This window comes from Burkholderia sp. SCN-KJ, assembly GCF_024656005.1.
In the GTDB taxonomy this organism is placed as follows: domain Bacteria; phylum Pseudomonadota; class Gammaproteobacteria; order Burkholderiales; family Burkholderiaceae; genus Burkholderia.
Window position 1 is genome coordinate 111,941 of sequence record NZ_JANKOG010000011.1, and the last position, 55,064, is coordinate 167,004.

55 protein-coding genes (1 of these 55 cut by a window edge) are annotated in these 55,064 nt (G+C 68.0%); 42 read left to right on the plus strand and 13 right to left on the minus strand.

What is annotated here, in order from left to right; genetic code table 11:
• Positions 1–198: 198 nt before the first annotated feature.
• Genes NQV17_RS19650 through NQV17_RS19660 form a run of 3 tightly spaced genes read left to right on the plus strand, consistent with a single transcriptional unit; the run spans position 199 to position 2,798 of the window.
• Positions 199–1,515 carry a D-alanyl-D-alanine carboxypeptidase family protein gene (locus tag NQV17_RS19650; protein ID WP_257773540.1) on the plus strand — a complete coding sequence of 439 codons (1,317 nt, stop codon included), beginning with the start codon at positions 199–201 and terminating at the stop codon, positions 1,513–1,515.
• Between the two features lie 48 nt (positions 1,516–1,563).
• The gene (locus NQV17_RS19655) at positions 1,564–2,490 is read left to right on the plus strand and encodes a D-amino acid aminotransferase (protein WP_124520683.1); all 927 of its coding nucleotides are present in this window, start codon (positions 1,564–1,566) and stop codon (positions 2,488–2,490) included.
• Positions 2,490–2,798, plus strand: coding sequence for a YbeD family protein (locus NQV17_RS19660; RefSeq protein ID WP_044846755.1), 309 nt, complete (start codon positions 2,490–2,492; stop codon positions 2,796–2,798). The genes NQV17_RS19655 and NQV17_RS19660 overlap by 1 nt, the downstream gene beginning before the upstream one ends.
• On the opposite strand, the gene NQV17_RS19665 is transcribed toward NQV17_RS19660, so the two are convergent.
• Positions 2,782–3,771: a transcriptional regulator GcvA gene (locus NQV17_RS19665; RefSeq protein ID WP_257773541.1), complete on the minus strand. Its 990-nt coding sequence runs from the start codon at positions 3,769–3,771 to the stop codon at positions 2,782–2,784. The two genes, NQV17_RS19660 and NQV17_RS19665, sit on opposite strands and share 17 nt — an antisense overlap.
• A gap of 102 nt (positions 3,772–3,873) precedes the next feature.
• Here NQV17_RS19665 and NQV17_RS19670 point away from each other — a divergent pair, with 102 nt between their 5' ends.
• The 6 genes from NQV17_RS19670 to NQV17_RS19695 all read left to right on the plus strand — a co-directional run bounded on the left by NQV17_RS19670 (position 3,874) and on the right by NQV17_RS19695 (position 9,081).
• Complete coding sequence (locus NQV17_RS19670) at positions 3,874–4,200, plus strand: DUF2917 domain-containing protein (RefSeq protein ID WP_044846777.1); 327 nt, start codon at positions 3,874–3,876, stop codon at positions 4,198–4,200.
• A gap of 83 nt (positions 4,201–4,283) precedes the next feature.
• Positions 4,284–5,039: a lipoyl(octanoyl) transferase LipB gene (gene lipB / locus NQV17_RS19675; protein WP_124571346.1), complete on the plus strand. Its 756-nt coding sequence runs from the start codon at positions 4,284–4,286 to the stop codon at positions 5,037–5,039.
• Complete coding sequence (gene lipA, locus NQV17_RS19680; protein ID WP_044846752.1) at positions 5,032–6,024, plus strand: lipoyl synthase; 993 nt, start codon at positions 5,032–5,034, stop codon at positions 6,022–6,024. Before lipB ends, lipA begins: the two co-directional genes overlap by 8 nt.
• A gap of 252 nt (positions 6,025–6,276) precedes the next feature.
• Positions 6,277–7,293: a taurine ABC transporter substrate-binding protein gene (gene tauA, locus NQV17_RS19685; protein ID WP_257773542.1), complete on the plus strand. Its 1,017-nt coding sequence runs from the start codon at positions 6,277–6,279 to the stop codon at positions 7,291–7,293.
• A 28-nt stretch (positions 7,294–7,321) separates the two neighbouring features.
• A complete protein-coding gene (locus NQV17_RS19690) occupies positions 7,322–8,119 on the plus strand; it encodes a taurine ABC transporter ATP-binding protein (RefSeq protein ID WP_257773543.1) in 798 nt (265 codons plus the stop codon).
• 71 nt (positions 8,120–8,190) lie between these two features.
• Positions 8,191–9,081: an ABC transporter permease subunit gene (locus tag NQV17_RS19695; RefSeq protein WP_257773544.1), complete on the plus strand. Its 891-nt coding sequence runs from the start codon at positions 8,191–8,193 to the stop codon at positions 9,079–9,081.
• A gap of 38 nt (positions 9,082–9,119) precedes the next feature.
• Here the strand turns inward: NQV17_RS19695 and NQV17_RS19700 are convergent, their stop codons facing one another.
• The 3 genes from NQV17_RS19700 to NQV17_RS19710 all read right to left on the minus strand — a co-directional run bounded on the left by NQV17_RS19700 (position 9,120) and on the right by NQV17_RS19710 (position 12,737).
• Positions 9,120–9,755, minus strand: a complete 636-nt coding sequence (locus NQV17_RS19700; protein WP_257773545.1) for a LysE family translocator — start codon at positions 9,753–9,755, stop codon at positions 9,120–9,122.
• 64 nt (positions 9,756–9,819) lie between these two features.
• The gene (gene ggt / locus NQV17_RS19705; protein ID WP_257773546.1) at positions 9,820–11,703 is read right to left on the minus strand and encodes a gamma-glutamyltransferase; all 1,884 of its coding nucleotides are present in this window, start codon (positions 11,701–11,703) and stop codon (positions 9,820–9,822) included.
• 71 nt (positions 11,704–11,774) lie between these two features.
• Entirely contained in the window at positions 11,775–12,737 is a 963-nt protein-coding gene (locus NQV17_RS19710; protein WP_124486547.1) for a LysR family transcriptional regulator, read from the minus strand.
• A gap of 244 nt (positions 12,738–12,981) precedes the next feature.
• On the opposite strand from NQV17_RS19710, the gene NQV17_RS19715 reads away from it, so the two are divergent.
• The 9 genes from NQV17_RS19715 to NQV17_RS19755 all read left to right on the plus strand — a co-directional run bounded on the left by NQV17_RS19715 (position 12,982) and on the right by NQV17_RS19755 (position 25,944).
• The gene (locus NQV17_RS19715) at positions 12,982–15,117 is read left to right on the plus strand and encodes a 3-hydroxyacyl-CoA dehydrogenase NAD-binding domain-containing protein (RefSeq protein ID WP_257773547.1); all 2,136 of its coding nucleotides are present in this window, start codon (positions 12,982–12,984) and stop codon (positions 15,115–15,117) included.
• A 29-nt stretch (positions 15,118–15,146) separates the two neighbouring features.
• Entirely contained in the window at positions 15,147–16,343 is a 1,197-nt protein-coding gene (locus tag NQV17_RS19720) for an acyl-CoA dehydrogenase family protein (RefSeq protein WP_044846745.1), read from the plus strand.
• A 14-nt stretch (positions 16,344–16,357) separates the two neighbouring features.
• A complete protein-coding gene (locus NQV17_RS19725; protein WP_257773548.1) occupies positions 16,358–17,503 on the plus strand; it encodes an acyl-CoA dehydrogenase family protein in 1,146 nt (381 codons plus the stop codon).
• Positions 17,504–17,533: 30 nt separating this feature from the next.
• On the plus strand, positions 17,534–18,739 hold the full coding sequence (locus NQV17_RS19730) for a CaiB/BaiF CoA-transferase family protein (protein ID WP_257773549.1): 1,206 nt from the start codon (positions 17,534–17,536) through the stop codon (positions 18,737–18,739).
• 97 nt (positions 18,740–18,836) lie between these two features.
• On the plus strand, positions 18,837–19,142 hold the full coding sequence (locus NQV17_RS19735) for a DUF485 domain-containing protein (protein WP_014895931.1): 306 nt from the start codon (positions 18,837–18,839) through the stop codon (positions 19,140–19,142).
• Between the two features lie 11 nt (positions 19,143–19,153).
• Entirely contained in the window at positions 19,154–20,839 is a 1,686-nt protein-coding gene (locus NQV17_RS19740; protein ID WP_124571339.1) for a cation acetate symporter, read from the plus strand.
• A gap of 358 nt (positions 20,840–21,197) precedes the next feature.
• A complete protein-coding gene (locus NQV17_RS19745) occupies positions 21,198–22,487 on the plus strand; it encodes a dicarboxylate/amino acid:cation symporter (RefSeq protein ID WP_044846742.1) in 1,290 nt (429 codons plus the stop codon).
• 4 nt (positions 22,488–22,491) lie between these two features.
• Complete coding sequence (locus NQV17_RS19750) at positions 22,492–24,516, plus strand: ATP-binding protein (protein ID WP_257773550.1); 2,025 nt, start codon at positions 22,492–22,494, stop codon at positions 24,514–24,516.
• A 72-nt stretch (positions 24,517–24,588) separates the two neighbouring features.
• Complete coding sequence (locus tag NQV17_RS19755) at positions 24,589–25,944, plus strand: sigma-54 dependent transcriptional regulator (protein ID WP_044846740.1); 1,356 nt, start codon at positions 24,589–24,591, stop codon at positions 25,942–25,944.
• Positions 25,945–26,053: 109 nt separating this feature from the next.
• Here NQV17_RS19755 and NQV17_RS19760 read toward each other — a convergent pair whose 3' ends face one another.
• The gene (locus NQV17_RS19760; RefSeq protein ID WP_044846739.1) at positions 26,054–26,590 is read right to left on the minus strand and encodes a peroxiredoxin; all 537 of its coding nucleotides are present in this window, start codon (positions 26,588–26,590) and stop codon (positions 26,054–26,056) included.
• Between the two features lie 163 nt (positions 26,591–26,753).
• On the opposite strand from NQV17_RS19760, the gene NQV17_RS19765 reads away from it, so the two are divergent.
• Positions 26,754–27,326: a hypothetical protein gene (locus tag NQV17_RS19765; protein WP_257773551.1), complete on the plus strand. Its 573-nt coding sequence runs from the start codon at positions 26,754–26,756 to the stop codon at positions 27,324–27,326.
• Between the two features lie 335 nt (positions 27,327–27,661).
• Here the strand turns inward: NQV17_RS19765 and NQV17_RS19770 are convergent, their stop codons facing one another.
• A complete protein-coding gene (locus NQV17_RS19770; protein WP_257773552.1) occupies positions 27,662–29,326 on the minus strand; it encodes a YifB family Mg chelatase-like AAA ATPase in 1,665 nt (554 codons plus the stop codon).
• 332 nt (positions 29,327–29,658) lie between these two features.
• Positions 29,659–29,910, minus strand: coding sequence for an accessory factor UbiK family protein (locus NQV17_RS19775; protein WP_006398174.1), 252 nt, complete (start codon positions 29,908–29,910; stop codon positions 29,659–29,661).
• Positions 29,911–30,276: 366 nt separating this feature from the next.
• On the opposite strand from NQV17_RS19775, the gene NQV17_RS19780 reads away from it, so the two are divergent.
• The 7 genes from NQV17_RS19780 (at position 30,277) to ptsP (ending at position 37,703) form a co-directional block, all read left to right on the plus strand.
• Positions 30,277–30,615, plus strand: coding sequence for a P-II family nitrogen regulator (locus NQV17_RS19780; RefSeq protein ID WP_006398175.1), 339 nt, complete (start codon positions 30,277–30,279; stop codon positions 30,613–30,615).
• 33 nt (positions 30,616–30,648) lie between these two features.
• Complete coding sequence (locus NQV17_RS19785) at positions 30,649–32,166, plus strand: ammonium transporter (protein WP_257773553.1); 1,518 nt, start codon at positions 30,649–30,651, stop codon at positions 32,164–32,166.
• Between the two features lie 242 nt (positions 32,167–32,408).
• A complete protein-coding gene (gene gshA / locus NQV17_RS19790) occupies positions 32,409–33,698 on the plus strand; it encodes a glutamate--cysteine ligase (RefSeq protein WP_044848231.1) in 1,290 nt (429 codons plus the stop codon).
• Positions 33,699–33,723: 25 nt separating this feature from the next.
• Positions 33,724–34,680 (plus strand): glutathione synthase, encoded by a 957-nt coding sequence (gene gshB / locus NQV17_RS19795; RefSeq protein WP_124520704.1) that lies wholly within the window; start codon positions 33,724–33,726, stop codon positions 34,678–34,680.
• A gap of 228 nt (positions 34,681–34,908) precedes the next feature.
• A complete protein-coding gene (locus NQV17_RS19800; RefSeq protein ID WP_044848229.1) occupies positions 34,909–35,379 on the plus strand; it encodes a PTS sugar transporter subunit IIA in 471 nt (156 codons plus the stop codon).
• A gap of 74 nt (positions 35,380–35,453) precedes the next feature.
• The gene (locus NQV17_RS19805) at positions 35,454–35,723 is read left to right on the plus strand and encodes an HPr family phosphocarrier protein (RefSeq protein WP_006752075.1); all 270 of its coding nucleotides are present in this window, start codon (positions 35,454–35,456) and stop codon (positions 35,721–35,723) included.
• Between the two features lie 207 nt (positions 35,724–35,930).
• Positions 35,931–37,703, plus strand: a complete 1,773-nt coding sequence (ptsP, locus tag NQV17_RS19810) for a phosphoenolpyruvate--protein phosphotransferase (RefSeq protein WP_257773554.1) — start codon at positions 35,931–35,933, stop codon at positions 37,701–37,703.
• 95 nt (positions 37,704–37,798) lie between these two features.
• Here the strand turns inward: ptsP and NQV17_RS19815 are convergent, their stop codons facing one another.
• The 3 genes from NQV17_RS19815 to gpmA form a co-directional block, all read right to left on the minus strand.
• Positions 37,799–38,551 (minus strand): molybdopterin-synthase adenylyltransferase MoeB, encoded by a 753-nt coding sequence (locus NQV17_RS19815; RefSeq protein WP_044848228.1) that lies wholly within the window; start codon positions 38,549–38,551, stop codon positions 37,799–37,801.
• A 131-nt stretch (positions 38,552–38,682) separates the two neighbouring features.
• Entirely contained in the window at positions 38,683–40,224 is a 1,542-nt protein-coding gene (locus NQV17_RS19820) for a S41 family peptidase (RefSeq protein ID WP_257773555.1), read from the minus strand.
• Positions 40,225–40,470: 246 nt separating this feature from the next.
• The gene (gene gpmA, locus NQV17_RS19825) at positions 40,471–41,217 is read right to left on the minus strand and encodes a 2,3-diphosphoglycerate-dependent phosphoglycerate mutase (protein ID WP_044848226.1); all 747 of its coding nucleotides are present in this window, start codon (positions 41,215–41,217) and stop codon (positions 40,471–40,473) included.
• 136 nt (positions 41,218–41,353) lie between these two features.
• Between gpmA and NQV17_RS19830 the strand changes: the two genes are divergently transcribed.
• From NQV17_RS19830 to NQV17_RS19850, 5 genes are all read left to right on the plus strand, one after another.
• The gene (locus NQV17_RS19830) at positions 41,354–41,776 is read left to right on the plus strand and encodes a rhodanese-like domain-containing protein (RefSeq protein WP_044848225.1); all 423 of its coding nucleotides are present in this window, start codon (positions 41,354–41,356) and stop codon (positions 41,774–41,776) included.
• Complete coding sequence (gene grxC, locus NQV17_RS19835; protein ID WP_257773556.1) at positions 41,773–42,033, plus strand: glutaredoxin 3; 261 nt, start codon at positions 41,773–41,775, stop codon at positions 42,031–42,033. The genes NQV17_RS19830 and grxC overlap by 4 nt, the downstream gene beginning before the upstream one ends.
• Before the next feature lie 107 nt (positions 42,034–42,140).
• A complete protein-coding gene (gene secB, locus NQV17_RS19840) occupies positions 42,141–42,623 on the plus strand; it encodes a protein-export chaperone SecB (RefSeq protein WP_017334323.1) in 483 nt (160 codons plus the stop codon).
• 26 nt (positions 42,624–42,649) lie between these two features.
• Positions 42,650–43,648: an NAD(P)H-dependent glycerol-3-phosphate dehydrogenase gene (locus NQV17_RS19845; RefSeq protein WP_257773557.1), complete on the plus strand. Its 999-nt coding sequence runs from the start codon at positions 42,650–42,652 to the stop codon at positions 43,646–43,648.
• A gap of 116 nt (positions 43,649–43,764) precedes the next feature.
• Complete coding sequence (locus NQV17_RS19850) at positions 43,765–44,289, plus strand: O-acetyl-ADP-ribose deacetylase (protein WP_124486536.1); 525 nt, start codon at positions 43,765–43,767, stop codon at positions 44,287–44,289.
• Positions 44,290–44,333: 44 nt separating this feature from the next.
• Here the strand turns inward: NQV17_RS19850 and trmL are convergent, their stop codons facing one another.
• Positions 44,334–44,804, minus strand: coding sequence for a tRNA (uridine(34)/cytosine(34)/5-carboxymethylaminomethyluridine(34)-2'-O)-methyltransferase TrmL (gene trmL, locus NQV17_RS19855; RefSeq protein ID WP_257773558.1), 471 nt, complete (start codon positions 44,802–44,804; stop codon positions 44,334–44,336).
• A 107-nt stretch (positions 44,805–44,911) separates the two neighbouring features.
• Positions 44,912–45,718 carry a ComF family protein gene (locus NQV17_RS19860; RefSeq protein WP_257773559.1) on the minus strand — a complete coding sequence of 269 codons (807 nt, stop codon included), beginning with the start codon at positions 45,716–45,718 and terminating at the stop codon, positions 44,912–44,914.
• An 83-nt stretch (positions 45,719–45,801) separates the two neighbouring features.
• Between NQV17_RS19860 and NQV17_RS19865 the strand changes: the two genes are divergently transcribed.
• The 8 genes from NQV17_RS19865 (at position 45,802) to NQV17_RS19900 (ending at position 52,869) form a co-directional block, all read left to right on the plus strand.
• On the plus strand, positions 45,802–46,767 hold the full coding sequence (locus NQV17_RS19865) for a methyltransferase domain-containing protein (protein ID WP_257773560.1): 966 nt from the start codon (positions 45,802–45,804) through the stop codon (positions 46,765–46,767).
• A gap of 195 nt (positions 46,768–46,962) precedes the next feature.
• Positions 46,963–47,484 (plus strand): DUF2244 domain-containing protein, encoded by a 522-nt coding sequence (locus tag NQV17_RS19870; protein ID WP_044848219.1) that lies wholly within the window; start codon positions 46,963–46,965, stop codon positions 47,482–47,484.
• Positions 47,485–47,540: 56 nt separating this feature from the next.
• Positions 47,541–49,127 (plus strand): cytochrome c oxidase subunit II, encoded by a 1,587-nt coding sequence (gene coxB, locus NQV17_RS19875; protein ID WP_257773561.1) that lies wholly within the window; start codon positions 47,541–47,543, stop codon positions 49,125–49,127.
• 43 nt (positions 49,128–49,170) lie between these two features.
• Positions 49,171–50,778 (plus strand): cytochrome c oxidase subunit I, encoded by a 1,608-nt coding sequence (ctaD, locus tag NQV17_RS19880; RefSeq protein WP_124666516.1) that lies wholly within the window; start codon positions 49,171–49,173, stop codon positions 50,776–50,778.
• A gap of 91 nt (positions 50,779–50,869) precedes the next feature.
• Entirely contained in the window at positions 50,870–51,010 is a 141-nt protein-coding gene (locus NQV17_RS19885; RefSeq protein WP_027789063.1) for a cytochrome oxidase small assembly protein, read from the plus strand.
• Positions 51,011–51,047: 37 nt separating this feature from the next.
• Positions 51,048–51,656, plus strand: coding sequence for a cytochrome c oxidase assembly protein (locus NQV17_RS19890; RefSeq protein ID WP_044848216.1), 609 nt, complete (start codon positions 51,048–51,050; stop codon positions 51,654–51,656).
• Between the two features lie 16 nt (positions 51,657–51,672).
• Entirely contained in the window at positions 51,673–51,873 is a 201-nt protein-coding gene (locus NQV17_RS19895) for a DUF2970 domain-containing protein (protein WP_006760730.1), read from the plus strand.
• Positions 51,874–52,011: 138 nt separating this feature from the next.
• The gene (locus NQV17_RS19900; RefSeq protein WP_044848214.1) at positions 52,012–52,869 is read left to right on the plus strand and encodes a cytochrome c oxidase subunit 3; all 858 of its coding nucleotides are present in this window, start codon (positions 52,012–52,014) and stop codon (positions 52,867–52,869) included.
• 186 nt (positions 52,870–53,055) lie between these two features.
• Here NQV17_RS19900 and NQV17_RS19905 read toward each other — a convergent pair whose 3' ends face one another.
• Positions 53,056–53,265, minus strand: coding sequence for a twin transmembrane helix small protein (locus tag NQV17_RS19905; RefSeq protein ID WP_059599872.1), 210 nt, complete (start codon positions 53,263–53,265; stop codon positions 53,056–53,058).
• Positions 53,266–53,349: 84 nt separating this feature from the next.
• Here NQV17_RS19905 and NQV17_RS19910 point away from each other — a divergent pair, with 84 nt between their 5' ends.
• The 3 genes in view from NQV17_RS19910 to NQV17_RS19920 are tightly spaced (at most 60 nt apart) and all read left to right on the plus strand, a layout consistent with a single transcriptional unit that may run on beyond the window.
• Positions 53,350–54,060: an SURF1 family protein gene (locus tag NQV17_RS19910; protein ID WP_257773562.1), complete on the plus strand. Its 711-nt coding sequence runs from the start codon at positions 53,350–53,352 to the stop codon at positions 54,058–54,060.
• 60 nt (positions 54,061–54,120) lie between these two features.
• Positions 54,121–54,747: a cytochrome C oxidase subunit I gene (locus NQV17_RS19915; RefSeq protein WP_257773563.1), complete on the plus strand. Its 627-nt coding sequence runs from the start codon at positions 54,121–54,123 to the stop codon at positions 54,745–54,747.
• A gap of 25 nt (positions 54,748–54,772) precedes the next feature.
• A protein-coding gene (locus tag NQV17_RS19920; protein WP_257773564.1) for a heme A synthase crosses the window boundary here: on the plus strand, positions 54,773–55,064 show its start. 821 nt of this gene lie beyond the right edge of the window; only the first 292 of its 1,113 coding nucleotides appear in the window; its start codon is at positions 54,773–54,775; the stop codon falls past the right edge of the window.

Consider the following 55,064-nt stretch of genomic DNA (forward strand, 5'->3'; position numbering starts at 1 on the left):
GGCTGGGCCCATGCGGCGCTCGTTTCGCCGCCTGTCCGCCCGCTCGCGACGGCCGCGAACCGAACGCGTCCGCACGAGTCCAACCGGCGCGTTTCGCGCCGTCCGACACAGTCGGACGAACGCCGGAACGCCCGCCGCCTTGCCGTTCAACCCTTGCGCGTTTCGCGCCGCACTTTCTGCCATCAGCCTGAATCGATCATGCGTCTGTCTCCCCAAGGCCTCAAGTCCCTCGCTTCTTCCATCGCCTTCGGCACCGCCGCGCGCAACGTCGCGCTCGGCGTGATGCTGCCCGTCGCGCTCGCGTCGACGATCGTCGTCGCCGAGGCGAAGCCGGCCGCCAAGGCCAAGGCCGCGCATGCCGCGCCGGCCGCCGCCGCCGAGCAGTTCACCGGCGCGCCCGCGACCTTCATGCCGGGCGCGGTGCCGCCGCCGGGCGTGAACGCGCGCTCGTGGGTGCTCGTCGATGCGACGAGCAACACGGTGCTCGCCTCGGGCAACGCCGACGAACGCGTCGAGCCCGCATCGCTGACGAAGCTGATGACGGCCTACCTGGTGTTCGAGGCGCTCGACAAGAAGAAGATCTCGATGGAGCAGATCGTCACGCCGAGCGTCGCGGTACGCCGTGTCGGCACCGACGAGTCGCGCATGTTCATCGAGGCGAACAAGCCGGTGTCGGTGCACGACCTCGTGTACGGGATGATCATCCAGTCGGGCAACGACGCCGCGATCGCGCTGGCCGAACTGGTCGGCGGCAGCGAAGGGCAGTTCGTCACGCTGATGAACGACGAGGCGGCGCGCCTCGGCATGAAGGGCACGCACTTCGCCGACGTGAACGGCATGCCCGACCCGAACCACTACACGACGGCCGGCGACCTCGCGAAGCTGTCCGCGCACCTGATCCGCGATTTTCCGCAGTACTACGGCATCTTCTCGGAGAAGGAATTCAAGTACAACAACATCCGCCAGGGCAACCGCAACCGCCTGCTGTGGCTGGATCCGACGGTCGACGGCCTGAAGACGGGCCATACGCAGGCGGCCGGCTACTGCCTGATCGCGTCGGCGAAGCGCGCGATCCCGGGTGTCGACAGCCAGCGCCGTCTCGTGTCGGTGATGATGGGCGAGCAGAAGGAAGGCGAGCGCACGCAGGACAGCATGAAGATGCTGAACTACGGCTATAGCGCGTTCGACGCGGTGCGCCTGTTCAAGGGCGGCCAGGCGATGTCGACGCCGCGCATCTACAAGGGCAAGGAAAACACCGTGCAGGTCGGCGTGAAGGGCGACCAGTGGGTGACCGTGCCGCGCGGCCTGGGCGACAAGGTCAAGCCGGAAGTCGAGGTCAACGCGCCGCTGATCGCGCCGCTCGCGGAAGGCCAGCAGGTCGGTACCGTGAAGATCGTCGCCGACGGCAAGACGCTGTCGGAGTTCCCGGTCGTCGCGCTGCAGGCCGTGCCGGAAGCGGGTATCTTCGGCCGTATCTGGGACTCGATCCTGCTGATGTTCAGCAAGAAGAAGTAAGCGCGACGGGCCTTTGTTTTCACGACTTCATCCCCATCTGTCATTGCCATGAGCCAAGCCGAATTCGAACCGATCGTCTACCTCAGCGTGTCGTCGCACGAGGAACTGGTGCCGCTGTCGGAAGCCCGCGTGCCGGTGCTCGACCGCGGGTTCATCTTCGGCGATGGCGTGTATGAAGTCGTCCCCGTTTATGCGCATGACGGCGCGCACGTGCCGTTCCGGATCGAACAGCATCTGGACCGGCTCGCGCGCAGCCTGAAGAAGATCGGCATCGACAATCCGCATGACGCGGCCGGCTGGCGCGCGCTGATCGAGCGCGTGGTCGCCGCGAATGCGGAAGGCCTCGGCGACGGCCATGCGCTCGTCTACCTGCAGGTGACGCGCGGTGTCGCGAAGCGCGGCCACGCGTTCCCGGCGAATACGGTGCCGACGGTGTTCGCGATGACGAGCCCGCTGCGCCTGCCGTCGGACCAGGAGCGCGCGCAGGGCGTGCGCTGCGTGACGGCCGAGGATCGCCGCTGGCTGCATTGCGACATCAAGTCGATTTCGCTGCTCGGCAACGTGCTGATGGCGCAGCATGCTGCCGAACGCGACGCGTTCGAGACGATCCAGCTGCGCGACGACAACGTGACCGAAGGTTCGTCGTCGAACGTGTGGGTCGTGAAGAACGGCGAGCTGTACGCGCCGCCGCGCAGCAACAGGATCCTCGAAGGGATCCGCTACGCGCTGGTCGAGCAGCTGGCCGACGAATGCGGCATTCCGTTCGTCGCGCGCGAGATCAGCGAAGCCGAGCTGCGCTCGGCGGACGAGATCATGATCACGTCGGCCACGAAGGAGATTCTGCCCGTCACGTCGCTCGACGACCTGCCCGTGCAGGGCGGCAAGCCGGGCCCCGTGTTCGCGGCGTTGTACGACGCGTACCAGCGTGCGAAGGCACGCGAGTTTGAACAGTTTGACCTAACCCGGAGAAAGTGATGAGCGAACCGACCAAAACCATCGAGGTCACCGGCGCGATCGATGCCCGGAAGGAGTCGCTGCTGGAGTTTCCGTGCGACTTCCCGATCAAGATCATGGGCAAGGCGCACCCGGAGTTCAAGGATACGATCTTCAAGGTCGTGGCCGTCCACGACAACGAGATCGACGTCGAGAAGATCGAGGAGCGTGCCTCGAGCGGCGGCAACTACACCGGCCTCACGATCACCGTGCGCGCCACGAGCCAGCAACAGCTCGACGACATCTACCGCGCACTGACCGGCCATCCGATGGTCAAGGTCGTGCTCTGAGCGCCGCTTTCCATCCTCCTTCCTGCGCGCACTCGGCGGGGGTTTTCCCCGCCGCGCGCCGCGCGTCCAGCTCGTCGCACAGCTGCTGGTACTCCGCGACTTCCTGAAGCAGCCAGGTCCTGAACGCCTGCACGCGCGGCGTGTTCACGAGCGGCGGCGGACACACGAAAAAATAGTGCCACGGGCTCTGCCCGTCGATGTCGAACAGGCGCACGAGGCGCCCGTCCAGCAGGTCGTGCACCGCGAGCGAGCGGCGCACCAGCGCGATGCCCTGGCCGTCGATCGCGGCCAGCAGCAGGTTCGACGAATCCTGGTACAGAATCCCCCGTTTCGGCTCGGTCAGCGTATCGAGCCCCGCCGCGTCGAACCACGGCCGCCACAGCTCGTCGTCCGAGCGCAGCAGGTTGTAGTGCACGAGATCGGCGGGCGTCTGCGGCAGCTTGCCGCCGTTCAGCGTCGGCGCGCACGCCGGGAAGAACACTTCCTCGAACAGCGGCTCGACGTGCAGCCCCGGATAGCTGCCGGAGCCGAAGCGGATCGCGAGATCGACGTCGTCGCGCGCGAAGTCGGTGAGCGAGTTGGTCGACTGCAGCTCGACGTCGATTTCCGGATGCCGCTCGATGAACGTGCCGATGCGCGGCGTGATGAAGCGCGCGGCGAACGAAGACAGCATCGACACCACCAGTCGCCGTCCGCGGTCGCTCGCGCGCACCTCGCGCGTCGCATCGGCGATCTGCATCAGCGCGGTGCGCACCTGCTGCGCGTAGCGCATGCCGGCGTCGGTCAGGCACAGCCGCTTGCCGTTGCGCGTGAACAGCTGCACGCCGAGCTCCTCCTCGAGCGCGCGAACCTGATGGCTGACCGCGCCGTGGGTGACGTACAGCTCGTCGGCGGCGCGGGAGAAATTCTCGTGACGGGCGGCGGCTTCGAACGCGCGAATCGCGTTCAGCGCAGGCAGCTGGCGGAGGTCCATTTGCTAATTTTCCTCACATCGACGTGAAAATTGGTCGTTTGGTCGGGTGCCTTGAAGTGACTACGATTGTAGCCATCGAAGCATTTATTGGCGGAGTCGATCATGCAAGAAATTTCTTCAAGCATCACGTTCGAAATCCCCGCGGGCGAGACCGTGCCGATGAAGGTGCAGCGCAGCACGCGTCTGACGGTGCAATGCGGGCCGGTGTGGGCGACGCGCAGCAACGACGTCGAAGACTACTTCCTGGTCGACGGCGAGACGCTCCGGCTGCGTCGCGGCGAGCGGCTGTGGCTCAGCGCGGAAGGCCGGCAGGGCGCGCAGGTCGCGTTCTCGGTGTCGCGGCCGGCCGGGGAAGTCGCGCGCGGCGCGCTGGCGCGGCTGCGCAACCGCGTAAACGCGCTGTTCCACGACGGCTGGCGCACCGTCTGACCGACCTTTCCTCCGACGGATGCTCGCGATCCGTCCCCTTCCCGGGCCGGCGAGACGCATGGGTTTTCGGTAAACTAGCGCCCATGTCCGTCTCGCCGGTTGCCATCGTGTCCACGCCTGTCGCTGTTTCCGAATCGCCCGCCGGGTCTCCGGTCCAGCCCGTCGTGCCGGTCACCGTGCGCTGGCGGGGCAGCGAGGCCTACGAGACGAGCTTCGACGCGATGCGCGCGTTCACCGACACGCGCACGGCCGACACCGGCGACGAAATCTGGGTCGTCGAGCATCCGCCCGTCTACACGCTCGGCCAGGCCGGCGACCCGGCCCACCTGCTGGTGGCCGACAGCGGCGTGCCGCTCGTGAAGGTCGACCGCGGCGGGCAAATCACCTACCACGGCCCCGGCCAGATCGTCGCCTACCTGCTGCTGGACCTGCGCCGGCGCAAGCTGATGGTGCGCACGCTCGTGACGAAGATCGAGGAGGCCGTGATCGAAACCCTCGCGGCGTATAATCTCGCTTCGGTCCGCAAGGCGGGCGCGCCGGGCATCTACGTGGCATCCGGCGTGCACGAAGGCGCGAAGATCGCGGCCCTCGGCCTGAAGATCCGCAACGGCTGCAGCTATCACGGGCTGAGCCTGAACGTGAAGATGGATCTGCGCCCGTTTCTCGCGATCAACCCGTGCGGCTATGCCGGACTGGAAACCGTCGACATGGCGAGCCTCGAGGTTGCCGCCGACTGGAACGACGTCGCCCACACGCTGGTGGGTCGTCTGATTGCCAACCTCGATGGCGCATCCGCGGCCGCCGACAAGCCGCAGGCACTGGAACATTCGAATGACTGACGTTACCGCTTCCCCCGCACCGGCCGACTCGGCCGCGACCGCTGCCTACGATCCCACCGCCAAGCAGAAGGCGCAGGCGAAGACGGCGCGCATCCCGATCAAGGTCGTTCCGATCGAGAAGCTGAAGAAGCCGGAGTGGATCCGCGTGAAGGCGGCCACCGGCAGCTCGCGCTTCAACGAGATCAAGACGATCCTGCGCGAGCACAACCTGCATACCGTGTGCGAGGAAGCGAGCTGCCCGAACATCGGCGAATGCTTCGGCAAGGGCACCGCGACGTTCATGATCATGGGCGACAAGTGCACGCGCCGCTGCCCGTTCTGCGACGTCGGCCACGGCCGTCCCGATCCGCTCGACGCGGACGAACCGAAGAACCTCGCGCGCACGATCGCGGCGCTCAAGCTCAAGTACGTGGTGATCACGAGCGTCGACCGCGACGACCTGCGCGACGGTGGCGCCGCCCACTTCGTCGAGTGCATCCGCGAAGTGCGCGAGCAGTCGCCGGAGACGCGCATCGAGATCCTGACGCCGGACTTCCGCGGCCGTCTCGACCGCGCGATCTCGATCCTGAACGCCGCGCCGCCCGACGTGATGAACCACAACCTCGAAACGGTGCCGCGCCTGTACAAGGAAGCGCGCCCGGGTTCGGACTACGCGCACTCGCTGAAGCTGCTGAAGGACTTCAAGGCGCTGCATCCGGACGTCGCGACGAAGTCGGGCCTGATGGTCGGCCTCGGCGAGACCGAAGAGGAAATCCTGCAGGTGATGCGCGACCTGCGCGCGCACGACGTCGACATGCTGACGATCGGCCAGTACCTGCAACCGTCCGAGCACCACCTGCCGGTGCGTGCGTACGTGCATCCGGATACGTTCAAGATGTACGAGGAAGAGGCGTACAAGATGGGCTTCACGCACGCGGCCGTCGGCGCGATGGTGCGTTCGAGCTATCACGCCGATCTGCAGGCGCATGGGGCCGGGGTGGTCTGAGCGTCGCGATGCCGCGATTGTCTCGCGCAGTCGAAAAAAGCCCGCAGCGATGCGGGCTTTTTCGTTGGCGCGGCGGCCATCCGCGCATGCGCACGGCAATCGTCACCCGACCGGACACGCAATCCGGTCGAGCATGGAAAGCAAAGCTGAAACGGCATCGATAGCTTCGCAGGATAAGTTCGCTCCCGCCGCGCGCAAAGCTCGTAAAGTCGGCTCTCCCGCAGCAATGCCCGCATTCCGAAGGAGAGCCGCATGTCCCGTTTCAGCTTCGTCCGCCGCGCCGTCGTCGCGCTGACCGCCTTTGCCGCGCTCGGCGCGGCGCATGCCGAATCGCGCGAGGTCGTGATCGCGTACCAGGACATGGTCGTGCCGTGGCGCTATGCGCAGGCGAGCGGTGAAGTCGAAAAGGCGACCGGCTACAAGGTCACGTTCCGCAAGCTCGACAGCGGCGCCGACGTGATCCGCGCGCTCGCGTCGGGCTCCGTGCAGCTCGGCGAGGCCGGTTCCAGCCCGATCGCGGCCGGCCTGTCGCAGGGGCTCGACATCTCGCTGTTCTGGGTGCTCGACAACATCAACGACGCCGAGGCGCTCGTCGCGCGCAACGGCTCGGGCGTGACCAGCGTCGCCGCGCTGAAGGGCAGGAAGATCGGCGTGCCGTTCGTGTCGACGTCGCATTTCCATACGCTCGTCGCGCTGCAGGCCGCCGGCGTGAACCCGAACGACGTGAAGATCGTCAACCTGCGTCCGCCCGAGGTCGCGGCCGCGTGGACGCGCGGCGACATCGACGCGACCTACATCTGGGATCCGGTGCTCGCGAAGGTCAAGCAGTCGGGCACCGTGCTGACGACGTCCGGCAAGGTTGCGAAAGAAAGTGGCAAGGCGACCTTCGACGGCTTCGTCGTGAGCCGCAAGTTCGCGCGCGAAAACCCCGAGTTCGTCGCGCGCTTCGTGAAGGTGCTCGCGGCCGCCGACGCCGACTACCGCGCGCATGCGGCGGCGTGGAAGGTCGGCTCGCCGCAGGTCGCGGCGGTCGCGAAGGTATCGGGCGCGGACGCGCAGGACGTGCCCGCGAGCCTCGCGCTCTACGCGTTTCCGACGCCGGCCGAGCAGGCGTCGCCGACGTGGCTCGGCGGCGGTGCGCAGTCCGGCGCCGCGAAGTCGCTCGCGGCCACCGCCGCGTTCCTGAAATCGCAGGGCACGATCCGGGCGGTGCTCGCCGACTATTCGGTCGGCGTCGATCCGCAGTTCGTGCAGAAGGCCGCGCGCTGAACGCGGCGATCATCGCGGAGTCCCGAGCATGAGCACGCTGGAAGTCCGTCAGGTATCGGTCGACTATCCCGGCGAACGCGGCCGGCCGACGACGCAGGCGCTCGCGCGCGTCGACCTGCGCATCGAAGCCGGTGAATTCGTCGTCGCGCTCGGCGCGTCCGGGTGCGGAAAGACGACGCTGCTGAACTGCATGGCCGGCTTCGTCGCGCCGACGACCGGCGACGTGCGCGTCGACGGCGTGCCGGTCACGGGCCCCGGCGCCGATCGCGGCGTCGTGTTCCAGAAATACGCGTTGCTGCCGTGGCTCGACGTGCTCGAGAACGTCGCGCTCGGGCTGCGCTTCGCACGCGTGTCGAAGGCCGAACGCGAAGCGCGGGCGCGGGAGATGCTCGCGCTGGTCGGGCTCGACAAGCATGCGCACGCGCGCGTGTACGAGCTGTCGGGCGGGATGCAGCAGCGCGTCGGCATCGCGCGTGCGCTCGCGAGCGATCCGCGCGTGCTGCTGATGGACGAGCCGATGGGCGCGCTCGACGCGATGACGCGCGGCACGATGCAGGCGCTCGTGCTCGACGTGTGGGCACGTACCGGCAAGACGGTGTTCTTCATCACGCACGACGTCGAGGAGGCGCTGTTCCTCGCGACGCGTCTCGTCGTGATGACGCCGGGCCCCGGCCGGATCGCGGAAACGTTCGAGCTGCCGTTCGCGCGGCGCTACGTCGAATCGCGCGATGCGCGCGCGGTGAAGTCGTCGCCGGAATTCATCGCGTGGCGCGAGCGGCTGATCGCGTATCTGCATCGCGACGAGGCGGTCGGGGAAGCCGCGTGAGGCGCGAGCTCGCGCGGCAGGGCGCGTCCGTCGGGCGCGGTCGGATCAGCACTTTGCACAGGCAGGACAGCATGAGCACGCAGGATTCGTGGGCGGCCGATCGTACGGACGCAGGTTTCGAACCGGGCGATCGCACGCAGCCTCAGGCAGCGTTGCGTCGCGCGCCGTCGTCGCGCCGTTACCGGCTGCCGGGACAAGGAAAGACCGCGGGGCTGAGCGCGGCGACGGTCGCGGCGCTGGCCGTGCTGTGGTGGGTCGCGACGCATTTCCAGTGGCTGCCGCCGCTGTTCCTGCCCGCGCCGGAAGCGGTGTGGGCCGCGTTCGTCGACGCGTGGCATGGCCGCATCCAGGGCGGCCTGCCGTTGTCGGAGCATTTGTTGTGGAGCGCCGCGCGCGTGTTCGGCGCCTTCGTGTTCGCCACTGCGATCGGCGTGCCGGCCGGGATCCTGATGGGCGTGAGCCGCATCGCGCGCGGCGTGCTCGATCCGCTGCTGGAGTTCTACCGGCCGCTGCCGCCGCTCGCGTATCTGCCGCTCGTCGTGATCTGGTTCGGCATCGACGAGACGGCGAAGCTCGTCGTGATCTTCCTCGCGTGCTTCGCGCCGATCGCGATGGCCGCCCGTGCCGGCGTGCGCGCGGCAACCGTCGAGCAGATCAACGCCGCGTATTCGCTCGGCGGCAGCTTCGCGCAGATCGTGCGCCATGTCGTGCTGCCGGCCGCGCTGCCGGAAATCCTCACCGGCTTGCGGATCGCGATCGGGTTCGGCTGGACGACACTCGTCGCGGCCGAGATGGTCGCCGCGACGGCCGGGCTCGGGCAGATGGTGCTCAACGCATCGAGCTTCCTGCGCACGGACATCGTTGTGATGGGGATTCTGATCATCGGCGCGATCGCGTGGCTGTTCGATCTCGCGATGCGATGGGTCGAGCGGCGGGTGGTGCCGTGGAAGGGGCGGGGGTGAGCGGAGGGGTGTTGCGACGCGGCGAGGTCGTCGTCGCATCAGGTCGCGGTGCCGCGTCGATAGAGGCTGAGGGCGACCGCCAGCCCGGCCAGCATGCCGGCGCAGCCGCGATTGAGCCATTTCAGGGCTTTGCCGGACATGACCTTCATCGCGTGATAGCCACTTGCCGCGTAAATTCCCATCAACAGGACGTCGATCATGGCCGTCAGGATCGCCAGCGTTGCGTACTGGGCCGAGACGTTCGATTGGGGCCGGATGAACTGCGGCAGGAATGCCGAAAAGAACAGCAAGCCCTTTGGATTTGACAGTGCAACAAGCAGCGAGCGCTTGAATGCGGAGCGGCCGTCGCGTGCGCCGTCCGCTTGCACGGCGTCGGCCGACGGCAGGGACATAGGGGCACGCCAGAGCACCCAGGCGAGGTAGAGCAGGTACGCGGCGCCCGCCCACTTCAGCATGACGAACAGGTGTTCCGACGCTTGCATGAGTGCGCCGAGCCCACATCCGACCGCGCCGATCAGAATCAGGTCGGACAGCGCGGCTCCAGCGATGCCGTAAGCCGCGATGCGCATGCCGCGTGTGGCGCCGTTGTTCAGCGCCAGCAGCATCGTCGGGCCGGGCGTGACCGTGACGGCGGATACGGTGATGACATACAGCAAGAGTGTCGTCGAATTCACGTCGCGGCTCCTCGAGGGCAGAGGGTGCCAGTCTACGCGAGATCGAGGCGCCAGCCTGCCGGCGTCATTCACCCATCGCGACGCCTTCCCGCCGCGGGTCGGCCCCGCCGAACCACACCGTCTGCCCCTGCACGTTCAGCCGCTGGATCCCCTGCAGTCCCGAATTCATCTCGACGACCCGCACGTCGTGCCCGCGCCCTTTCAACCCGTCGACGAGCGCGTCCGACACGCGGCCGCGTTCGAGCTGCGTCGGCCCGTTCATCGACCCGACGTTCGGCAGCGCAATCGCCTGCTGCATCGTCATCCCCCAGTCCATCACGCCGATCATCGTCTTCGCGACGTGGTTGATGATCGCGGGGCCGCCGGCCGAGCCGACGATCATCGTCACCTGCTTCGTCTTCTGGTCGAACACGAGCTCGGGCGACATCGCCGAGCGCGGCCGCTTGCCCGGCTGCACGCGGTTCGCGACCGGCCGCCCGTTCTCGTCCGACACGAACGAGAAATCGGTCAACTGGTTGTTCAACATGAACCCGCGCACCATCAGCCGCGAACCGAACGCGTCCTCGACGCTGGTCGTCATCGACAGCGCCTGGCCGTAGCGGTCGACGATCGCGATGTCGGACGTCGACGGCAATTCGGGGCTGCGGTCGTCGGCCAGCGCGAGCGTCGCGCCCTGCGGCGTGCCGGCCTGCGCGACGCCCATGCTGGTGTCGCCGATCAGGCGTGCGCGCTGCGCGAGATAGGCCCGGTCGACGAGGCTCGCCCAGCTGCCGCCCGGCAGCGGCGCGAAATCCGGATCGGCGACGTAGCGCGCACGGTCCGCATACGCGAGGCGTCCCGCCTCGCTGAACAGGTGCGCGGCGAACGGCGTCGGCTCGTAGCCGACTTCGTTGCGCACCGGCTTTTGCGCGCCGATCCGCTGCCAGTCGGGCATCGCCTCGAGGATGCCGAGCATCTGCGCGATCGCGAGGCCGCCCGACGACGGCGGCGGCATCCCGCACACCACCGAGCGCCGGTAGTCGGTGCACAGCGGCGCCCGCACCTTCGCCTTGTAGCGCGCGAGATCCTGCAGCGACAGCAGGCCCGGATTGGTCGGGTGCTTGCGCACCTTCGTGACGATGTCGCGCGCGATCGCGCCGGTGTAGAACGCATTCGCGCCGCGATCGGCAACCTGGCGCAGCACGGTCGCGAGCGCGGGGTTCTTCAGCACCGTGCCGGCCGCCTTCGGCGTGCCGTCCTTGTTGTAGAAGTACGCACGCGCGGCCGGGTCGTTCATCAGGTACTTGTCGTTCGCGATCAGCATCGCGAGGCGCGGGCTGATCGTGAAGCCGTGCTCGGCGAGCCGGATCGCGGGCTGGAACAGCCGGCGCCACGGCAGCTTGCCGTGCGCGCGGTGCGCGGCGTCGAGCATCCGCAGCACGCCCGGCGTGCCGACCGAACGGCCGCCCACGACACCTTCGTAGAAGCCCATCGGCTGGCCGGTCGGGCCGTAGAACAGCCGGTCGGTCGCGGCGGCCGGCGCGGTCTCGCGGCCGTCGTACGCCTGCGTCGCACGGCCGTCGAAGTACAGCATGAACGCGCCGCCGCCGAGCCCCGACGATTGCGGCTCGACGAGCGCGAGCACCATCTGCGTGGCGATCGCCGCGTCGATCGCGGTGCCGCCGGCCTTCAGCATCTCGTAGCCGGCCTGCGTGGCGAGCGGGTTCGCGGCCGCGATCATGAAGCGCTGCGAGGTCCAGCCCGGCTTGTCGGTCCAGCCGGACGCCAGTTCGGGCGCGTGAACGCCGGGCAGCGGTACCGCGGCGCCGGACGCGGCGGCCACCGGCACGACGGCGTTCGACGGCGCGGACGGGGACGTGCAGCCGGCGCTGAACGTGGCGAGCGCGACAAGCGCGAGCGTGGCGACGAGCGTCCGGGGACGCGAATGCGGACGGATCCGGTCGAACATTGAAACCCTCGGCAACAGTGAATTCGAAGGAGGCGGCGTGTGCGCGGCACGCGCTCCGCACGGGCGGCGCGCTATTGTCGCCGTGCGGCCGGCGGATTGTCATCCGACAGGAAACCCTGACGCATCCCGCCGGGCCCGCCCCGGCCGGCCTTTCCGGCCTGTTCGAGGATGAACTCTATGAACGTCGCGGTCGCGCGCGTGTGGTGCCGGTTCGGCATGTAGAGCATGTACATGTGCGTGCCGAAGATGCTGAGACGATACGCGTCGAGCGACGTGACGACCGTGCCGCGCCGCATGTCGTCCTGCATCACGTAGTCGGGCACGATGCCGACGCCGATCCCGGCGAGGATCGCCTGGCGCAGGAACAGGAAGTTCTCCGAAATCAGCGTGGGCTCGAGCAGCACCTCGTGGCGTTCGTCGCCGAGGTACGCCGCGATCCGCAGCTGCCGGCCCAGCACCGTCGCGGTGACGACCGGCGCGGCGGCGAGCGCACCGAGGCTCGCGGGCATCCCGTGCGCGGCCGCGAACGCGGGCGACGCGCACGCGACGTAGCGCACCGCGCCCATGTCGCGCGCGACGAGGTTCTGCGGCGGCTCGGACATCACGCGGATCGCGATGTCGACTTCGTCGCGCATCAGGTCCTCCACGCGATTCTCGAACACCACGTCGAGCACGATGCCCGGATGCAGCCGCTTGAACGCGAGCAGCCAGTCGGACATCACCATCTGCCCGTAGCCGCTCGGCACCGACAGCCGCACGCGGCCCTGCAGGTCCTGGCCGAGCGTCGTCACCGATTCCTGCGCGGCGAGCAGCTCGTTGCGGATGCGCCGGCCGTGCTCGTACAGCTTCAGCCCGATTTCGGTCGGCTCGATGCGGCGCGTCGTGCGGCGCACGAGCTGCTGGCCGATCGAGCGCTCGAGCTGGTTTAGCCGGTAGCTGACGTTCGCGCGGCTCATCTTGAGCCGCTGCGCGGCCTTGCTCAGGTTGCCCGCGTCGAGGATCTCGACGAGCAGCGTCAGCGCGTTCAGGTCCATGCCCGGTGTCTCCTGATCCGTCCCGCTTAAGGACCCGAAGCGGTCCCAAAGCATTCAATGTCAAGTCAGACTTGACAGCTTGTAAAGTCGAGCGGGAATTGTCAATGAATCTCGATCAATCGAGAATCGAGTCATGCCCGGCACATGCGCCGGATCGTTTCCCGCCGCGCGGGATCGGGAAGCGGCGCCGGTCGCCGGCCCGGCGACCGGTCCCGCCCGCATGGCGCACCGCAATGGAGACACGATGAATTCAACCGCTTCCCCCGAACCCGCCCAGACCGGCACCGTCACGCGCGAACGGCGCGACAAGGTGCTCGTCGTCACGATCGACCATCCGCCCGTCAACGCGCTGTCCGCCGATGTGCGGCGCGGCCTCGCCGACGCGCTCGACGCCGCGCAGGCCGACGCCGCGATCCGCGCGGTGCTGATCGTCGGCGCCGGCCGCAACTTCATCGCGGGCGCCGACATCCGCGAATTCGGCAAGCCGCCCGTGCCGCCGTCGCTGCCCGACGTCTGCGAGCGGATCGAGTCGAGCGCGAAGCCGGTCGTGGTGGCGCTGCACGGCGCGACGCTCGGCGGCGGCCTCGAAGTCGCGCTCGCCGCGCATTACCGGCTCGCGGTGCCCGGCGCGAAGCTCGGGTTGCCCGAAGTCACGCTCGGCCTGCTGCCCGGCGCGGGCGGCACGCAGCGCGCGCCGCGCCTGATCGGCGCGCAGGCCGCGCTCGACCTGATGCTGACGGGGCGTCACGCAAGCGCCGACGAAGCGCTCGCGCTCGGCGTCGTCGATCGCGTCGCGCACAGCGACGACACGCTCGCCGAAGGTCTCGCCTATGCGCAGGAACTCGTGTCGCTCGGCGCGCCGGCTCGGCGCACCCGCGATGCGCAGGGCCTCGCCGACCGCGCGGCCGCGCAGGCCGCGATCGACGCGGCGCGCGCCGAGTTGCCGAAGAAGTCGCGCGGCCTGTTCTCGCCGGAGAGGATCGTCGACGCGGTCGAGGCCGCGCTCACGCTGTCGTTCGACGCGGGGATGAAGCTCGAACGCAGCCTGTTCCTGCAATGCGTCGACAGCCCGCAGCGCGCGGGCCTCGTGCACGCGTTCTTCGCGGAACGCGAGGCCGCGAAGGCGCCCGAGGCGCGCCGCGCGAGCGCGCGTCCGGTCGAGCGGATCGGCGTGGTCGGCGGCGGCACGATGGGCGCGGGCATCGCGGTCGCGGCACTCGACGCCGGGCTGCCGGTGACGATGATCGAACGCGACGAAGCGTCGCTCGCGCGCGGCCGCGCGCATGTCGAGAAGGTGTACGACGGGCTCGTCGCGAAGGGGCGGATGACGCCGGCCGCGCACGCGGCGCGCCTCGCGCGCTTCAAGGGCAGCACGTCGTACGACGCGCTCGCGCAGGCCGACGTCGTGATCGAGGCGGTGTTCGAGGACATGGCCGTGAAAAAGGCGGTGTTCGCCGAACTCGCGCGCGCGTGCAAGCCGGGCGCGGTGCTCGCGACCAACACGTCGTATCTCGACATCGACGAGCTGGCGGCCGGCATCGACCGGCCGGCCGACGTGATCGGCCTGCATTTCTTCTCGCCGGCGAACGTGATGAAGCTGCTCGAGATCGTCGTGCCGGCGCGCGTCGCCGATGACGTCGTCGCGACCGCGTTCGCGCTGGCCAAGCAGCTGAAAAAGACGCCGGTGCGCGCCGGCGTGTGCGACGGCTTCATCGGCAACCGGATCCTCGCCGTCTATCGCACCGCGGCCGACTACCTGATGGAGGACGGCGCGTCGCCGTACCAGATCGATCGCGCGGTGCGCGAATTCGGCTTCCCGATGGGGCCGTTCCAGGTCGTCGACCTCGCGGGCGGCGACATCGGCTGGGCGACCCGCAAGCGCCGTGCGGCCACGCGCGACCCGCGCGCGCGCTACGTGGAGATTTCCGACCGGCTGTGCGAGCGCGGCTGGTTCGGCCAGAAGACGGGGCGCGGCTACTACCTGTATCCGGACGGCGCGCGCGTCGGCACGCCGGACCCGGAGGTCGAGGCGATCGTCGCGCAGGAGCGTGCGAAGAAGGGCATCACGCCGCGCGCGTTCACCGACGACGAGATCCTGCGCCGCTACCTTGCCGCGATGATCAACGAAGGTGCGAACGTCGTGCACGAGAAGATCGCGCTGCGCCCGCTCGACGTCGACGCGGTGTTCCTGTACGGCTACGGCTTCCCGCGCCATCGCGGCGGCCCGATGCACTACGCGGACACGGTCGGCCTCGCGAACGTGCTCGCCGACATCCGCGCGTTCGCGCAGGAGGATCCGCTGTTCTGGAAACCGTCGCCGCTGCTCGTCGAGCTGGTCGGGCGCGGCGCGGATTTCGCGAGCCTGAACCGTATCGACTGAACGCCCACCGCATTCGCAACGGACCCACGATGGACCTCAATTTCACTCCCGAAGAGGAAGCGTTCCGCACCGAAGTGCAGCGCTTCCTCGCCGCCGAACTGCCCGCGCGCACCGCGCGCAAGGTGAAGGGCGGCCTGCACCTGACGCGCGACGACATGCGCGAATGGCACGCAATCCTGAATGCCCGCGGCTGGCTCGCGAGCCACTGGCCGCGCGAATACGGCGGCCCCGGCTGGAGCGTCGCGCAGAAGTTCCTGTTCGACAACGAATGCGCGCTCGCCGGCGCGCCGCGCATCGTGCCGTTCGGCGTCAACATGCTCGGGCCCGTGCTGATCAAGTACGGCAGCGAAGCGCAGCAGCGCCACTGGCTGCCGCGCATTCTCGACGGCACCGACTGGTGGTGTCAGGGCTATTCGGAGCCGGGCGCCGGTTCCGACCTCGCATCGGTGAAGACGAGCGCGGTGCGCGATGGCGATCACTACGTCGTGAACGGCCAGAAGACGTGGACCACGCTCGGCCACTACGCGAACATGATCTTCTGCCTCGTGCGCACCGCGACCGACGTGCGCAAGCAGGAGGGCATCAGCTTCCTGCTGATCGACATGAACACGCCGGGCGTCGAAGTGCGCCCGATCATCACGCTCGACGGCGAGCACGAGGTGAACGAAGTGTTCTTCACCGACGTGCGCGTGCCCGTGGCGAACCTGGTCGGCGAAGAAAACCGCGGCTGGACCTGCGCGAAATACCTGCTCACGTACGAGCGCACCAACATCGCCGGGATCGGCTTCTCGACGGCCGCGCTCGAGCGGCTGCGCGCGGTGGCCGCGAAGGTCACGAAGAACGGCCGGCCGCTCGCCGACGATCCGTTCTTCGCGGCGCGCATCGCGCGCGTCGAGATCGAACTCGAGAACATGCGCACGACCAACCTGCGCGTGCTGGCGGCGGTCGCGGGCGGCGGCGTGCCGGGCGCGGAAAGCTCGATGCTGAAGATTCGCGGCACGCAGATCCGCCAGGAGATCACCGCGCTGATGCGCCGCGCGATGGGGCCGTACGCTCAGCCGTTCGTCGACGCAGCGCTCGATGCCGATTACGACGGCGAGCCGGTCGGCCCGGACGAGGCCGCGAGCGCCGCGCAGCAGTACTTCAACAACCGCAAGCTGTCGATCTTCGGCGGCTCGAACGAGATCCAGAAGAACATCATCGCGAAGATGATGCTCGGGCTGTAACGAGGGACGCGACGATGGATTTCCAGCACACAGAAGACCGCCGGATGCTGGCGGACACGTTGAACCGCTTCATCGCCGAACGGTATGCGTTCCCGGTGCGCGACCGCATCGCCCAGTCGGCCGAAGGCTTCGATCGCGCGATGTGGCGGCGCTTCGCCGAACTAGGCGCGGTCGGCGCGCTGTTTGCCGAAGCCGACGGCGGCTTCGGCGGCGCGGGTTTCGACATCGCCGTGGTGTTCGAATGCCTCGGCCGCGGGCTCGTGGTCGAGCCGTTCCTCGGCACGCTGCTCGCGGGTCGCGCGCTGGCGCTGGCCGGCGGCGACGCACATCGCGCGCGGCTGGCCGCGCTGATCGACGGTACCGCGAGCGCCGCGTTCGCGCACGACGAGCCGGGCTCGCACTACGAACTGACGACCGTGCGCACGCGCGCCGAGCGCACCGGCGACGGCTGGGTGCTGACGGGCGCGAAGGGCGTCGTCGACCAGGCCGCGCAGGCGGCGTTCTTCGTCGTCAGCGCGCGCGTGTCCGGTCAGGACGACGACGCGGCCGGCATCGGCCTGTTCGTCGTGCCGGCCGACGCGCCGGGCGTGTCGCTGCGGGACTACAAGAAGATCGACGGCGGCCGCGCGGCCGAGGTGCGCTTCGAGCGCGTCGTGCTGCCGGGCGATGCCGCGCTCGGCGTGCCGGAAACTCAGGATGACGAAGCAGGCGCCGCATTGCTCGAGCGCGTGCTCGGCTATGGCCTGCTCGCGCTGTCGGCGGAGGCGCTCGGCGCGATGGACGTCGCGAAGGAAGCGACGCTCGACTACCTGCGCACGCGCAAGCAGTTCGGGCTGCCGATCGGCAGCTTCCAGGCGCTGCAGCACCGGATGGCCGACCTGCTGCTCGAAGTCGAGCAGGCGCGCTCGGCGGTGATCAACGCGGCCGCGCAGCTCGATGCGCCGCGCGCGGTGCGCGAGCGCGCGCTCGCGGCGGCCAAGTACACCGTCGGCCGGATCGGCACGCTGGTCGCCGAGGAGAGCATCCAGCTGCACGGCGGGATCGGGATGACGTGGGAGCTGCCGCTATCGCATTACGCGAAGCGGCTCGTGATGATCGATCACCAGCTCGGCGACGAGGATCACCATCTCGCGCGCTACATCGCGCTGTCGAAACAATAAAGACGAACGACGCGAATGGAGGAGACAAGGATGACGAACGAATCGCGCGCGTTGCCGCTGGCCGGCGTGAAGGTGCTCGATTTCTCGCGCGTGCTGGCAGGCCCGTGGTGCGCGATGGTGCTTGCCGATTTCGGCGCGGAAGTGATCAAGGTCGAGCATCCGGCGCGCGGCGACGACACACGCGACTGGGGCTTGCGGATCGGCGACACCGAAACGACCTACTTCAACAGCGTGAACCGCAGCAAGCGCTCGATCTGTCTCGACCTGCAGACCGACGAAGGGCGGCGGCTCGCGCGCGAGCTGGCCGCGCAGGCCGACGTGGTGCTGCACAACTTCAAGTTCGGCGGCGCGGAAAAACTCGGGCTCGGCTACGACGCGCTGGCCGCGCTCAATCCGCGGCTCGTGCATTGCGCGATTTCCGGCTACGACCGCTCGGGCCCGGAAGCCGCGCGGCCCGGCTACGACCTCGTCGTGCAGGGCGAGGCCGGGCTGATGGCGCTGAACGGCGAGGCCGCCCAGCCGCCGCTGAAATTCGGTGTCGCGGCGGTCGACCTGTTCACCGGCATGTATTCGGCGCAGGCGATCCTCGCCGCGCTGTACGAGCGTCATGCGACGGGGCGCGGGCGGCGCATCGAGATGGCGCTGTTCGACTGCGGGCTGATGATCACCGCGTACTACGGGCTCGATGCGTTGCTGATGGGCGAGGATCCGCCGCGCTACGGCAATGCGCATCCGTCGATCGTGCCGTACGGCGTGTTCGATGCGGCCGACGGCCAGCTCGTGATCACGGTCGGCAACAACACGCAGTTCGCGCGTTTCTGCGATGCGATCGAGCGGCCCGACCTCGCCGCGGACGAACGCTACAAGACCAACCTCGGCCGCTCGGAGAACCGCGCCGCGCTGCTGCCGGAGATTCGCGGCGAACTCGCGCGGCGGCCGCGCGCGACGCTGCTCGCGGCGCTCGCCGCCGGCGGCATTCCGTGCGGCGAAGTGCTCGGGCTGCACGAAGCGCTGACATCCGAGCGCGCGACCCGGGCGGGGCTCGTCACGCGGCAGCCGCATCCGGTCGCGGGCGGCGTCGACGTGCTCGCGCCGCCGTATCGCTTCGACGGTGCGCGGCTGCCGGTGCGCGGCGCGCCGCCGGTGCTCGGCGCCGATACGGACGCGGTGCTCGACGGCTGGCTCGGGATGTCGGCCGACGAGGTCGCGCGACTGCGCGCGGATCGCGTCGTGTAACGCATTGACGTGCCGCCACGGCGCGGGCGGATCGATTGGCGCGCCGGCCATCCACAAGACACTTCTCGCGAAACGACGAGGAGACATTGGAGACACCATGGAGCTTTCCGTCATCGAATCGGTCACGGCGCGCCGCGACTACCAGCAGCTCGTGCGCGCACGGCGCCGCTTCAGCTTCACGCTGACGGCACTGATGATCGCCACGTACTACGGCTTTATCCTGCTCGTCGCGCTCGCGCCCCACGTGCTTGCGGCGCCGCTGTACCGCGGCGCGACGACGACGGTCGGGATCGCCGCGGGCGTCGCGATCATCCTGGTCGCGATCGGCCTGACCGCGTGCTACGTGCTGCGCGCGAACCGTGCGTTCGACCGCCGCGTCGACGCGATCCTGCAGCGTTCGTGACGGAGGCCGACATGCGACGCACTTCGAGCGCGCTCGGCGCGCTGGCCGTTCTCGTTTCCTCCACCGCGCACGCGACCGGCGTCGCGGGCCCGATGCCCGACAAGGTCGAGCTGAACCCGGTGGCGATCGCGATGTTCTTCGCGTTCGTGTTCGCGACGCTCGCGCTTACGCGCTGGGCCGCGCGCCGCACGCGTTCGACGCGCGACTTCTACACGGCCGGCGGCGGCATCACCGGGCTGCAGAACGGGCTCGCGATCGCGGGCGACTACATGTCGGCCGCGTCGTTCCTCGGGCTGTCGGGGATGGTGTTCATGTTCGGCTTCGACGGGCTGATCTACTCGATCGGCTTCCTGGTCGGCTGGCCGTTCGTGATGTTCCTGATCGCCGAGCCGCTGCGCAACCTCGGCAAGTTCACGTTCGTCGACGTGGTCGCGTACCGCTTCGCGCAGCGGCCGATCCGGCTCCTGACGTCCGCGAACGCGCTGACGATCGTCGTGCTGTACCTGGTCGTGCAGATGGTCGGCGCGGGCAAGCTGATCCAGCTGCTGTTCGGGCTGTCGTACGGCACGGCCGAGCTGATCGTCGGCGTGCTGATGGTCGTCTACGTGTTCTTCGGCGGAATGACCGCGACCACCTGGGTGCAGGTGATCAAGGCCGTGCTGCTGCTGTGCGGCGCGACGCTGCTCGTCCTGCTCGCGCTCGCCGAATTCGGCTTCAGCGTCGATGAGATGTTCCGTCGCGCGGTGGCCGTGCATCCGGGCGCGCTGTCGATCATGGGGCCCGGCAAGCTGATCCGCGATCCGGCCAACGCGCTGTCGCTCGGCATCGCGCTGATGTTCGGCACGGCCGGCTTCCCGCACATCCTGATGCGCTTCTTCACGGTGCCGAACGCGAAGGAGGCGCGCAAGTCGGTGCTCTACGCGACCGGCTTCATCGGCTATTTCTATCTGCTGACGTTCGTGATCGGCTTCTCGGCGATCGTGCTGCTCGCGCAGCATCCGGAATTCTTCCGGCTCGGCGCGAACGGCACCTTCAACCTGACGCACGACCTGCTCGGCGGCTCGAACATGGTCGCGGTGAAGCTCGCGCAGGCGGTCGGCGGCAACTGGTTCTACGGCTTCATCGCGGCCGTCACGTTCGCGACGATCCTCGCGGTGGTCGCCGGGCTGACGCTCGCCGGCGCGACCACGATCTCGCACGACCTGTATGCGCAGATGTGGGCGCGCGGCAAGCCCGACGAGCGGCTGGAAATGCGCATCTCGCGCGCGGCGACGATCGGCTTGTCCGCGGTCGCGATCGCGCTGTCGATCCTGTTCGAGCACGTCAACGTCGCGTTCATGGTCGGCCTCGTCGCGGCGGTGGCCGCCAGCGCCAATTTCCCGGTGCTCGCGATGTCGATCTTCTGGCGCGGGATGACGACGCGCGGCGCGGTGCTCGGCGGCGGCCTCGGCCTCGCGTCGGCGGTGGCGCTGACGGTGCTGTCGAAGTCGGTGTGGGTCGACGTGCTGCACCACGCGCACGCGCCGGTGTTCCTCGACAACCCGGCGCTCGTGTCGGTGCCGCTCGCGTTCGTGGGGATCGTCGTCGGCTCGCTCGCGGACCGCGGCGAGCGCGCGCGGCGCGAGCGCGACGCGTTCGCGCAGCAGGAGTTCTATGCGCAGACGGGCGTGCTGGCCGGTGAAGCCGTGCAGCATTGATTCGTCGGATGAAACGATCGATCCGTCCGGATCGCCGGACGGATATTTTCCGGAAATCCGGAATCCCGGATTTCCTTGCCTGCCGCATTATGAGAAATACAATGAAAACAACGGCTTGAGGGGTTCCGGAAACCTGGCATCGACCTTGCGATATAAAGCGCACGGCCATCCCCCGGCCGAACTACTACAGCAAGCAAGGAGACAACCGATGACCAATGCCTTCCTCCCCCTCCGGATGTCCTGAGGCATCGCTTGTTGCGGCACGGCAGCCGCGCGGGCGAATGCCTTCTCCCCTGAGACATTCGCCTGCGCGCGTGACGCCGTTTCCACCGGCTCATCTACTTCAGCAGGAACCATCGTGAAGAAGAAACCCTTCTACAAAGTGCTCTATGTGCAGGTGATCTTCGCCATCATCGTCGGCGTGATCCTCGGCCACTTCTATCCGTCGCTCGCCACCGAGATGAAACCGCTCGGCGACGGCTTCATCAAGCTGATCAAGATGGTGATCGGACCGATCATCTTCTGTACGGTCGTCACCGGCATCGCCGGCATGGAGGACATGAAGAAGGTCGGCCGCGTCGGCGGCAAGGCGCTGCTGTACTTCGAGATCGTGTCGACCTTCGCGCTGCTGCTCGGCCTCGCGGCCACGCACATCCTGCGTCCGGGCGTCGGCTTCAACATCGATCCGGCGACGCTGAACGGCAAGGAAGTCGCATCGTACGCGGCGAAGGCGCACGGGCAGTCGACGGTCGACTTCCTGATGCACATCATCCCGAACACGATGGTCGATGCGTTCGCGCAGGGCGAAATCCTGCAGATCCTGCTGATCGCGCTGCTGTTCGGCAGCGTGCTCGCGCACCTCGGCGAGCGCGGCAAGGTCGTGACCGACTTCATCGACGGCCTCACGCGCGTGCTGTTCGGCATCGTGCACATCGTCACGAAGCTGGCGCCGATCGGCGCGTTCGGCGCGATGGCGTTCACGATCGGCAAGTACGGCGTCGGCTCGCTGGTGCCGCTGCTCAAGCTGATCGGCACGTTCTACCTGACGTCGGTCGTGTTCGTGCTGGTCGTGCTCGGCGCGATCGCGCGCTTCACGGGCTTCTCGATCATCCGCTTCGTGTCGTACATCAAGGAAGAGCTGCTGATCGTGCTCGGCACGAGCTCGTCGGAAGCCGCGCTGCCGCAACTGATGGAAAAGCTCGAGAAGGCCGGCTGCTCGCGTTCGGTCGTCGGCCTCGTCGTGCCGACCGGCTATTCGTTCAACCTCGACGGCACCAACATCTACATGACGATGGCCGTGCTGTTCATCGCGCAGGCGACCAACATCGAACTGACGTGGATGCAGCAGCTCACGCTGCTCGCGGTCGCGATGCTGACGTCGAAGGGCGCGAGCGGCGTCACGGGCGCGGGCTTCATCACGCTCGCCGCGACGCTCGCCGTCGTGCCGACGATCCCGCTGTCGGGCATGGTGCTGATCCTCGGCATCGACCGCTTCATGAGCGAATGCCGCGCGCTGACCAACATCGTCGGCAACGGCGTCGCGACGGTCGTCGTGTCGGCCTGGGAGAAGGAACTCGACCGCAACAAGCTGCGCCAGGCGCTGAAGGGCGGCGGCGAGGTCACGCCGACCGAGACGGCCGGCGTCTGACGTCATGAAGGAGCAGGCGGCGGCACCGCCCGCGGGCGGTGCGCCGCGCGGCGGACGGGGCAGCGACGAGGCGCCCTATGACACAATAGGCGATCCGCATCGCCAGGAAGTCACGTCCGTGAAGCGCCGCCTGCTCATCCTCGTCGTGCTTGCCGCCGCGCTCGCGGCGGCGTGCGCGCTGACGTGGACCATCACGTGGCAGCGCGGCGTCGCCGAGCTGCAGCGCAACGCCGCGGTGCGGGTCGACCGCACCACCAACGCGCTCAAGAGCACGCTCGACCGCTACGAATCGCTGCCTTATCTGCTCGGCAGCCATCCGTACGTGCTGGACCTGCTCGCCGAGCCGAAGCGCGCCGATTTCACCGCGCGCGCGAACCGCTATCTCGAGGACCTCAACGAACACGCGCACGCGACCGTCACCTACGTGATCGGCGCGGACGGCCTGTGCGTCGCCGCCAGCAACTGGCGCGCGCCGGACAGCTTCGTCGGGAACGGCTACCAGTTTCGTCCGTATTTCATCGACGCGATGAACGGCCGGGTCGGCCGCTTCTTCGCGATCGGCACGATCTCGCGCGACCCCGGCTACTACATCTCGCAGCCGGTGTGGCGCGACGGCAGGATCGCGGGCGTCGTCGTCGTGAAGCTCAATCTCGAATGGTTCCAGGGCGCCGATGCGTCCGAGCCGCTCGTCGTCGCGGACGATCATGGCGTCGTGTTCCTGTCGTCCGTGCCCGCCTGGAAGTACCACACGCTGCATCCGCTGACGGGGCCCGTCGCCGCGTCGATCTACGAGACGCGCCAGTACGCGCAGCAGCCCGTCACGCCGCTGCCGCTGCGCGTCGAGCAGGTGCTCGGCGCCGATGCGGAGATCGTGCGCCTCGGTGCGGCCGGCGTAGGCCCCGGCCTGCGCGCGCCGCGTTTCCTCGCCAGCAAGCGGCGGATCGGCGAGCCCGACTGGCTGCTCGTCACGCTCGCGCCGATCGCGCCCATCGACGCCGACGCGCGCAACGCGACGATCGTCACGGGCTTCGGCTTCGTGTCGGTCGCGTTGCTCGCGTTCTACTGGCGCATGCGCCGCGCGCGCGTGCGCGAGATGATCCGCGGCCGCGCGCTGCTGCAGCAGGCGTATGCGGAGCTGAACCGGCGCGTCGAGGAACGCACGGCCGACCTGTCGGAAGCGAACGAGCAATTGCAGAAGGAAGTCGGCGACCGGATCCGCGCGGAGCAGGAATTGCGCGCCGCGCACGACGAACTGATCCAGGCGAGCAAGCTCGCCGCGCTCGGCCAGATGGCGGCCGGCATCACGCATGAACTGAACCAGCCGCTCGCGGCGTTGCGCAGCTTCTCGGACAACACGCGCGTGCTGCTCGATCGCGGCGAGCAGGCGGCCGCGCGCGAGAACCTCGAGGCGATCGCCGCGCTGACCGAGCGGATGGGCAAGATCACCAACCAGCTGAAGCTGTTCGTCGGCCGCGCGAAGCCGCGCAACGAACAGGCGCTCGTCGTGCGCGCGCTGCGCAGCGTGCTGTCGCTGCTCGGCGACCGGCTGCGCGGCGTCGCGCTTACGCTGACGCTGCAGGATGCGACGGTGTTGCCCGCGCAGGATGCGCCGCTCGATCTGGCGCGCGACTATCCGGAACTCGTCGCCCGCTGCGAGGACCTGCGCCTCGAACAGGTGCTGATCAACCTGCTCGGCAACGCGCTCGACGCGGTCGCGGGCGTCGCCGCGCCGGCGATCGAAGTGACGATCGCGGTGTCGGTCGCGACGCTCGCGGTCGAGGTGCGCGACAACGGCTCCGGCATCGCGCCCGAGCTGCTGCCGCGGCTGTTCGAACCGTTCTTCACGACCAAGGAAATGGGGCGCGGGCTCGGGCTCGGGCTCGCGATCTCGTCGTCGATCGCGAGCGACGCGGGCGGCGCGCTGACCGCGCGCAATGCGCCGTCCGGCGGCGCGCTGTTCGTCTTGACGCTGCGGCGCGCGCGCACGCATCATCCGGACGCCGTGTCCGAGCCGGCGGGCTCGCGCTAGGCACCGCACGACCGCATCAACGAGAGCCGCGCGCACCACCGCCGCGCGGTCTGTCAGGAGCAAGTGACTACGATGGCCAACCGGCTGCAAGTGATCTATATCGAAGACGATGCGCTCGTTCGCCGGGCGAGCGTGCAGAGCCTCCAGCTCGCCGGGTTCGACGTCGTCGGGTTCGAATCGGCCGAGGCGGCCGACAAGGCGATCGTCGCGGAAACCGCCGGCGCGATCGTCAGCGACATCCGGCTGCCCGGCGCAAGCGGGCTCGACCTGCTCGCGCAGTGCCGCGAGCGCGTGCCCGACGTGCCCGTGATCCTCGTCACCGGCCACGGCGACATCTCGATGGCCGTGCAGGCGATGCGCGACGGCGCGTACGACTTCATCGAAAAGCCGTTCGCGGCCGAGCGGCTGATCGAGACGGTGCGCCGCGCGCTCGAGCGGCGCGAGCTCGTGCTCGAGAACCATGCGCTGCGGCGCGAGCTGGCCGGCCAGAACATCGTCGCGCCGCGCATCATCGGCCGCAGTCCGGCGATCGAACAGGTGCGCAAGCTGATCGCGAACGTCGCGCCCACCGACGCATCGGTGCTGATCAACGGCGACACGGGCGCCGGCAAGGAGCTGATCGCGCGCAGCCTGCACGAGCTGTCGCCGCGCCGCGACAAGCCGTTCATCGCGGTGAACTGCGGCGCGCTGCCCGAGCCGATGTTCGAGTCGGAGATGTTCGGCTACGAGCCCGGCGCGTTCACCGGCGCCGCGAAGCGCCGCGTCGGCAAGCTCGAATATGCGTCCGGCGGCACGCTGTTCCTCGACGAAATCGAAAGCATGCCGCTCGCGTTGCAGGTGAAGCTCCTGCGCGTGCTGCAGGACGGCGTGCTCGAGCGGCTCGGCTCGAACCAGCCGATCCGCGTGAACTGCCGCGTCGTCGCGGCCGCGAAAGGCGACATGAGCGAACTCGTCGCGGCCGGCACGTTCCGGCGCGACCTGCTGTACCGGCTCAACGTCGTGACGATCGCGCTGCCGCCGCTCGCCGAGCGCCGCGAGGACATCGTGCCGCTGTTCGAGCACTTCATGCTCGACGCGGCCGTGCGCTACGGGCGGCCGGCCCCCGTGCTGACCGACCGGCAGCGCGCGAGCCTGATGCAGCGCGACTGGCCCGGCAACGTGCGCGAGCTGCGCAACGCGGCCGACCGCTTCGTGCTCGGCGTCGCCGACATGCCGCAGGAAGCCGGTGCGAGCGGCGACGATGCCGAGAGCGACCAGACGCTGAAGGAGCGCATCGAGCAGTTCGAGCGCGCGGTGATCGCCGAGGCGCTGAACCAGACGGGCGGCGCCGTCGCCGCGACGGCCGACCGGCTGCATGTCGGCAAGGCGACGCTGTACGAGAAGATGAAGCGCTACGGGCTGTCGGCGAAAGGCGAAACCGAGCGCTGAAAAAGAGACGGACCGCGGAACCGGGCTGGCCGGTCGTGCGGTCCGTGGTGCGGAGCAGGGCGCGGCGGGCGGCCCTGCGAGCCTTGTCGTGCGGTGCGGCCGGCGGCGCTCAGGCCGCGTTGCCGTCGAGCGCCTTCTTGAGCAGCGCGTCGAGTTCCGCGAATTGCGGGGCGCCGACGTAGCGCTTCAGGATCTTGCCGTCCTTGTCGACGACGAAGGTGGTCGGCGTGAGCTGCACGTTGCCGAACTGCTTCGCGACGCTGCCGTCGTCGAGTGCGACCTTGAACGGCAGCTGGCGCGTCTGCGCATAGTTCGCGACGTACATCGGCGGATCGTAGTTCATCGCGACCGCGACGAACTCCAGCCCCTGACCCTTGAAGCGATTGTAGGTATCGACCATCTGCGGCATTTCCTGCATGCAGGTCGCGCAACTCGTCGCCCAGAAGTTCACGAGGTAGACCTTGCCCTTCAGGTCGCCGGCCGTCGATACCTTCTGACCGGACAGCAGCGTGAACGTGGCGTCCGGCACGGTGGACTTGCCGTTGAACGCGAAGAAGCCGGCAACGGCGATGGCCGCGACGACGACGGCCGCGACGATATAGCGGGCGGGGCCGGTGCGGCGCTGGGCGGGAGGCGTGGTGTTCATCTGCGGTGCTCTCGGAGTCGGTCGATGACGCGGATCGATGCAAAGGACGTCGAAATTCGGCGGTTATTTTAGCGCGAATGCGGCGCGCGCACCGGCGGCCGCCACACATCCCGGGTGTCGGCTTCGGCGGATAATGCGCCTTTTGCCTGTCCCCATCACTGCCATGCCGAAGGAAGTCATCGATCCGTTGCGCCCCCTTTTTCGTCCGCTGCGACACTTCGCCGCGCTCGCGTGCGTGAGCGCGGCGCTGGCCGCGTGCTCGCCGTCATATGACTGGCGTACGCTGCACAACGATGCCGGCTACACGATCGACCTGCCGGCGAAGCCGACCGTCGAGAACCAGCCGGTGGCGGTCGGCGGCGCGTCGATGCCGATGCGGATGCAGGCCGCGCACGTCGACGGCGCGGTGTTCGCGGTCGGCACGCTGACGCTGCCCGACGACCGCGACGACACGCGCCGCGCGGCGCTCGAGTTCCTGCGTTCCGGGCTGTCGCGCAATCTCGAAGGCGTGCCGCAGACGGCCTCGGTGCCAGTGCCGCTCGCGGCCGGCGGCGCGGTAAACGGGCTCGAGCTGCGCATCGCGGGTGCGGCGAGCGGCGGCGACCGCTCGCGCAAGACGATCGTCGCGCGGCTCGTGGCGCGCGGCCGGCACGCGTACCAGGCCGTCGCGATCGCCGACGGGCCGCTCGCGCAGGAGCAGCTCGACCAGTTTTTCGGCTCGTTCAGACTCGACTGAACAGCGGCCGGCGAGGGCGCTCAGACACTTCATGACAATTGAATGTTCATTCGCAACTTTCGGTGCTAATCGCCGGATTTTGCGGGGATTTTTCGGCTATCCACAGCGCATGTGGATAACTTTGTTGAAAAGTTGACCGAATCGCCCGCAAAGCCGCGCCGGACGGCCTTCCGGCGCATTTGACAGTTGGCTATCCATTTCGGAAAAATCAATAAAAACAAAGAGATACGAATTTCGCGGCGAAGGAGTGCCCGCGCCGGGTGATCAGGGGCCGGATTCGTGAAATTGTGCATAAGTCAAGTCTTGACAGTCATATTTTGTCCTCCGCGGGGCATTCATGGTGCCGTGAGCGCACGCCGGTAGCGGATCGCCTCGGCGATCTGCGCGGCCGTCGGCAACGGGTCGCCGGCCAGGTCGGCGATCGTCCGTGCGACCTTCAGCACGCGGAAATACGCGCGTGCCGACCAGCCGAAGCGCTCGCCGGCCTCGCGCAGCAGCCGCTCGCCGTCGTCGGTCGGCCGGCACAGGTCGTCGGTCTCGCGCCCGCTTAGCATGTGGTTGGTCTTGCCCTGCCGGTCGAGCTGCAGCGCACGCGCCCGGGCGACCCGCGCGGCGACCGCGGCGCTCGGCTCGCCGGGCGCCGTCGCGCGCGACGCGAGTTCGGCCGGCGACAGCGCGGGCAGGTCGATCTGGATGTCGATGCGGTCGAGCAGCGGCCCCGACAGCTTGCGCAGATAGCGCGTGGCGAGCTCCGGGGTGCAGCGGCAGCGCCCGGACGGATCGCCGTGCCAGCCGCACGGGCACGGATTCATCGCGGCGATCAGCTGGCACGCGGCGGGGAAGTCGGCCTGCTGCGCCGCACGCGAGATCGTGATGCGGCCGACTTCCAGCGGCTCGCGCAGCATCTCCAGCACGTGCCGGTCGAATTCGGGCAGTTCGTCGAGAAACAGCACGCCGAGGTGCGCGAGCGTGATCTCGCCCGGCTGCGGCGGGTTGCGGCCGCCGACCAGCGCGGCGGCGCTCGACGAGTGGTGCGGCGCGCGGAACGGGCGCCGCCGCCAGTGCGCGGGCGAGAAGCCGATGCGGCTCGCGGAAAGGAGCGCGGCCGACGCCAGCGCCTCGTCGTCGGTCAGCGGCGGCAGGAGGCCGGGCAGGCGCGCGGCGAGCATCGACTTGCCGGCGCCGGGCGGCCCGATCATCAGCATGTGGTGCCCGCCCGCGGCGGCGACTTCGAGCGCGCGCCGGGCGCCGCGCTGGCCGACGACGTCTGCGAGATCGGGGGCGGCCGGCGCCGGCACGCCGTCGAGGCCGGGCGCCTCGACCGGCGCGAGCCGCGCATCCGGCGCACCGGCCAGGTGCGCGCATAGCGCGGGCAGGTCGGGCGCGCCGAACACGGTGACACCCGGCACCAGCGCGGCCTCGGCCGCGCTGTCGAGCGGCAGGTACAGCTCGGGCGGACGGGCTGCGGCCGCCGGCCCGGACGGCGCGACGGCCGCGGCGCGAGAGCCGAAGCCCGCGCCGGTCCCCGTGGCGGCGGGCCCGAAGCCGGATCCGGTCTCCGCGGCGCAGGAGCCGAAGCCCGCTCCAGTCGCCGCGGCGCGCCAGTCCCGTGCCGCGCCGCACGCCATCGCGAACGCGCCCCGCATCGGCCGCAGCGCGCCGGTCAGCGACAGTTCGCCCGCGAATTCGCGGCCGGCCAGCGCGTCGGCCGGGAGCTGGCCGTTCGCGGCGAGGATGCCGAGCGCGATCGGCAGGTCGAAGCGGCCGGACTCCTTCGGCAGGTCGGCCGGCGCGAGATTGACGGTGATGCGCCTGACGGGGAAGTCGAATCCGCAGTTCTGCAGCGCGGCGCGCACGCGCTCGCGGCTTTCGCGGACTTCGAGATCGGGCAGGCCGACGATCGAGAACGACGGCAACCCGTTGGCAAGATGGACTTCGACGGTGACGTCCGGCGCGCGGCCGGCCGCCGGCGCGCGACTGCGCACCACGGCGAGCGACATGGCGAGGCTCCTTTAAATGAATCGGACGGGCAACGGCCATTCGGGCCGCATGCCGCGGGAATCGGAGGAATCGGTGCGCGCTTGCCGGCGTGGCGCGGAAAAAAGAACGAGGAACGACGAACAGCGAAGCGCTACAAACAGCGAAGAGCGAAGAGCGAAGAGCGAAGAGCGAAGAGCGAGGAACAGCGAAGAACGAAGAACAGCGAAGAACGAGGAACAGCGAAGAGCGGAGGACTGCGAGGAACGACGGAACGACTGACCGGCCGACTTCAGTTGTCAGGCGCGGGCCGCACGAGGCGGCCCGCGCCCGGACCTGTCGGTCGGGTGGGGCGTCAGGCCTGGGACGCTGCGAGCTTCTGCTCGAGTTCCGCGACGCGCTTCTCGAGTTCCTCGAGACGCACGCGGGTGCGGGCGAGCACCTGTGCCTGCGTGTCGAACTCCTCGCGCGTGACGAGATCGAGCTTCGAGAAGCCTTGCGACAGCATGGCCTTCACGTTGCGCTCGACATCCTTGGCCGGCGAGTTTTTCAGCAGGTCGCTGACGCGCGACTGCAGGTCGTTGAAAACATCGCTGGGTTGCTTCATGAGATTTCCTTCCTTGCACAAAAAGTGTGCATCTTCAGTTGCGTACGTGCCCATGATGCACGCATGACCGGAAATGGTGCGCGCGTGGCGCGAATTCCGGGCATGGCGCCCGCATGGGTGAATGGCCCGGTGATCCGGGACGTGCGTGCACTCTAGCAATGATCCTTTCGGCGCGCCAGCAAACCTGGGCCACGTTGGCCATTCGGCCGGGCTTCCGCATCTTTTCCGTACCTTTCAGCACGCGATGCAACCCCGTTTCGGAGCCATTCGAGGCGGTGCTCGCGCGAACATGGCATGCGAGTTGCTGAGGAGAGACCGTCACACCATTCCAACCAATTCGACGGGACCAACCTGCGAGAGGACTTCATGAAACTCATTACCGCAATCATCAAGCCGTTCAAGCTCGATGAGACGCGCGAAGCGCTCTCCGCGCTCGGCGTCTCGGGCATCACGGTCACTGAGGTGAAAGGGTTCGGGCGCCAGAAGGGGCACACCGAGCTGTACCGGGGCGCCGAGTACGTGGTCGATTTCCTGCCGAAGATGAAGATCGAGGCGGCCGTGTCCGACGATCTCGTCGACCAGGCGGTCGAGGCGATCGAGCGTGCAGCCCGCACCGGCAAGATCGGCGACGGGAAGATCTTCGTCACGCCGATCGAGCAAGTGATCCGGATCCGGACCGGGGAGACCGGCGCAGACGCGCTGTAACAGACCAAGACAAGCGACAAGAGGAAACCCGAGATGCGCAAACTTCTGATGTCCCTGCTGATGGCTGGCTCGCTGATCGCGGCTGGCGTCGGTCCCGCGCTCGCCGACGACGCGGCCTCCGCCGCGGCAGCGTCCGCGCCCGCCGCCACGGCGTCCGATGCATCGGCAGCCGCCGCTCCCGCCGCTTCGGCGCCGGCCGCCACCGACGCATCGGCACCTGCCGCTGCCGCCGCACCCGCTTCGGGCGCCGCCACCGACGCATCGGCCGCCGCCGCTGCGTCCGCGCCGGCCGCACCCGCCGCGCCGACCGCGCCGTTCTCCGTCGATTCGTCGAAGATCAGTGCCGGCGACACCGCGTGGATGCTGACGTCCACCGCGCTCGTGCTGTTCATGACGATCCCCGGCCTCGCACTCTTCTACGCGGGCATGGTCCGCAAGAAGAACGTGCTCGCGACCGTGATGCAGAGCTTCGCGATCACTGCCGTGATCACGGTGCTGTGGACGGTGGTCGGCTACAGCCTCGCGTTCACGCCGGGCAGCGGCTTCATCGGCGGCCTGTCGCGCGTGTTCCTGCACGGCATGAACTACATCAAGGGCGACAAGGCGACCACGCTGACCGTCAGCCATCTCGCGACGACGATTCCGGAATCGGTCTACTTCGTCTACCAGATGACGTTCGCGATCATCACGCCGGCGCTGATCTGCGGCGCGTTCGCCGATCGCATGAAGTTCTCGGCGATGCTCGTGTTCATGACGCTCTGGTCGCTGATCGTCTATGTGCCGATCGCGCACATGGTGTGGGAGCCGACCGGCTGGCTGTCGGCCGACGGCGTGCTCGACTTCGCGGGCGGCACGGTGGTGCACATCAACGCCGGTATCGCAGGCCTCGTGTCGTGCCTCGTGCTCGGCAAGCGCGTCGGCTACGGCCGCGAATCGATGGCGCCGCACAACCTCGTGCTGACGATGATCGGCGGCTCGATGCTGTGGGTCGGCTGGTTCGGCTTCAACGCGGGCTCCGCGGTCGCGGCCGACGGCCGTGCCGGCTTCGCGATGCTGACCACGCAAGTGGCGACCGCCTGCGCGGCGCTCGGCTGGATGTTTGCGGAATGGGTCGCGAAGGGCAAGCCGTCGGTGCTCGGCATCGTGTCGGGCGCGGTCGCGGGTCTCGTGGCGATCACGCCGGCTGCCGGCTTCGTCGGCGTCGCCGGTGCGCTCGTGATCGGCATCGCGGCGGGCGTGATCTGCTTCTGGTCGGCCACGTGGCTCAAGTCGAAGCTCGGCTACGACGATTCGCTCGACGCGTTCGGCGTGCACGGCATTGGCGGGATTCTCGGCGCGCTGCTGACGGGCGTGTTCGCGGTCAAGGACATCGGCGGCGCCGACGGCAGCCTGCTGCTGCAGGCGAAGGGCGTGCTGATCACGCTGGTCTACAGCGGCGTGCTGAGCTTCGTGCTGCTGAAGCTGATCGACCTGACGATTGGCCTGCGCGTGTCCGAAGAGGAAGAGCGCGAGGGCCTCGACGTGATCCTGCACGGCGAACATGTCGAATAAGTCACAAGGATGACGGCGGGCCGCCGCGCAGACGGCGCCCGCCACGAATGAGCGCAGCGACTTCGGCCCGCCCACCCGGCGGGCATTTTTTCTCCTGCCGCGTGCTGCCGTAGCGCATAACCCTTCAGGCTATCGGGTCAATAGCCGAAAACTTCCTCCATATCCTTGTGAAGCCGGGAACAATCCCCAAATGGGCAAGGCAATTGCTCTACAATCTTCATTCTCCCGCTCGCGAGTGATTCATGGTTCCCCACCTCGTTACCGCGTTGAACGGTCCGCTGCTCGAGCTCGAGCAGAAGATCCTCGACGCGACGCCTGCGATCGAACGCTGGTTCAGGCTCGAATGGCAGGAACACACCCCGCCGTTCTATTGTTCGGTGGACCTGCGCAACGCCGGTTTCAAGCTGGCGCCCGTCGACGCGAACCTGTTCCCCGGCGCGTTCAATAATCTGCCGTCCGAAGTGCTGCCGCTCGCCGTCCAGGCCGCGATGGCCGCGATCGAGAAGATCTGCCCGGACGCGAAGAACCTGCTCGTGATTCCCGAGCTGCCGACCCGCAACGCGTTCTACCTGGAAAACGTCGCGCGGCTCGCGACGATCATGCGCCAGGCCGGCCTGAACGTGCGCTTCGGCTCGCTCGACCCGAGCATCACCGACATGACGCCGATCACGCTGGCCGACGGCCAGAAGATCGTGCTCGAACCGCTCGAGCGTTCACAGCGCCGCCTCGGCCTGAAGAATTTCGATCCGTGCTCGATCCTGCTGAACAACGACCTGTCGGCCGGGATTCCCGCCGTGCTGGAGAACCTGCACGAGCAGTACCTGCTGCCGCCGCTGCACGCGGGCTGGGCCGTGCGTCGCAAGTCGACGCACTTCTCGTGCTACGACGACGTCGCGAAGAAGTTCGCGAAGATGGTCGGCGTCGATCCGTGGATGGTGAATCCGTATTTCGCGCACGTCGAAGGCGTCGACTGGCAGGCGCATGAAGGCGAGCAGGCGCTCGCCGACGCGATCGACGGCGTGCTGAAGAAGATCGCGCGCAAGTATCGCGAATACGGCATCAGCGAGAAGCCGTACGTCGTCGTGAAGGCCGACGCGGGCACCGCCGGGCGCGGCGTGATGACCGTGCACGACGCGGCCGAGATCGGCCGCATGTCGAAGGCCGAGCGCGCGCAGATGGCCGAGTCGAAGGCCGGCCTCGCGGTGCGCGACGTGATCGTCCAGGAAGGCGTCTACACGTTCGAGCGCGTCGGCGACGAAGTGGCCGAGCCGGTCGTGTACATGATCGACCGCTACGTGGTCGGCGGTTTCTACCGCACGCACGGCGGCCGCGAGCGCGACCAGAACCTGAACGCGCCCGGCATGCACTACGTGCCGCTCGGCTTCGAGCACACCGCGCTGCCGGATGCCGGCGCGAAGCCGGGCGCCGCGCCGCCGAACCGTTTCTACATGTACGGCGTCGTCGCGCGCCTGTCGCTGATCGCGTCGTCGATCGAACTGGAAAAGACCGATCCCGAAGCCATCCAGGTGTAACGGCTTCGCTACGTACAGGACCCGCATGGACATTCTCTTTATCGCCGACCCGCTCGAGCGCTTCAAGATCTACAAGGATTCGACCTACGCGATGATGGCGGAGGCCGCGCGGCGCGGGCATGCGGTGTACGCGTGCCAGCCGCACCAGCTCGCATGGACGGGCTCGGGCGTCGAGGCGGACGTGCAGCGCGTGACGATCGTCGGCGATACGGCCGACCTGCATCGCCATCCGTGGTTCGAGGCGGCCGCGCACGAATCGCGTCAGCTGACGTCGTTCGGCGCGGTGCTGATGCGCAAGGATCCGCCGTTTGACATGGAATACGTGACGGCCACCTGGATGCTCGAGCTTGCCGAACGGGCGGGCGCGCGCGTGTTCAACAAGCCCCAGTCGATCCGCGATCACTCGGAGAAGCTCGCGATCGGCGAGTTTCCGCAGTTCGTCGCGCCGACGCTCGTCACGCGCGACGCCGCGCGCTTGCGTGCGTTCCATGCCGAGCATGGCGACGTGATCGTGAAGCCGCTCGACGGCATGGGCGGGATGGGCGTGTTCCGCGTGAAGGCCGACGGGATGAATCTCGGCGCGATCATCGAGATGCTCGGCCACGACGGCACGCGCTCGCTGATGATCCAGAAGTTCATTCCCGAGATCACGGCAGGCGACAAGCGCATTCTGCTGATCGCCGGCGAGCCGGTGCCGTATTCGCTCGCGCGGATTCCGCAGGGCAGCGAGGTGCGCGGCAATCTCGCCGCGGGCGGGCTCGGCGTCGCGCAGCCGCTGACGCCGCGCGACCGCGAGATCGCCGCGACGCTCGGGCCGGTGCTCGCCGCGCGCGGGCTGCTGCTGGTCGGGCTCGACGCGATCGGCGACTGGCTGACCGAGGTGAACGTGACGAGCCCGACGTGCTTCCGCGAAATCATGGAGCAGACGGGTTTCGACGTCGCCGCGATGTTCATCGACGCGCTGGAGCGGGCGGCCGCGTAGCCCGCTTTCCGCGCAAGCCCGGCGGCGGCCGCGCAGGCCCCCCGTCGCCGGAGCGGTTCGACCGGCCTGCTACAATGCCCGCTTGCCCGGTGCCGCGACCAGCGCGCCGAAGGCCCGGCGGTCGGGCCGAAACCGTTGCAAGGCTGAACATGAAACGTTTCCCATACTCGCTATGCTCGTTGCCCCGCGGGGCGTCGGCCCGCCAGGGGCGGCCGGGGGCAGTCTGACATGGCCGGGATTCTGATCATCGCGCACGCGCCGCTCGCCACCGCGCTGCGGGACTGCATCGCGCACATCTACGGCGGCGTGCCCGCGCGCATCGGCTGTATCGACGTGCTGGCGGACAGCGACCCGACCCAGGTGATGGCGTTCGCGCACGCGGAGCTCGCGCGGCTCAGGGAAGAGAACGGCGTCGTCGTGCTGACCGACATGTACGGCGCGACGCCCGCGAACATCGCGGGCCAGCTCGCGAAGCTCGACAACGTGCGCGTGCTGGCCGGCGTGAACCTGCCGATGCTGGTGCGCGCCGTCTGCTACCGTACCGTGCCGCTCGACAAGCTCGTCGACAAGGCGTTGTCCGGCGGCGCGAAGGGCGTCCACGAGGTGTCGGCCGGCACGCCGCCGCCGCCGTCGGAAACCGGCTGCGGCCAGTGCGCGCCGATTCCGCCCGAGCCGCAACCGCGCACCGAATCGCACTGACCGTCCCGTTTTCCGTTTTAGACCGACCCGCCGACGCACGTCGCCGGCGGCCTCGACCGACCCGACCGAGAATCATGCTTCAACAAGAAACCACCATCGTCAACAAATTGGGGCTCCATGCGCGCGCATCGGCCAAGCTTACGCAACTGGCCGGCAACTTCCAGTCGGAAGTCTGGATGACGCGCAACGGACGCAAGATCAACGCGAAAAGCATCATGGGCGTGATGATGCTCGCGGCGGGCATCGGCAGCAGCGTGACGATCGAGACCGAAGGTCCGGACGAGCGCGAGGCGATGGACGCGTTGCTCAAGCTGATCGCGGACAAGTTCGGCGAAGGTCAGTGATCCGGGGCCTGCCCCGCGATCGTTGCCGTTTCGAAGCAGAATGCCGCGTATGTCGCGGCATTTTTTTCGTCCGTAGCATTGATGCGGAAAGCGCAATGCTGCGCTGCATGCAGCCAGCACGGAGGTGCGGAATTTATAATCGCTAACCGGGGTCATAAGCGCATCGCAGCAGTGTGCCGCGGCTTTACATGTACAGAGGAGGTGCGCGTGTCCTTCACGCTGCATGGCATTCCCGTCTCACGTGGTATCGCGATCGGGCGAGCGTATCTGATCGCGCCGGCGGCGCTTGACGTCGCCCATTACCTGGTCGAGGCGAACCAGATCGACGCCGAGGTCGAGCGTTTCAGCACGGCGCGCGAGGTCGTGCATCGCGAACTCGACGCGCTGCGCGCCGACCTGACCGACGATACCCCGACCGAAGTGGGCGCGTTCATCGACGTCCACATGATGATCCTGAGCGACGCGATGCTCGTGCAGGAAACCATCGACCTGATCCGCACGCGACGCTACAACGTCGAATGGGCGCTGACCGAGCAGCTCGAGCTGCTCACGCGCCACTTCGACGATATCGAGGATGAATACCTGCGCGAGCGCAAGGCCGACATCGAGCAGGTGGTCGAGCGCGTGCTGAAGGCGCTCGCCGGTGCGCCGTCGGCGTCGCAGGCGCTCGATCGCGCGGCCGGGCACAGCCAGAACGAGATGATCGTCGTCGCGCACGACATCGCGCCGGCCGACATGATGCAGTTCAAGTCGCAGTCGTTCCAGGCGTTCGTCACCGACCTCGGCGGGCGCACGTCGCACACGGCGATCGTCGCGCGCAGCCTCGGCATTCCGGCCGCGGTCGGCGTCCAGCATGCGAGTTCGCTGATCCGCCAGGACGACCTGATCATCGTCGACGGCGACCAGGGGATCGTGATCGTCGATCCGGCGCCGATCGTCCTCGAGGAATATTCGTACCGCCAGTCCGAGAAGCTGCTCGAACAGCGCAAGCTGCAGCGCCTGAAGTTCTCGCCGACGCAAACCCTGTGCGGCACGAAGATCGACCTCTACGCGAACATCGAGCTGCCCGACGACGCGAAGGCGGCGGTCGAGGCCGGCGCGGTCGGCGTCGGGCTGTTCCGTTCCGAGTTCCTGTTCATGCATCAGAAGGAGATGCCCGAGGAGGAGGAGCAGTTCGCCGCGTACAAGCGCGCGGTCGAGTGGATGAAGGGCATGCCGGTGACGATCCGCACGATCGACGTCGGCGCGGACAAGCCGCTCGAGGCGCTCGACGAAGGCTACGAGACGGCGCCGAACCCGGCGCTCGGCCTGCGTGCGATCCGCTGGAGCCTGTCCGAGCCGCAGATGTTCCTCACGCAGCTGCGCGCGATCCTGCGCGCGTCCGCGTTCGGGCAGGTGAAGATCCTGATCCCGATGCTCGCGCACGCGCAGGAGATCGACCAGACGCTCGACCTGATCCGCGAGGCGAAGCGCCAGCTCGACGACGCGGGGCTCGCATACGATCCGAACGTGCGCGTCGGCGCGATGATCGAGATCCCGGCCGCGGCGATCGCGCTGCCGCTGTTCCTGAAGCGCTTCGATTTCCTGTCGATTGGCACGAACGACCTGATCCAGTACACGCTCGCGATCGACCGCGCGGACAATGCGGTCGCGCACCTGTACGACCCGCTGCATCCGGCGGTGCTGCACCTGATCGCCTATACGCTGCGCGAAGCGAAGCGTGCGGGCGTGTCGGTGTCGGTGTGCGGGGAGATGGCGGGCGATCCGGCGCTCACGCGCCTGCTGCTCGGGATGGGGCTCACCGAGTTCTCGATGCACCCGAGCCAGTTGCTGGTCGTGAAGCAGGAGATCCTGCGCGCGCACCTGAAGGCGCTCGAGAAGCCGACGGCCGACGTGCTGGCCGCGTTCGAGCCGGAGGAAGTGCAGGCGGCGCTCAAGCGCCTGTCGGTCGCGGAACCGCGCGCGGACGCGGCTGCCTAGGCGGCGCGGACTGCGCGGCGAAACCGTCGCGCGCGTCGCTAGCGAAACGTCGCGCATGCGCCGCCCGGCGCATGCGTTCATGCATCCCGCGCGCGTCAGTGCCGGCCCTGGCACACGGGGCAGTCGGCCTGGCGCGCGATCTTCATCGTCGTCCATTCCATTCGCAGCGAATCGAGCATCATCAGCCGCCCGTTGAGCGTCGTGCCGATCGCGCCGATCACGCGCAGCGCTTCGGCGGCCTGCATCGCGCCGATGATCCCGACCGTCGGCGCGAACACGCCCATCGTCGCGCACGCGACTTCCTCGAACGGCTGGTCCTCCGGAAACACGCACGCGTAACAGGGCGCGGCCGGGTCGCGGAAGTCGAACGTGCTGATCTGGCCGTCGAAGCGCAGCGCGGCGCCCGACACGAGCGGCACGCCGTGCGCGACGCACGCGCGGTTGATCGCATGGCGCGTCGCGAAGTTGTCGGTGCAGTCGAGCACGACGGTCGCCTGCGGCACGTGCGCGTCGAGCCATGCATCGTCGACGCGCGCCGCGACCGCGTGCACGGTCACTTCCGGGTTCAGCTGCGCGAGCGCGTCGCGCCCCGATTCGACCTTGCTGCGGCCGACCGAGGCCGTCACGTGCAGGATCTGCCGCTGCAGGTTCGTGAGGTCGACCGTGTCGGCGTCGACGAGCGTGATCGTGCCGACCCCGGACGCCGCGAGATACATCGCGGCCGGCGAGCCGAGACCGCCGGCACCGACGACGATCGCATGCGCGTCGAGGAAGCGCTGCTGCGCCTCGATGCCGATTTCGTCGACGAGGATGTGGCGGGAGTAGCGGAGGAGTTGATCGTCGTTCATGGAGAGGTCGGGTGAGGCATGCCGCCGGCGGCGGCGCGGACGCCTCTGCGTCCATCTGCATATTCTAGGCGCACATGAAAAACGGGCCATCGCGGTCTTCCCGCGATGGCCCGTCGGATGCCGGCCGGCGCTTACTGCGGTGCCGACGCGGGCTTCGGTGCGGCGGCCTTCGCGCCCGACGCCTTCGCGGGGGACGCGGCCTTGGTCGCAGGACTCTTCGTCGTGCTCTCGGCGAGCAGCGACTTCGATTCCTGCACCGTCTTGCCTTCGAGCTTGTTGAGCGCCTGCTGCATCATGAAGTCGTCGGCGCTGCCGAACTCGATCGGCTTGCGATCGCGGTCCTTCTGGCGTTGCTCCGGCGTCTTCTTGTCGTTCTGCTCCTCGAGGACGCGCAGCTGGTCCATCCGGCGCTGCTCGCGCTCTTCCTGTTCCTTCTTCTCGTTCGGATCCTGCGTGTTCGCGAGGTGGTTCGTGTAGTCGACCTCGCGCGTCACGAGCACGTCGTCCGGATCGCCGTCCGCATACTGATCGACCGGCACGTCGGGCGTGATGCCCTTGTTCTGGATCGAACGGCCGCTCGGCGTGTAGTAGTAGGCGGTCGTCAGGCGCAGCGCGGTGTCGGCCGTCATCGGACGGACCGTCTGCACCGAGCCCTTGCCGAACGTCGTCTTGCCCATGATCTGCGCGCGCTTCGAATCCTGCAGCGCGCCGGCGACGATCTCCGACGCGGACGCCGAGTAAGCGTTCGTCAGCACGACCATCGGCACGGTCTTGAAGATCGGCGGCAGGCTCTTCAGCGGATCGCCGTCGAAGGACGGCAGGCGGTAGTTGTCGTAGGTGTCGCGGTAGACCTGCTTCGAATCCGGGATCTGGCCGTTGGTCGACACGACGACGGAGTCGGGCGGCAGGAACGCGCCGGCGACGCCGACCGCGCTCTGCAGCAGGCCGCCGCCGTTGTTGCGCAGGTCGACGATCAGGCCCTTCAGGTTCGGCTGCTGGCGCGCGATGTCCTGCAGCTTCGCGGCGAGATCGGGCGTCGTGCGCTCCTGGAAGCTCGTGATCCGGATATACGCGTAGCCCGGGTCGAGCAGCTTCATCTTCACGCTCTGGACCCTGATGATCGCGCGCGTGACCGTGATCGGGAACGTGCGGTCGTCGCTCTTGCGGAAGATCGTCAGCGTGACCTTGGTGCCCGGCTCGCCGCGCATCTGCTTGACGGCCTTGTCGAGCGTCATGCCGCGCACCGGCTTGTCGTTGATGCGCGTGATCAGGTCGCCCGGACGGATGCCGGCGCGGAACGCGGGCGTATCTTCGATCGGCGAGATCACCTTGACGAGGCCGTCTTCCTGCGAGATCTCGATGCCGAGACCCGCGAAGCGGCCCTTGGTCTGCTCCTGCAGCTCGTCGTAGTCGGTCTTGTCGAGGAACGACGAGTGCGGGTCGAGGCTCGACACCATGCCCTTGATCGCCGCCGTCAGCAGCTTCTTGTCGTCGACCGGCTCGACGTACTCGCGCTTGATCTGGCCGAACACTTCCGCGAACAGGCGGAGCTGGTCGAGGGGAAGCGGTGCCATGGCGGTCTGCTCGGCCGATGCCGAAACCTGCAGCGTGGCGAATACGCCCGTGGCGAGGCCCGCGGCAATCAGGCCGATGTTCTTCAATTTCATTCGCATAGAGAGTCTGGTGCGGTCGGGAAGCGCGTGGCGGTAGCGGGGATGTAGCGGACAAGTATAACTGTTCGCCCGATTGCTCAGTGGACCGGTGCGAAATGGTCCGGGAGCCCGGTCCCGGCGGGGGCGCCGGATGCGCAGCGGATTCGAAAGCGGGTTCGACAGCACCGGGGCCGCGAAGGTTCGCGCCCGCGCGCCGGAGCGGCCGGGCAGGCCGCGCGCGAGGCGGCCCGCCCGGCACGACGGGTATCAGCCCGCCTTGCCCTGCTTCGCGACGGCGGCCTGCGCCTTCGCGATCGCGTCCTGGTCGCCCAGGTAGTAGTGCGTGATCGGCTTCAGGTTCTCGTCGAGCTCATACACGAGCGGCACGCCGTTCGGGATGTTCAGGCCGACGATGTCGCTGTCCGAGATGCCGTCGAGGTACTTGATCAGCGCGCGCAGCGAGTTGCCGTGCGCGGCGATCAGCACCTGCTTGCCCGCACGGACGGCCGGCGCGATCGACTCGTTCCACAGCGGCAGCACGCGCGCGACCGTGTCCTTCAGGCATTCGGTGAGCGGCAGCTGCTCGCGCGGCACCTTCGCGTAGCGCGGGTCGTCGAACGGCGCGCGCTCGTCGGTCGGCTCGAGCGCCGGCGGCGGCGTGTCGTAGCTGCGGCGCCACACGAGCACCTGCTCGTCGCCGAACTTGGCGGCCGTTTCCGCCTTGTTCAGGCCCGACAGCGCGCCATAGTGGCGCTCGTTCAGGCGCCACGAGTGGACGACCGGCAGGTACATCAGGTCCATCTTGTCCTGCACGTGCCACAGCGTGCGGATCGCGCGCTTGAGCACCGACGTGTAGGCGATGTCGAACGTGTAGCCGGCCTCCTTGAGCAATTCGCCGGCCTGGTAGGCCTCGTTGCGACCCTGTTCGGTCAGGTCGACGTCGACCCAGCCGGTGAAGCGGTTTTCCTTGTTCCACGTCGATTCGCCGTGGCGGATGAGAACGAGTTTGTACATGGATCTTGCGGTCGGTAGTGATAGGGAAGCGGGGCGCGTCGCGCGGTACCCGGCCCGGGTCCGCCATCGCGCAAGGCGGTTATTTTATAATGGCGCGATTGTCCTCATCCGATTTCTCTTTTTCCGGCGGCATTCCGTGACGTTCTTTACCAATTACACGAACCTGGCCCTTATCGCGATCCTGCTGGTTTCCGGCGGCCTCCTCGCCTGGCCGGCCCTGCGCCGCGGCCGCGGCGGCCTGTCGGCCGCGGAGGCGACGCAGCTCATCAATCGCCGCAACGCGGTCGTGATCGACCTGCGTACCGCGTCCGACTTTGCTGCCGGCCACCTGCCGTCGGCACGCCAGCTCGCCGCCGGCGAGATCGGCGCGAAAATTGCGCAGGTCGCGAAAAACAAGAGCACCCCCGTGCTGCTCGTCTGCCAGAACGGCCAGCAGTCGCAGAAGGCGGCGCGCGAGGTCGAGGCGGCAGGCTATGCCGAGGTACACGTGCTCGAGGGCGGCGTCGCCGCCTGGCAGCAGGCCGGGATGCCGGTCGTCAAACAAGGAGTGGCGAAGTGAGCAAGGTTTTGATGTACAGCACGCAGGTGTGTCCGTATTGCATTCAGGCCGAGCGCCTGCTGAAGCTGCGCGGCGTGGAGCAGATCGAAAAGGTGCTGATCGACCGCGATCCGGCCCGCCGTGAGGAAATGATGACGCGCACCGGTCGTCGCACGGTCCCGCAAATCTATATTGGCGACAAGCACGTCGGCGGCTACGACGATCTGTCGAAGCTCGACCGCGAAGGCGGGCTCGTGCCGCTTCTGCAAGCGGCCTGATTAGGGCAGAATGGCCGCCGGCCGCGCCGCGGCATGAGCGCGCAGGATTCAACCGAGGCGGCCGGCGTGAAGCCGGGCCGCCGCGTCACCACTTTTAGGGAAACACCATGTCCGACGTCGAAAACCAACCGTTCTTCAACATCCAGCGCGTCTACCTGAAGGATATGTCGCTCGAGCAGCCGAATTCGCCGGCGATCTTCCTCGAGCAGGACATGCCGTCGGTTGAAGTCGAAGTCGACGTCAAGGCCGAACGTCTCGCGGAAAGCGTGTTCGAAGTCGTCGTGTCGGGCACCGTCACCGCGAAGGTGAAGGACAAGGTCGCGTTCCTGATCGAAGCGAAGCAGGCCGGCATTTTCGACATTCGCAACATTCCCGACGAACAACTCGACCCGCTCGTCGGCATCGCCTGCCCGACGATTCTGTTCCCGTACCTGCGCTCGAACATCGCCGACGCGATCACGCGTGCGGGCTTCCCGCCGATCCACCTGGCGGAAATCAACTTCCAGGCGCTGTACGAGCAGCGTCTCGCGCAGCTTCAGCAGCAGCAGGCCGGTGCGGCAGGCGCGCCGAACGGCTCGACGCTGAACTGACGTTTTACTCCGGACCGGTGCTGGGTATGAAAGTAGCCGTTCTCGGCGCCGGTGCCTGGGGCACCGCGCTCGCGGGCCATCTGGCCGCGCGGCACGATACGCTTCTCTGGGCGCGCGACGCCGCGCTGATCGCCGGGCTGCAGGCCCGGCACGAAAATTCCCGCTATCTGGATGGCATCGCGCTGCCCGATGCGCTGCGCTACGACGCCGATCTCGGCGTCGCGCTCGCGCACGGCGCCGCGGACGACGCGCTGTGCGTGATCGCCGCGCCGGTGGCCGGGCTGCGCACGCTGTTCGGCGCGATGCGCGACGCGGGCTGCGTGCCCGCGCATGTCGTGTGGGTCTGCAAGGGCTTCGAGGCCGACACGCATCTGCTGCCGCACCAGGTGATCGCGGCCGAGCTGCCGGGGCAGCACAGCAACGGCGTGCTGTCGGGGCCGAGCTTCGCCCGCGAGGTCGGGCTCGCGCTGCCCGTCGCGCTGACGGTCGCGAGCACGTCCGCCGAATGCCGCGAACGCACGCTCGCCGCGTTCCATCACGGCGCGATGCGGATCTATACGGGTGACGACGTGGTCGGCGTCGAGGTCGGCGGCGCGGTGAAGAACGTGCTGGCGATCGCGACCGGCATCGCCGACGGCCTCGGCCTCGGGCTGAACGCGCGCGCCGCGCTGGTCACGCGCGGTCTCGCCGAAATGTCGCGCCTCGGCGTCGCGCTCGGCGGCCGCGCGGAGACCTTCACGGGCCTCACGGGCCTCGGCGACCTGATCCTCACCGCGACGGGCGACCTGTCGCGCAATCGCACGGTCGGCCTGCAGCTGGCGGCCGGCCGCTCGCTGAACGACATCCTCGGCGCGCTCGGCCATGTGGCCGAAGGCGTGCGCTGCGCACAGGCCGTGCTCGCGCTCGCGCGCGCGCAGGCGATCGAAATGCCGATCACCGAAGCCGTGTGCGGTGTGCTGTTCGACGGCGTCGCACCGCGCGATGCGGTCAGCGGCCTGCTGCGGCGCGACGCGCGCGCCGAATAACGCTGACGAATCACCGACGAATCACACCGATTTTTGCGGCCGGGCGCACTCGCGCACAGCGGGCGGCGCCAAAGCGCACTACGCTTGAACCGTCTCCGGCGTTTCGGGAGGGTGTCATGCTGCAGATCGGTTCCACCACGCTCGACGCGCAACGCGTCGACATCACGACGCTCGACGTCGACGTGATCGTCAATGCCGCGAACGGTTCGCTGCTCGGCGGCGGCGGGGTCGACGGCGCGATCCATCGCGCGGCCGGCCCGGGCCTGCTCGCCGAGTGCCGCACGCTCGGCGGCTGCGAGACCGGCGACGCGAAGCTCACGCGCGGCCACGGGCTGCCGGCCCGATACGTGATTCATGCGGTCGGCCCGGTGTGGCACGGCGGCGGGCGCGGCGAGCCCGAGTTGCTCGCGGCATGCTACCGGCGTGCGATCGAGCTGGCCGAGGAGGTTGCGGCGACCTCGATCGCATTCCCGGCGATCAGCTGCGGCGTGTACCGCTATCCGGCCGAGGAGGCCGTCGACATCGCGGTCGGCACGGTCGCCGAAATGCTGCCGCAGGCGCCGAACCTCGCACGCGTGGTGTTCGCGTGCTTTTCATCCGACATCTACGACCTGTATCGCGCGCGGCTCGCGCGTATCTAGCGCGTGAGCGGATCCGGCCGCGCGGCGCGGGCCGGGCGGGCGCGTCAGGCGCCGCCTTCGAAGCCGGCCTGGCGCCACGCCTCGAACACGACCACCGCCACCGTGTTCGATAGGTTCAGGCTGCGGTTGCCCGGCCGCATCGGCAGGCGCACGCGCTGTTCGTTCGCGAAGCGTTCGAGCACCTCGGCCGGCAGGCCGCGTGTTTCCGAGCCGAACACGAACCAGTCGCCCGGCACGAATGCATGGTCGTGGAAGCGGCCCGAGCCACGGGTCGTGAACGCGAACATCCGCGCGGAATCGGGTGCTTCGGTCGCGACGAACGCGTCCCAGTCGCGGTGCACGCGCATTTCCGCGTACTCGTGATAATCGAGGCCCGCGCGGCGCATCTTCGCGTCGTCGAGCGGAAAGCCGAGCGGCTCGATCAGGTGCAGGCGCGCGCCGGTGTTTGCGCACAGGCGGATCACGTTGCCGGTGTTCGGCGGAATTTCGGGGGCGACGAGGACGACGTTGAACATGGTTGGGTCTGGCTGGGCCGGCCGGGGCGAAGCGGCGTGCACTCCGTCCCGGCCGGCCGGTTCGTGACGACCGGCGCCGCGCGCGGGCGGCCGGCCTCTCTATCTAATTAATCCCTGGCGGTGCGCAGCGCAACCAGATTCGTCACGCGTGCGGCGCCCGCCGCCTTCAATGCCTGCGCGGCCGCCGCGAGCGTCGCGCCGGACGTCATCACGTCGTCGACGAGTGCCACGTGGCGGCCGGTGAGGTCGCCCGCCACCGCGAACGCCGCGCGCACGTTGTCGCGCCGCGCGCGCCGGTCGAGCCGCGACTGCGGCGCGGTTTCGGCCACGCGTGCCAGCAGCGCCGCGTCGGCGCGCACGCCGAGCCGGCGCGCGAGCGGCCGCGCGATCGCCCACGCCTGGTTGTAGCCGCGCGCGACGAGCCGTCCGTGCGACAACGGCACCGGTGCGATCACGTCGAAGCCGCCGGTGGCGCGCAGCGCGTCCGTGTCGTCGATCCGCTGTGCGAGCCGGGCCGCGAATTCCGCGCCGAGCGCGAGCCGCGCATGAAACTTCAGGCCGCGCGCGAGCCCGTCGAGCGGGGCGCGGTAATCGGCGAGCGCGAGCGTCGCATCGAACGGCGGCGGCGTCGCGCGGCATGCTTCGCACCGATACGCGGACGCGGAGCCGGCGCCGCCGTGCCGGCCGCGGGCTGCGCGCGGCCGCCCGACGCCCAGCGGCACCGCGCAGACGTCGCAGCGCAGCCGCGCTTCGTTCCAGTACGCGGCGTCGCAGGCGCTGCAAATCACCGGATGTGACAAATTGCCGCACAGCGCGCACCGATTCGGCAATGCGAGTGCGACGACGCGCACGGCCAGCGCGCGAACCTGCGACAAAACGACGCGCATCGGGCGCGGGGCGGAACTGCGATCCATCGCGAACACTCCTGGCGGCCCCGTCTCGATGAAGGCTACGAGGCGAGCGAGTATACTTCGGGCTCTTCGCCAGTGTGCCCGACATGTCCCCAGCTTCGACTTCAACCGGCCGTCCGGCCAATGACACCCGGCGTCTGCGGCGGATCTTCGATCGCCGCGCCGCCGCGTTCGACGCGGTCGCGTTCCTGCCGCGCGAGATCGCGCAGCGGATGAACGAGCGCCTCGAATACATCAAGGTGAGCCCCGCGGCCGTGCTCGACGCAGGCTGCGGCCCGGGCGACGACCTGCCGGCGCTGCGCGCGCGCTTCCCCGAAGCCCCGGTGTTCGGCGTCGACCTGTCCGGCGCGATGCTCGCGCGGGCGGGCCAGCGCGAGGTCGAGCAGGCGAGCTGGCGCCGCTGGCTGCCCGCGTCGCTCGGCCGGGCGCTGGGCCAGCGCGGCCCGCGCGTCGCGCAGGCCGACTTCTCGGTGCTGCCGTTCGCGGCCGGCGCGTTCGACCTGATCTGGTCGAATCTCGCGCTGCACTGGCATTCGCGTCCCGACACGGTGTTCCCTGAATGGCAGCGCGTGCTGCGCGTGAACGGCCTGCTGATGTTCAGCACGCTCGGCCCCGACACGCTGCGCGAGCTGCGCGCGGCCTGCGCGGATGCCGAAGCGGCGCTCGGCATCGCACCGCCGGCCGCGCGCGTCGTCGATTTCGTCGACATGCACGACCTCGGCGACATGCTCGTCGAGAGCGGCTTCGAGATTCCGGTGATGGACCAGGAAGTGCTGACCGTCACGTACAAGACCCCCGATTCCCTGCTGGCCGACGTGCGCCGCTGGGGCGCCTATCCGTTCGATCGCGCGGTGCCGCAGCATGCGGCGCGGCGCTTTCGCGCGGCGCTCGGCGACGCGCTGGAAGCGCGCCGGCGCGCGGACGGCACGATTGCGCTGACGTTCGAGGTGATCTACGGCCACGCATGGAAGGCCGTGCCGCGCACGACCGCCGAGGGGCACGGCATCGTGCGCATCGAAGATATCGGAAAGGGGCGTCCGAAGAATCGGTAAAGCGGTAAAGAGGGGTTTTGTTATGTCTGAAATTAGCGGCGCAAAGCGGGGTCGAATAGACGCCAAAAACGGCCGGGAAGCTTGTGGCGCTTGGCTCGCGGGCCGATAGCCGCTTGCTTGTGGATGCCATTGAACCCGCCTATAATGCGTCAGCTTGTCGTCCCGGGGTCCCCGCAATACGGGCCGACGAGTCCGATGCAGGCATGCATCGCATGCCATTCGCGTGAGGCGGCGATGGAAGCAGCAAGGGTGTCGGCGGAGACGAACGATGAACCGGTCCTCGAAGACTGGCTCATGAAACGCAACTGTTCGGTGTCGCCGCGCCAGTTCGTGCTGTTTTACGCGTCGCTCGCGGGCTTCTCGCTGGTGATCGCGGCAGTGCTGATGTGGCGGGGGGCCTGGCTCGTCATGCCCTTCACCGGAATCGAATTGCTGGCGGTCGGCGTCGCGTTTGCGATCCATGCCCGTCATGCGGTCGATTACGAGCGCATCAGGCTGTTTCCGCACCGGCTCGTGATCGAGCGGATGGATGCGGAGCGGCTCACGCAGATCGAATTCAATCCGCGCTGGGTGCGGGTCGAGCCGGGTGCGACGCCACGCGATCCGATTCGACTGGTATCGCGCGGGCAGACCGTCGTAATCGGGCAGCATCTCGCGCAGCACAAGCGTGCGCAGTTCGCCGACGAACTGCGCGTGTCGCTCAGGCGCTGCGGCTGACGAGGCGCGGGCACCGGCCGGAACAGGCCGGCGCCTTGCGACGGGGGAGGGTTTGAATGGAAATTTTGGGTAAGGATGCTATGAAAACAATCAAGCGAGCCCTCACGGGCGTGCTGGCATGCAGCGGATTGCTCTTTGCCGGCGCGGCTCTGGCGGTCGGTGATAGCCCGGGCGGCCCCCGCGTCAACGAGATCAACTTTCAGCCGCCTGTCACGAAGATCGCCGAGGAGCTCTACGATCTCCACACGATGATGCTGATCCTGTGTACGGTGATCTTCGTCGGCGTGTTCGGCGTGATGTTCTATTCGATCTTCGCGCACCGCAAATCCAAAGGCCACAAGGCCGCCAATTTCCATGAAAGCACGACCGTCGAAATCATCTGGACGATCGTGCCGTTCATCATCGTCGTGCTGATGGCGCTGCCGGCCACGAAGGCCGTCGTCGCGATGAAGGACACGACCAACGCCGATCTCACGATCAAGGTCACCGGCTACCAGTGGAAGTGGGGCTACGACTACGTGAAGGGGCCGGGCGAGGGCATCAGCTTCTTGTCGACGCTCAGCACCCCGCGTGACGAAGTGATGGGCAAGAAGCCGATCACCGAGACCTACCTGCAGGAAGTCGACAACCCGCTCGTCGTGCCGGTCAACAAGAAGATCCGCATCATCACGACCGCGAACGACGTCGTTCACTCGTGGTACGTGCCGGCGTTCGGCGTGAAGCAGGATGCGATCCCCGGCTTCGTGCGCGATACGTGGTTCAAGGCCGACAAGGTCGGCACGTTCCGCGGCTTCTGTACCGAACTGTGCGGCAAGGAACACGCGTTCATGCCGGTCGTGGTCGTCGTGCTGTCGGACGACGACTACGCGAAGTGGGTGAGCGCGCAGAAGGCCAAGCTGGCCAGCGCGTCGGTCGATCCGAACAAGGTTTACACGATGGCCGAACTCGTCGCGCACGGCGAGGAAGTCTACAAGGCGAACTGCGCGGCCTGCCACCAGGTGAACGGCAAGGGCCTCGGCGCCTTTCCGGCGATGGACGGCAGCCCGATCGTGAACGGCCCGATCGCCGGCCACGTCGAGCGAGTGCTGCACGGCAAGGGTGCGATGCCGTCGTGGGCGTCGCTGTCGGACCTCGACATCGCATCGGTCATCACGTACGAGCGCAACTCGTGGGGCAACCACAAGAACGACCTGCTGCAGCCGAAGCAAGTGACCGACGCGCGCAACGGCAAGATGCCGGAAGACGTGGCGGGCGCCGCGGCGCCGGCCGAAGCGGCCTCGGCACCGGCGCAAGCCGCGTCGGGTGCGGCCGAGCAACCGGCGGCATCGGCGGCTGTGTCGACGATCTACTTCGAAACGGGCAAGAGCGTGCTGCCGGCCGATGCGAAGGCGGCGATCGCCGCAGCGGCCGACTATGCGAAGGCACATCCGGACGCGAAGCTCGCGCTGTCGGGTTTCACCGACAAGACGGGCTCGGCCGACGCGAACGCCGAACTCGCCAAGCATCGTGCACAGGCCGTGCGCGACGCGCTGAAGGCAGCAGGCGTGGCGGAAGACCACATTATTCTCAAAAAGCCGGAAACGATCACGGGCGGGGCTGACGCGAAGGAAGCCCGGCGGGTCGAGATCGGGCCGGCGGCTTGACGTGTCGCTGAGTTAGTCGACGTATTCGCATTAGGAGATTCTCATGTCTAGCATCGGGCACGACGTAGCCGCGGACCACGCGCACGACGACCACGCGCACGAAATGCCGCACGGCTGGCGGCGCTGGCTGTTCGCCACCAACCACAAGGACATCGGTACGCTGTACCTGCTGTTCTCGTTCATCATGTTCCTGTCGGGCGGCGTGATGGCACTCGGCATCCGTGCCGAGCTGTTCGAGCCGGGCCTGCAGATCATGCGTCCGGAGTTCTTCAACGAACTCACGACGATGCACGGCCTGATCATGGTGTTCGGCGCGATCATGCCGGCGTTCGTCGGCTTCGCGAACTGGATGATTCCGCTGCAGATCGGCGCGTCCGACATGGCGTTCGCGCGGATGAACAACTTCAGCTTCTGGCTGCTGCCGGTCGCGGCCGTGCTGCTGGTCGGTTCGTTCTTCGCGCCGGGCGGCGCGACGGCCGCCGGCTGGACGCTGTACGCACCGCTGTCGACGCAGATGGGCCCGGGCATGGACTTCGCGATCTTCGCGGTCCACATCATGGGCGCGTCGTCGATCATGGGCGGGATCAACATCGTCGTGACGATCCTGAACATGCGCGCACCGGGCATGACGCTGATGAAGATGCCGATGTTCGCATGGACCTGGCTGATCACCGCGTACCTGCTGATCGCCGTGATGCCGGTTCTGGCAGGCGCGATCACGATGGTGCTGTTCGACCGCCACTTCGGCACGTCGTTCTTCAACGCGGCAGGCGGCGGCGACCCGGTGATGTACCAGCACATCTTCTGGTTCTTCGGCCACCCCGAGGTGTACATCATGATTCTGCCGGCGTTCGGGATCGTGTCGCAGGTGATCCCGGCGTTCGCACGCAAGACGCTGTTCGGCTATAGCTCGATGGTGTATGCGACGGCGTCGATCGCGATCCTGTCGTTCATGGTCTGGGCGCACCACATGTTCGCGACGGGCATGCCGGTCACCGGTCAGCTGTTCTTCATGTACGCGACGATGCTGATCGCGGTGCCGACGGGCGTGAAGGTGTTCAACTGGCTCGCGACGATGTGGCGCGGCTCGATGACGTTCGAAACCCCGATGCTGTTCGCGATCGGCTTCCTGTTCGTGTTCACGTTCGGCGGCCTGACGGGCCTGATGCTGGCGATGGCGCCGCTCGACATCCAGTACCACGGCACCTACTTCGTGGTGGCGCACTTCCACTACGTGCTGGTGGCGGGTTCCCTGTTCGCGCTGTTCGCGGGCTGGTACTACTGGGCGCCGAAGTGGACGGGCTGGATGTACAACGAGACGCGCGGCAAGATCCACTTCTGGTCGTCGATGATCTTCTTCAACCTGACGTTCTTCCCGATGCACTTCGTCGGTCTCGCGGGCATGCCGCGCCGCTATGCGGACTACCCGGCGCAGTTCACGGACTTCAACCAGGTGGCGACGATCGGCGCATTCGGCTTCGGCCTCGCGCAGGTGTACTTCCTGTTCGCGGTCGCGCTGCCGGCCTACCGTGGCGGCGGCGACCTGGAAAAGGCGTCGGACAAGCCGTGGGATGGCGCGACGGGCCTCGAGTGGACGGTGCCGAGCCCGGCTCCCTTCCACACGTTCGAGCAACCGCCGCACGTCGAATAAGTTTCACCCGGCGTTCCGCCGCTGCCTGCCGCGCAGGCAGGCGCGGCGGGCGCCGAATCGATGTACCAGCGAAGTTTCAGCGAAGTTTCAAATGAACCGGAATCCACAACAAAGACGAACGCCCGAGCAGATTCGCGCGGGCAACAAGCGGCTCGGCCTCATCCTGCTCGTCATCGCCGCCGTTTTTTTTGTGGGTGTCGTGATCAAGCAGTGGTGGCTGTCCACTCACTGAGATGCAGTAACTGACGCAGTAGCGAGGAAGTCGTCGTATGTCGAAGCCGGAAGAGGGCGCCGTCGATCGCGCATTCAATCGTTCGATGCTGGTGAAGCTCTTCGTCGTGGCCGGACTGATGTTCGGCTTCGGCTTCGCGCTGATTCCGATGTATCGCGCGATCTGCCAGATCACCGGCATCAACAACCTGGTGCAGCGCGATGTCAGCGAACGCGAGGTGAAGAACTCGCAGGTCGACATGAGCCGCACGGTGTCGGTCGAGTTCGATGCGAATGCGCGCGGCCCGCTCGGTTTCAAGCCGGAGCGCAACAGCCTCGACGTGCATCCGGGCGAACTGACGACGATCGTGTACGACGTGACCAACGGGCAGGGCAGGCCGGTGGTGGCGCAGGCGATTCCGAGCTACGCGCCGAAGCAGGCGACGGAGTTCTTCAAGAAGATCGAGTGTTTTTGCTTCACGCAGCAGACGCTGGCTGCGAACGAGTCGCGCAAGATGCAGGTGGTGTTCGTGATCGATCCGAAGCTGCCGAAGGACGTGAAGACGATCACGCTGTCGTACACGTTCTTCGAGCTGAACACGCCGGCCGCGCCGGCGCCGGCACCGCGCAAGACGGCGGCGCAGGGCGACGCGAAGCCGGACGCATGACGACGGAGACGGGGCAGTGACAGAGACCAAGCGGAGCGGGTCGTTCGGCCAGGCGTTGCGAGCGGTGTTGTGGTCGTTCTTCGGGGTGCGCAAGCGGCGCGACCTGGAGGCCGACGCGACGCAGCTCAATCCGCTGCACGTGCTGATCGTCGCGTTGATCGCGGCCGGTGTGTTCATCGGCGTGCTGATCCTGATCGTGCGTGCGGTCGTGGGCTGAGGCTCGCGGCCACGAAAGAATGCAGTGCGTAGCGCCCGGGCGCTGCGTGCGGGAAAGAGCGGCGGCGGTCGCGCCGTGCAAGAAATAAAGCCGGAGCGGTTTCCGGTACACAAATTGGACTGAAGTGGAGAATCAAGCATGAGCGGTCAAAACCAGACCCCGTACTATTTCGTGCCGCATCCGTCGCAGCATCCGATCAGCGCGGCCTGCGGCCTGCTGGTCATGCTCGCGTCGGTGGCGCTGTGGATCAACGGTCACGACTGGGCTCCGTACACGGCGCTGCTTGGCCTGCTGTGGTTGCTCTTCACGCTGTACCACTGGTTCGGCGATTCGATCGCCGAGTCGGAAGGCGGTCATTACGGCAAGAACGTCGACAAGTCGTACCGCTGGAGCATGAGCTGGTTCATCTTCTCCGAAGTCATGTTCTTCGGCGCATTCTTCGGCGCGCTGTTCTACGCGCGTGAAATCGCGCTGCACCAGCTCGGCAGCCTCGACTACAAGCTGATCTGGCCGGATTTCTCCGCCGTGTGGCCGAACGAAGGCCCGGCCGCGCTCGCCGGTCACTTCAAGACGATGGGCCCGTGGCCGATCCCGACGCTGAACACGGCGCTGCTGCTGTCGTCGGGCGCGACGCTGACGGTGTCGCACCACGCGCTGCGCGACAATCATCGCAACAAGGCGATCGCGTGGCTGGCCGCGACGCTCGTGCTCGGCGTCTGCTTCCTGTTCACGCAGGGCTTCGAGTACTACCACGCGTACAACGAACTGAACCTGACGCTGAACTCGGGCGTGTACGGCTCGACGTTCTTCCTGCTGACGGGCTTCCACGGCTTCCACGTGTTCCTCGGCGGCACGATGCTCGCGGTGGTGCTGGTGCGGATGATCCGCGGCCACTTCAAGCCGGATCACCACTTCGCATTCGAAGGCGCCGCGTGGTACTGGCACTTCGTCGACGTCGTCTGGCTCGGCCTGTACGTCGTCGTCTACTGGCTGTAAATGCAACAACGGCCCGCGCAGCGATGCGCGGGCCGTTTTCATTGGCGGGGACGGGGCAGCGGCCGGCTGCTTGCGCTCGACGCCAATCCCGCGCCGCCGCGACTCAGTCAGGCGGCGCTTTTGCTTGGTAGCGCCGCTGTGCGGCGAAATGTCACAGCGATTGCAGCGGCCGGCGCGGTGAAGGCATCAACGCCCGATCGGCAGGCCGGTCGAATGGATCCAGCCCATCCAGTTCGCGAACAGGATGAACAGGAACAGCGAGACCGACAGCCCGACGCGGGTGGCAAGCGACCACACCATGCGTTTCGTATGGCCGCGGTCTTGCATCATGAAGTAGAGCGCCGAGCCCATGCTGGCGACGATGAGGACGAAGGCGATGGGAACGAGGATGTGCATGACACGAACCGGACGACGGCAATTCGAAAGGAAGAGGATAATTATCGCACTTCGCTTTCGCGAATGTGCCTCGCGGGTGGCCCGATGAAGATCCGCTGGCTGCCTGCGCTGCTGATTCTCGTCGTCGTCGCGGTCACGATTCGCCTCGGGTTCTGGCAGCGCGACCGCGCGCACCAGAAGGAAGCGCTGCAGGCGAACGTCGTGCGTTACGAGCATGCGGCGCCGGTCGACGTCGGCGCGCAGCCGATTCCGCTCGCGTCGATCGAGTTCCACCGCGTGCGGGCGAAGGGCCGCTTCCTGCCGGAGCAGGCGGTGTTCCTCGACAATCGGCCGTATAACGACCAGCCGGGTTTTTACGTCGTGATGCCGTTTAAACTCTCGGGCGGCGGCGCCGTGCTGGTGAACCGCGGCTGGCTGCCGCGCAACATCGCAGATCGCACGGCGATCGAGCCGTTCCCGACGCCCGACGGAGAGATCGAGATCGAAGGCATCGCGCGCGCCGACGCGTCGCGCGCGTTCGAGCTCGGCGAAGGCGGTTCGGCCGCGCACCAGAAGATCCGGCAGAACCTGGACGTCGCCGCGTATGCGAAGGAAACGGGGCTGCCGCTGCAGCCGTTCGTGATCCAGCAGACGAGCGACGACGGCGACAAGCTCGTGCGCGACTGGCCGGCGGCGACGACCGGCGTCGAGCGCAATTACGGTTACATGTTTCAGTGGTGGGCCATGGCGGCGGTCGCGCTCGGCTTCGGCCTGTACGCCGCGCGGCGTGCGGCGAAGAAGTCGGCCGGCGCGTGAGCGCCATGGCAGGACGCGGCGCACGCGCCGCGGGTTCGTTTCGAGAGGTCTGATTTGTCCATGCAATCTTCCCGTCAGGGTCCGGCCGCTGCGCCGATCTCGCCCGCGGCCCGCAAGCGCGGCCGCTGGATGCTCGTGCTGCTGGGTCTCGTGTGCGCGGCGCCGATCATCGCGTCGTACTTCACCTATTACGTGATCAAGCCGAAGGGCGGCTCGACCAACTACGGCACGCTGATCGAGCCGCAGCGGCCGATCCCGGCCGACCTGCAGGTCATCGACGAAACCGGCAAGACGGTGCCGCTGTCGTCGCTGCGCGGCGTGTGGCTGTTCGTGATGACCGACCGCAGCGCGTGCGACGATGCATGCGCGCAAAAGCTCTACTTCATGCGCCAGATCCGCGTCACGCAGGCGGGCGAGCGGCACCGGATCACGATGGTGTGGCTGCGCAGCGATGCGGACGCGATTCCGCAGAAGGTTCTGGAAGCCTATCCGGACACGCGCCGGCTGGTCGCCGATCCGGCCGCGGTGGCTGCATGGCTGCCGGCCGACGCCGGCACGAAGGACAGCGACCACCTCTACATGGTCGATCCGAACGGTAACCTGATGATGCGTTTTCCGAAAGACCCGAATCCCAGCAAGATCAAGTCGGACGTGACCAAGCTGCTGAAGTGGTCGAGCATCGGCTAAGGCGAGACGACGAGGCAACCATTCGATGTCGTATCTACTGCAACTCGGCCTGATCGGCCTCTGCATCGCGCTGCTGCCGCTGTCGTACGTGTGGGTGAAGGCCGATGACGACAAGTTCCGCAAGCTGGTGTGGATCACCACGTTCCTGACCCTCGACCTGGTGATGTTCGGCGGCTTCACGCGGCTGACCGATTCGGGCCTCGGCTGCCCCGACTGGCCTGGCTGCTACGGCACGTCGTCGCCGTTCATCGCGCACGCCGCGATCACGGCCGCGCACCAGGCGATGCCGACCGGCCCCGTCAGCATGACGAAGGCGT

What these genes read in the sequence shown, in the direction of transcription:
- NQV17_RS19650 (WP_257773540.1), top strand. Translation starts at nt 199, where the DNA reads ATGCGTCTGTCTCCCCAAGGCCTCAAGTCCCTCGCTTCTTCCATCGCC.
- NQV17_RS19655 (WP_124520683.1), top strand. Translation starts at nt 1,564, where the DNA reads ATGAGCCAAGCCGAATTCGAACCGATCGTCTACCTCAGCGTGTCGTCG.
- NQV17_RS19660 (WP_044846755.1), top strand. Translation starts at nt 2,490, where the DNA reads ATGAGCGAACCGACCAAAACCATCGAGGTCACCGGCGCGATCGATGCC.
- NQV17_RS19665 (WP_257773541.1), bottom strand. Translation starts at nt 3,771, where the DNA reads ATGGACCTCCGCCAGCTGCCTGCGCTGAACGCGATTCGCGCGTTCGAA.
- NQV17_RS19670 (WP_044846777.1), top strand. Translation starts at nt 3,874, where the DNA reads ATGCAAGAAATTTCTTCAAGCATCACGTTCGAAATCCCCGCGGGCGAG.
- lipB (WP_124571346.1), top strand. Translation starts at nt 4,284, where the DNA reads ATGTCCGTCTCGCCGGTTGCCATCGTGTCCACGCCTGTCGCTGTTTCC.
- lipA (WP_044846752.1), top strand. Translation starts at nt 5,032, where the DNA reads ATGACTGACGTTACCGCTTCCCCCGCACCGGCCGACTCGGCCGCGACC.
- tauA (WP_257773542.1), top strand. Translation starts at nt 6,277, where the DNA reads ATGTCCCGTTTCAGCTTCGTCCGCCGCGCCGTCGTCGCGCTGACCGCC.
- NQV17_RS19690 (WP_257773543.1), top strand. Translation starts at nt 7,322, where the DNA reads ATGAGCACGCTGGAAGTCCGTCAGGTATCGGTCGACTATCCCGGCGAA.
- NQV17_RS19695 (WP_257773544.1), top strand. Translation starts at nt 8,191, where the DNA reads ATGAGCACGCAGGATTCGTGGGCGGCCGATCGTACGGACGCAGGTTTC.
- ggt (WP_257773546.1), bottom strand. Translation starts at nt 11,703, where the DNA reads ATGTTCGACCGGATCCGTCCGCATTCGCGTCCCCGGACGCTCGTCGCC.
- NQV17_RS19710 (WP_124486547.1), bottom strand. Translation starts at nt 12,737, where the DNA reads ATGGACCTGAACGCGCTGACGCTGCTCGTCGAGATCCTCGACGCGGGC.
- NQV17_RS19715 (WP_257773547.1), top strand. Translation starts at nt 12,982, where the DNA reads ATGAATTCAACCGCTTCCCCCGAACCCGCCCAGACCGGCACCGTCACG.
- NQV17_RS19720 (WP_044846745.1), top strand. Translation starts at nt 15,147, where the DNA reads ATGGACCTCAATTTCACTCCCGAAGAGGAAGCGTTCCGCACCGAAGTG.
- NQV17_RS19725 (WP_257773548.1), top strand. Translation starts at nt 16,358, where the DNA reads ATGGATTTCCAGCACACAGAAGACCGCCGGATGCTGGCGGACACGTTG.
- NQV17_RS19730 (WP_257773549.1), top strand. Translation starts at nt 17,534, where the DNA reads ATGACGAACGAATCGCGCGCGTTGCCGCTGGCCGGCGTGAAGGTGCTC.
- NQV17_RS19735 (WP_014895931.1), top strand. Translation starts at nt 18,837, where the DNA reads ATGGAGCTTTCCGTCATCGAATCGGTCACGGCGCGCCGCGACTACCAG.
- NQV17_RS19740 (WP_124571339.1), top strand. Translation starts at nt 19,154, where the DNA reads ATGCGACGCACTTCGAGCGCGCTCGGCGCGCTGGCCGTTCTCGTTTCC.
- NQV17_RS19750 (WP_257773550.1), top strand. Translation starts at nt 22,492, where the DNA reads ATGAAGGAGCAGGCGGCGGCACCGCCCGCGGGCGGTGCGCCGCGCGGC.
- NQV17_RS19755 (WP_044846740.1), top strand. Translation starts at nt 24,589, where the DNA reads ATGGCCAACCGGCTGCAAGTGATCTATATCGAAGACGATGCGCTCGTT.
- NQV17_RS19760 (WP_044846739.1), bottom strand. Translation starts at nt 26,590, where the DNA reads ATGAACACCACGCCTCCCGCCCAGCGCCGCACCGGCCCCGCCCGCTAT.
- NQV17_RS19765 (WP_257773551.1), top strand. Translation starts at nt 26,754, where the DNA reads ATGCCGAAGGAAGTCATCGATCCGTTGCGCCCCCTTTTTCGTCCGCTG.
- NQV17_RS19770 (WP_257773552.1), bottom strand. Translation starts at nt 29,326, where the DNA reads ATGTCGCTCGCCGTGGTGCGCAGTCGCGCGCCGGCGGCCGGCCGCGCG.
- NQV17_RS19775 (WP_006398174.1), bottom strand. Translation starts at nt 29,910, where the DNA reads ATGAAGCAACCCAGCGATGTTTTCAACGACCTGCAGTCGCGCGTCAGC.
- NQV17_RS19780 (WP_006398175.1), top strand. Translation starts at nt 30,277, where the DNA reads ATGAAACTCATTACCGCAATCATCAAGCCGTTCAAGCTCGATGAGACG.
- NQV17_RS19785 (WP_257773553.1), top strand. Translation starts at nt 30,649, where the DNA reads ATGCGCAAACTTCTGATGTCCCTGCTGATGGCTGGCTCGCTGATCGCG.
- gshA (WP_044848231.1), top strand. Translation starts at nt 32,409, where the DNA reads ATGGTTCCCCACCTCGTTACCGCGTTGAACGGTCCGCTGCTCGAGCTC.
- gshB (WP_124520704.1), top strand. Translation starts at nt 33,724, where the DNA reads ATGGACATTCTCTTTATCGCCGACCCGCTCGAGCGCTTCAAGATCTAC.
- NQV17_RS19800 (WP_044848229.1), top strand. Translation starts at nt 34,909, where the DNA reads ATGGCCGGGATTCTGATCATCGCGCACGCGCCGCTCGCCACCGCGCTG.
- NQV17_RS19805 (WP_006752075.1), top strand. Translation starts at nt 35,454, where the DNA reads ATGCTTCAACAAGAAACCACCATCGTCAACAAATTGGGGCTCCATGCG.
- NQV17_RS19815 (WP_044848228.1), bottom strand. Translation starts at nt 38,551, where the DNA reads ATGAACGACGATCAACTCCTCCGCTACTCCCGCCACATCCTCGTCGAC.
- NQV17_RS19820 (WP_257773555.1), bottom strand. Translation starts at nt 40,224, where the DNA reads ATGCGAATGAAATTGAAGAACATCGGCCTGATTGCCGCGGGCCTCGCC.
- gpmA (WP_044848226.1), bottom strand. Translation starts at nt 41,217, where the DNA reads ATGTACAAACTCGTTCTCATCCGCCACGGCGAATCGACGTGGAACAAG.
- secB (WP_017334323.1), top strand. Translation starts at nt 42,141, where the DNA reads ATGTCCGACGTCGAAAACCAACCGTTCTTCAACATCCAGCGCGTCTAC.
- NQV17_RS19845 (WP_257773557.1), top strand. Translation starts at nt 42,650, where the DNA reads ATGAAAGTAGCCGTTCTCGGCGCCGGTGCCTGGGGCACCGCGCTCGCG.
- NQV17_RS19850 (WP_124486536.1), top strand. Translation starts at nt 43,765, where the DNA reads ATGCTGCAGATCGGTTCCACCACGCTCGACGCGCAACGCGTCGACATC.
- trmL (WP_257773558.1), bottom strand. Translation starts at nt 44,804, where the DNA reads ATGTTCAACGTCGTCCTCGTCGCCCCCGAAATTCCGCCGAACACCGGC.
- NQV17_RS19860 (WP_257773559.1), bottom strand. Translation starts at nt 45,718, where the DNA reads ATGGATCGCAGTTCCGCCCCGCGCCCGATGCGCGTCGTTTTGTCGCAG.
- NQV17_RS19865 (WP_257773560.1), top strand. Translation starts at nt 45,802, where the DNA reads ATGTCCCCAGCTTCGACTTCAACCGGCCGTCCGGCCAATGACACCCGG.
- NQV17_RS19870 (WP_044848219.1), top strand. Translation starts at nt 46,963, where the DNA reads ATGCAGGCATGCATCGCATGCCATTCGCGTGAGGCGGCGATGGAAGCA.
- coxB (WP_257773561.1), top strand. Translation starts at nt 47,541, where the DNA reads ATGGAAATTTTGGGTAAGGATGCTATGAAAACAATCAAGCGAGCCCTC.
- ctaD (WP_124666516.1), top strand. Translation starts at nt 49,171, where the DNA reads ATGTCTAGCATCGGGCACGACGTAGCCGCGGACCACGCGCACGACGAC.
- NQV17_RS19885 (WP_027789063.1), top strand. Translation starts at nt 50,870, where the DNA reads ATGAACCGGAATCCACAACAAAGACGAACGCCCGAGCAGATTCGCGCG.
- NQV17_RS19890 (WP_044848216.1), top strand. Translation starts at nt 51,048, where the DNA reads ATGTCGAAGCCGGAAGAGGGCGCCGTCGATCGCGCATTCAATCGTTCG.
- NQV17_RS19900 (WP_044848214.1), top strand. Translation starts at nt 52,012, where the DNA reads ATGAGCGGTCAAAACCAGACCCCGTACTATTTCGTGCCGCATCCGTCG.
- NQV17_RS19905 (WP_059599872.1), bottom strand. Translation starts at nt 53,265, where the DNA reads ATGCACATCCTCGTTCCCATCGCCTTCGTCCTCATCGTCGCCAGCATG.
- NQV17_RS19910 (WP_257773562.1), top strand. Translation starts at nt 53,350, where the DNA reads ATGAAGATCCGCTGGCTGCCTGCGCTGCTGATTCTCGTCGTCGTCGCG.
- NQV17_RS19915 (WP_257773563.1), top strand. Translation starts at nt 54,121, where the DNA reads ATGCAATCTTCCCGTCAGGGTCCGGCCGCTGCGCCGATCTCGCCCGCG.